The sequence below is a fragment of the Streptomyces sp. NPDC031554 genome (assembly GCF_055580685.1).
The window spans coordinates 408,729-464,696 of record NZ_JBVIKX010000003.1; the positions used below are offsets into that span (position 1 = coordinate 408,729).

Annotated in this window: 50 protein-coding genes and 1 pseudogene (2 of these 51 running past the window's edge); 22 read left to right on the forward strand and 29 right to left on the reverse strand. The window is 72.3% G+C overall.

Annotation, left to right across the window (positions count from 1 at the left end; translation table 11 throughout):
- The 3 genes from ACZ5FU_RS10480 to aspS form a co-directional block, all read right to left on the reverse strand.
- A protein-coding gene (locus ACZ5FU_RS10480) for a hypothetical protein (RefSeq protein WP_451530429.1) crosses the window boundary here: on the reverse strand, positions 1–315 show its 5' portion. 120 nt of this gene lie to the left of the window's left edge; only the first 315 of its 435 coding nucleotides appear in the window; it begins with the start codon at positions 313–315; its stop codon lies beyond the left edge, outside the window.
- 166 nt (positions 316–481) lie between these two features.
- A complete protein-coding gene (locus tag ACZ5FU_RS10485) occupies positions 482–1,387 on the reverse strand; it encodes an intradiol ring-cleavage dioxygenase (RefSeq protein WP_451530430.1) in 906 nt (301 codons plus the stop codon).
- A gap of 154 nt (positions 1,388–1,541) precedes the next feature.
- Entirely contained in the window at positions 1,542–3,305 is a 1,764-nt protein-coding gene (gene aspS / locus ACZ5FU_RS10490; protein WP_451530431.1) for an aspartate--tRNA ligase, read from the reverse strand.
- 144 nt (positions 3,306–3,449) lie between these two features.
- On the opposite strand from aspS, the gene ACZ5FU_RS10495 reads away from it, so the two are divergent.
- Positions 3,450–5,672 carry an ATP-binding SpoIIE family protein phosphatase gene (locus ACZ5FU_RS10495; RefSeq protein ID WP_451530432.1) on the forward strand — a complete coding sequence of 741 codons (2,223 nt, stop codon included), beginning with the start codon at positions 3,450–3,452 and terminating at the stop codon, positions 5,670–5,672.
- On the opposite strand, the gene ACZ5FU_RS10500 is transcribed toward ACZ5FU_RS10495, so the two are convergent.
- Entirely contained in the window at positions 5,567–6,688 is a 1,122-nt protein-coding gene (locus ACZ5FU_RS10500) for an AI-2E family transporter (protein WP_451530438.1), read from the reverse strand. The two genes, ACZ5FU_RS10495 and ACZ5FU_RS10500, sit on opposite strands and share 106 nt — an antisense overlap.
- A gap of 190 nt (positions 6,689–6,878) precedes the next feature.
- On the opposite strand from ACZ5FU_RS10500, the gene ACZ5FU_RS10505 reads away from it, so the two are divergent.
- Positions 6,879–7,850: a BRO-N domain-containing protein gene (locus ACZ5FU_RS10505; RefSeq protein ID WP_469045213.1), complete on the forward strand. Its 972-nt coding sequence runs from the start codon at positions 6,879–6,881 to the stop codon at positions 7,848–7,850.
- A gap of 78 nt (positions 7,851–7,928) precedes the next feature.
- Here the strand turns inward: ACZ5FU_RS10505 and ACZ5FU_RS10510 are convergent, their stop codons facing one another.
- Together ACZ5FU_RS10510 and ACZ5FU_RS10515 are read right to left on the reverse strand one after the other, a co-directional pair.
- Entirely contained in the window at positions 7,929–8,906 is a 978-nt protein-coding gene (locus tag ACZ5FU_RS10510; protein WP_451530434.1) for a pirin family protein, read from the reverse strand.
- A gap of 225 nt (positions 8,907–9,131) precedes the next feature.
- Positions 9,132–9,608 (reverse strand): SseB family protein, encoded by a 477-nt coding sequence (locus ACZ5FU_RS10515; RefSeq protein ID WP_451530435.1) that lies wholly within the window; start codon positions 9,606–9,608, stop codon positions 9,132–9,134.
- Between the two features lie 177 nt (positions 9,609–9,785).
- Between ACZ5FU_RS10515 and ACZ5FU_RS10520 the strand changes: the two genes are divergently transcribed.
- The 4 genes from ACZ5FU_RS10520 to ACZ5FU_RS10535 all read left to right on the forward strand — a co-directional run bounded on the left by ACZ5FU_RS10520 (position 9,786) and on the right by ACZ5FU_RS10535 (position 14,068).
- Complete coding sequence (locus ACZ5FU_RS10520; RefSeq protein WP_451530436.1) at positions 9,786–11,612, forward strand: acyl-CoA dehydrogenase; 1,827 nt, start codon at positions 9,786–9,788, stop codon at positions 11,610–11,612.
- A 176-nt stretch (positions 11,613–11,788) separates the two neighbouring features.
- Positions 11,789–13,087 (forward strand): M18 family aminopeptidase, encoded by a 1,299-nt coding sequence (locus ACZ5FU_RS10525; protein WP_451530437.1) that lies wholly within the window; start codon positions 11,789–11,791, stop codon positions 13,085–13,087.
- A gap of 101 nt (positions 13,088–13,188) precedes the next feature.
- Positions 13,189–13,428 carry a DUF6458 family protein gene (locus tag ACZ5FU_RS10530; protein WP_468644875.1) on the forward strand — a complete coding sequence of 80 codons (240 nt, stop codon included), beginning with the start codon at positions 13,189–13,191 and terminating at the stop codon, positions 13,426–13,428.
- Between the two features lie 145 nt (positions 13,429–13,573).
- Positions 13,574–14,068: an LURP-one-related/scramblase family protein gene (locus tag ACZ5FU_RS10535; RefSeq protein ID WP_451529606.1), complete on the forward strand. Its 495-nt coding sequence runs from the start codon at positions 13,574–13,576 to the stop codon at positions 14,066–14,068.
- Between the two features lie 99 nt (positions 14,069–14,167).
- Here ACZ5FU_RS10535 and ACZ5FU_RS10540 read toward each other — a convergent pair whose 3' ends face one another.
- Positions 14,168–14,989 (reverse strand): carbon-nitrogen family hydrolase, encoded by an 822-nt coding sequence (locus tag ACZ5FU_RS10540; RefSeq protein WP_468644872.1) that lies wholly within the window; start codon positions 14,987–14,989, stop codon positions 14,168–14,170.
- Between the two features lie 178 nt (positions 14,990–15,167).
- On the opposite strand from ACZ5FU_RS10540, the gene ACZ5FU_RS10545 reads away from it, so the two are divergent.
- On the forward strand, positions 15,168–15,992 hold the full coding sequence (locus ACZ5FU_RS10545) for a maleylpyruvate isomerase family mycothiol-dependent enzyme (protein WP_451529604.1): 825 nt from the start codon (positions 15,168–15,170) through the stop codon (positions 15,990–15,992).
- Between the two features lie 74 nt (positions 15,993–16,066).
- Here the strand turns inward: ACZ5FU_RS10545 and ACZ5FU_RS10550 are convergent, their stop codons facing one another.
- On the reverse strand, positions 16,067–16,969 hold the full coding sequence (locus ACZ5FU_RS10550; protein ID WP_451529603.1) for a D-alanyl-D-alanine carboxypeptidase family protein: 903 nt from the start codon (positions 16,967–16,969) through the stop codon (positions 16,067–16,069).
- Positions 16,970–17,326: 357 nt separating this feature from the next.
- Here ACZ5FU_RS10550 and ACZ5FU_RS10555 point away from each other — a divergent pair, with 357 nt between their 5' ends.
- The gene (locus ACZ5FU_RS10555) at positions 17,327–17,989 is read left to right on the forward strand and encodes a GntR family transcriptional regulator (RefSeq protein WP_451529602.1); all 663 of its coding nucleotides are present in this window, start codon (positions 17,327–17,329) and stop codon (positions 17,987–17,989) included.
- Positions 17,986–19,281, forward strand: a complete 1,296-nt coding sequence (locus ACZ5FU_RS10560; protein ID WP_451529601.1) for an MFS transporter — start codon at positions 17,986–17,988, stop codon at positions 19,279–19,281. The genes ACZ5FU_RS10555 and ACZ5FU_RS10560 overlap by 4 nt, the downstream gene beginning before the upstream one ends.
- Before the next feature lie 150 nt (positions 19,282–19,431).
- On the opposite strand, the gene ACZ5FU_RS10565 is transcribed toward ACZ5FU_RS10560, so the two are convergent.
- Genes ACZ5FU_RS10565 through pdhA (ACZ5FU_RS10575) form a run of 3 tightly spaced genes read right to left on the reverse strand, consistent with a single transcriptional unit; the run spans position 19,432 to position 23,147 of the window.
- Positions 19,432–20,904 carry a dihydrolipoamide acetyltransferase family protein gene (locus tag ACZ5FU_RS10565; protein ID WP_451778426.1) on the reverse strand — a complete coding sequence of 491 codons (1,473 nt, stop codon included), beginning with the start codon at positions 20,902–20,904 and terminating at the stop codon, positions 19,432–19,434.
- A 10-nt stretch (positions 20,905–20,914) separates the two neighbouring features.
- Positions 20,915–21,892, reverse strand: a complete 978-nt coding sequence (locus ACZ5FU_RS10570; RefSeq protein ID WP_451529599.1) for an alpha-ketoacid dehydrogenase subunit beta — start codon at positions 21,890–21,892, stop codon at positions 20,915–20,917.
- Between the two features lies 1 nt (position 21,893).
- On the reverse strand, positions 21,894–23,147 hold the full coding sequence (pdhA, locus tag ACZ5FU_RS10575; RefSeq protein ID WP_469045214.1) for a pyruvate dehydrogenase (acetyl-transferring) E1 component subunit alpha: 1,254 nt from the start codon (positions 23,145–23,147) through the stop codon (positions 21,894–21,896).
- A gap of 619 nt (positions 23,148–23,766) precedes the next feature.
- Between pdhA (ACZ5FU_RS10575) and ACZ5FU_RS10580 the strand changes: the two genes are divergently transcribed.
- The gene (locus ACZ5FU_RS10580) at positions 23,767–24,771 is read left to right on the forward strand and encodes a phosphotransferase (RefSeq protein ID WP_451529597.1); all 1,005 of its coding nucleotides are present in this window, start codon (positions 23,767–23,769) and stop codon (positions 24,769–24,771) included.
- A 92-nt stretch (positions 24,772–24,863) separates the two neighbouring features.
- Here ACZ5FU_RS10580 and ACZ5FU_RS10585 read toward each other — a convergent pair whose 3' ends face one another.
- Positions 24,864–26,474, reverse strand: coding sequence for a protein kinase domain-containing protein (locus ACZ5FU_RS10585; RefSeq protein WP_468834085.1), 1,611 nt, complete (start codon positions 26,472–26,474; stop codon positions 24,864–24,866).
- 345 nt (positions 26,475–26,819) lie between these two features.
- On the opposite strand from ACZ5FU_RS10585, the gene ACZ5FU_RS10590 reads away from it, so the two are divergent.
- Positions 26,820–28,445 carry a protein kinase domain-containing protein gene (locus tag ACZ5FU_RS10590; RefSeq protein ID WP_469045215.1) on the forward strand — a complete coding sequence of 542 codons (1,626 nt, stop codon included), beginning with the start codon at positions 26,820–26,822 and terminating at the stop codon, positions 28,443–28,445.
- 126 nt (positions 28,446–28,571) lie between these two features.
- Here the strand turns inward: ACZ5FU_RS10590 and ACZ5FU_RS10595 are convergent, their stop codons facing one another.
- Complete coding sequence (locus tag ACZ5FU_RS10595) at positions 28,572–29,120, reverse strand: bacterial proteasome activator family protein (RefSeq protein ID WP_451529594.1); 549 nt, start codon at positions 29,118–29,120, stop codon at positions 28,572–28,574.
- A gap of 663 nt (positions 29,121–29,783) precedes the next feature.
- Between ACZ5FU_RS10595 and ACZ5FU_RS10600 the strand changes: the two genes are divergently transcribed.
- Positions 29,784–30,182, forward strand: a complete 399-nt coding sequence (locus ACZ5FU_RS10600) for a hypothetical protein (protein WP_451529593.1) — start codon at positions 29,784–29,786, stop codon at positions 30,180–30,182.
- 100 nt (positions 30,183–30,282) lie between these two features.
- On the opposite strand, the gene ACZ5FU_RS10605 is transcribed toward ACZ5FU_RS10600, so the two are convergent.
- Entirely contained in the window at positions 30,283–31,263 is a 981-nt protein-coding gene (locus tag ACZ5FU_RS10605) for an NAD(P)H-quinone oxidoreductase (protein ID WP_451778432.1), read from the reverse strand.
- Positions 31,264–31,411: 148 nt separating this feature from the next.
- Here ACZ5FU_RS10605 and ACZ5FU_RS10610 point away from each other — a divergent pair, with 148 nt between their 5' ends.
- On the forward strand, positions 31,412–32,416 hold the full coding sequence (locus ACZ5FU_RS10610; protein ID WP_451529591.1) for an ATP-binding cassette domain-containing protein: 1,005 nt from the start codon (positions 31,412–31,414) through the stop codon (positions 32,414–32,416).
- On the forward strand, positions 32,413–33,261 hold the full coding sequence (locus tag ACZ5FU_RS10615) for an ABC transporter permease (protein ID WP_451529590.1): 849 nt from the start codon (positions 32,413–32,415) through the stop codon (positions 33,259–33,261). The genes ACZ5FU_RS10610 and ACZ5FU_RS10615 overlap by 4 nt, the downstream gene beginning before the upstream one ends.
- A gap of 153 nt (positions 33,262–33,414) precedes the next feature.
- On the opposite strand, the pseudogene ACZ5FU_RS10620 reads toward ACZ5FU_RS10615, so the two are convergent.
- A pseudogene (locus ACZ5FU_RS10620) lies at positions 33,415–34,077 on the reverse strand (potassium channel family protein); the annotation flags it as partial.
- Between the two features lie 119 nt (positions 34,078–34,196).
- On the opposite strand from ACZ5FU_RS10620, the gene ACZ5FU_RS10625 reads away from it, so the two are divergent.
- A complete protein-coding gene (locus ACZ5FU_RS10625) occupies positions 34,197–35,312 on the forward strand; it encodes a potassium channel family protein (RefSeq protein WP_451529589.1) in 1,116 nt (371 codons plus the stop codon).
- 82 nt (positions 35,313–35,394) lie between these two features.
- Here the strand turns inward: ACZ5FU_RS10625 and ACZ5FU_RS10630 are convergent, their stop codons facing one another.
- The 5 genes from ACZ5FU_RS10630 to pdhA (ACZ5FU_RS10650) form a co-directional block, all read right to left on the reverse strand.
- Positions 35,395–36,810, reverse strand: coding sequence for a molybdopterin molybdotransferase MoeA (locus ACZ5FU_RS10630; protein WP_451778439.1), 1,416 nt, complete (start codon positions 36,808–36,810; stop codon positions 35,395–35,397).
- Positions 36,807–37,727 (reverse strand): DUF6457 domain-containing protein, encoded by a 921-nt coding sequence (locus ACZ5FU_RS10635; protein WP_451778512.1) that lies wholly within the window; start codon positions 37,725–37,727, stop codon positions 36,807–36,809. The genes ACZ5FU_RS10630 and ACZ5FU_RS10635 overlap by 4 nt, the downstream gene beginning before the upstream one ends.
- Positions 37,728–37,920: 193 nt before the next feature.
- Positions 37,921–39,321: a dihydrolipoamide acetyltransferase family protein gene (locus ACZ5FU_RS10640; protein ID WP_469045216.1), complete on the reverse strand. Its 1,401-nt coding sequence runs from the start codon at positions 39,319–39,321 to the stop codon at positions 37,921–37,923.
- Positions 39,321–40,325, reverse strand: a complete 1,005-nt coding sequence (locus ACZ5FU_RS10645) for an alpha-ketoacid dehydrogenase subunit beta (protein WP_451529586.1) — start codon at positions 40,323–40,325, stop codon at positions 39,321–39,323. The genes ACZ5FU_RS10640 and ACZ5FU_RS10645 overlap by 1 nt, the downstream gene beginning before the upstream one ends.
- Positions 40,325–41,458 (reverse strand): pyruvate dehydrogenase (acetyl-transferring) E1 component subunit alpha, encoded by a 1,134-nt coding sequence (gene pdhA / locus ACZ5FU_RS10650; protein ID WP_451778443.1) that lies wholly within the window; start codon positions 41,456–41,458, stop codon positions 40,325–40,327. Before pdhA (ACZ5FU_RS10650) ends, ACZ5FU_RS10645 begins: the two co-directional genes overlap by 1 nt.
- A 190-nt stretch (positions 41,459–41,648) precedes the next feature.
- Between pdhA (ACZ5FU_RS10650) and ACZ5FU_RS10655 the strand changes: the two genes are divergently transcribed.
- Positions 41,649–42,197, forward strand: a complete 549-nt coding sequence (locus ACZ5FU_RS10655; protein ID WP_468834273.1) for an Lrp/AsnC family transcriptional regulator — start codon at positions 41,649–41,651, stop codon at positions 42,195–42,197.
- Between the two features lie 2 nt (positions 42,198–42,199).
- On the opposite strand, the gene ACZ5FU_RS10660 is transcribed toward ACZ5FU_RS10655, so the two are convergent.
- Positions 42,200–42,787 (reverse strand): TetR/AcrR family transcriptional regulator, encoded by a 588-nt coding sequence (locus ACZ5FU_RS10660; protein ID WP_451529584.1) that lies wholly within the window; start codon positions 42,785–42,787, stop codon positions 42,200–42,202.
- Positions 42,784–44,298 (reverse strand): 3-hydroxyacyl-CoA dehydrogenase, encoded by a 1,515-nt coding sequence (locus ACZ5FU_RS10665; RefSeq protein WP_451529583.1) that lies wholly within the window; start codon positions 44,296–44,298, stop codon positions 42,784–42,786. Before ACZ5FU_RS10665 ends, ACZ5FU_RS10660 begins: the two co-directional genes overlap by 4 nt.
- A 160-nt stretch (positions 44,299–44,458) precedes the next feature.
- Between ACZ5FU_RS10665 and paaN the strand changes: the two genes are divergently transcribed.
- Positions 44,459–46,150, forward strand: a complete 1,692-nt coding sequence (paaN, locus tag ACZ5FU_RS10670) for a phenylacetic acid degradation protein PaaN (protein ID WP_469045217.1) — start codon at positions 44,459–44,461, stop codon at positions 46,148–46,150.
- 37 nt (positions 46,151–46,187) lie between these two features.
- On the opposite strand, the gene ACZ5FU_RS10675 is transcribed toward paaN, so the two are convergent.
- The 3 genes from ACZ5FU_RS10675 to ACZ5FU_RS10685 are packed head-to-tail and all read right to left on the reverse strand — an operon-like array spanning position 46,188 to position 48,999.
- A complete protein-coding gene (locus ACZ5FU_RS10675; protein ID WP_451529581.1) occupies positions 46,188–46,949 on the reverse strand; it encodes a TrmH family RNA methyltransferase in 762 nt (253 codons plus the stop codon).
- A complete protein-coding gene (locus ACZ5FU_RS10680; RefSeq protein WP_451529580.1) occupies positions 46,946–48,163 on the reverse strand; it encodes an HTTM domain-containing protein in 1,218 nt (405 codons plus the stop codon). The genes ACZ5FU_RS10675 and ACZ5FU_RS10680 overlap by 4 nt, the downstream gene beginning before the upstream one ends.
- Complete coding sequence (locus ACZ5FU_RS10685; protein WP_469045218.1) at positions 48,160–48,999, reverse strand: DUF5819 family protein; 840 nt, start codon at positions 48,997–48,999, stop codon at positions 48,160–48,162. Before ACZ5FU_RS10685 ends, ACZ5FU_RS10680 begins: the two co-directional genes overlap by 4 nt.
- A gap of 390 nt (positions 49,000–49,389) precedes the next feature.
- On the opposite strand from ACZ5FU_RS10685, the gene paaA reads away from it, so the two are divergent.
- Genes paaA through ACZ5FU_RS10710 form a run of 5 tightly spaced genes read left to right on the forward strand, consistent with a single transcriptional unit; the run spans position 49,390 to position 53,030 of the window.
- Entirely contained in the window at positions 49,390–50,451 is a 1,062-nt protein-coding gene (paaA, locus tag ACZ5FU_RS10690) for a 1,2-phenylacetyl-CoA epoxidase subunit PaaA (protein WP_451529578.1), read from the forward strand.
- Positions 50,448–50,735, forward strand: a complete 288-nt coding sequence (gene paaB, locus ACZ5FU_RS10695; protein WP_363087670.1) for a 1,2-phenylacetyl-CoA epoxidase subunit PaaB — start codon at positions 50,448–50,450, stop codon at positions 50,733–50,735. The genes paaA and paaB overlap by 4 nt, the downstream gene beginning before the upstream one ends.
- Positions 50,732–51,454, forward strand: coding sequence for a 1,2-phenylacetyl-CoA epoxidase subunit PaaC (gene paaC, locus ACZ5FU_RS10700; RefSeq protein ID WP_468644857.1), 723 nt, complete (start codon positions 50,732–50,734; stop codon positions 51,452–51,454). The genes paaB and paaC overlap by 4 nt, the downstream gene beginning before the upstream one ends.
- Entirely contained in the window at positions 51,448–51,969 is a 522-nt protein-coding gene (gene paaD, locus ACZ5FU_RS10705; RefSeq protein WP_468834062.1) for a 1,2-phenylacetyl-CoA epoxidase subunit PaaD, read from the forward strand. Before paaC ends, paaD begins: the two co-directional genes overlap by 7 nt.
- Positions 51,969–53,030 carry a 2Fe-2S iron-sulfur cluster-binding protein gene (locus ACZ5FU_RS10710; RefSeq protein WP_451529575.1) on the forward strand — a complete coding sequence of 354 codons (1,062 nt, stop codon included), beginning with the start codon at positions 51,969–51,971 and terminating at the stop codon, positions 53,028–53,030. The genes paaD and ACZ5FU_RS10710 overlap by 1 nt, the downstream gene beginning before the upstream one ends.
- Before the next feature lie 181 nt (positions 53,031–53,211).
- Here the strand turns inward: ACZ5FU_RS10710 and ACZ5FU_RS10715 are convergent, their stop codons facing one another.
- The 4 genes from ACZ5FU_RS10715 to ACZ5FU_RS10730 form a co-directional block, all read right to left on the reverse strand.
- Positions 53,212–53,541 (reverse strand): rhodanese-like domain-containing protein, encoded by a 330-nt coding sequence (locus ACZ5FU_RS10715; protein WP_451529609.1) that lies wholly within the window; start codon positions 53,539–53,541, stop codon positions 53,212–53,214.
- Between the two features lie 272 nt (positions 53,542–53,813).
- Positions 53,814–54,611 carry a J domain-containing protein gene (locus ACZ5FU_RS10720; protein ID WP_451529574.1) on the reverse strand — a complete coding sequence of 266 codons (798 nt, stop codon included), beginning with the start codon at positions 54,609–54,611 and terminating at the stop codon, positions 53,814–53,816.
- A complete protein-coding gene (locus ACZ5FU_RS10725; protein ID WP_451529573.1) occupies positions 54,608–55,141 on the reverse strand; it encodes a hypothetical protein in 534 nt (177 codons plus the stop codon). Before ACZ5FU_RS10725 ends, ACZ5FU_RS10720 begins: the two co-directional genes overlap by 4 nt.
- A gap of 22 nt (positions 55,142–55,163) precedes the next feature.
- Positions 55,164–55,968, reverse strand: partial view of a DUF2252 domain-containing protein gene (locus tag ACZ5FU_RS10730; protein WP_451778516.1) — the 3' portion only. It continues 659 nt past the right edge of the window; only the last 805 of its 1,464 coding nucleotides appear in the window; its start codon lies beyond the right edge, outside the window; it ends in the stop codon at positions 55,164–55,166.

Consider the following 55,968-nt stretch of genomic DNA (forward strand, 5'->3'; position numbering starts at 1 on the left):
CGTCCGCGTCACCTCCGTGTACTCCGCCGCCGTACGGGCCCGCGCCAGCAGCGTCCGGGCCACGCGGTGGCACTCCGCCGCGCCGGTCAGCGCCCGGGCCGTGTCCTCACCGGCTCCCGCCCAGGCCCGCGCGTCCGGCGGACCCAGGCCCGCGCCGAGGCGGACGAGCCACTGGTTGGCCTCCGCCTCCGCGTCCAGACCGGACGGGGGGCGGGGCCGCCGCGAACGGCGCCGGGCGGCCGTCCCGGAGACCACGCCGACCGCGGCGACCGCGCCGACGAGCAGCGCCACCGACCACACGACCATGAACCCCATGCCTGCGTTCCTCCCTCACCACCGCACCCGTCTGCGCCTCCCCATGAGACGCCGCCCCGCTGTGGACGGGCCCCGGGGTTCCTGTGGGGCGCCGGTGAGGTCCCCCCCGGAGGGGACCCGGCCCCGCCGCCGCCCGGGCACGGCGGCGGGCCGGGACAGGGGTTCGTCAGGTCGCCGACGGCGACGCCGGGGCGCTCGGCGGGGGTCCGCCCTGGCCGTCCTCCGTCGCCTCCGGGTCCACGCCCACCGTCAGGGACGCGTGGACGCCCTCGGCGATGTTCCTCTTGGCGTAGCGCAGCTTCAGCAGGCCTCCCTGGGCACCGCTCTGGTCGTAGATCGTGTCCTCGGTGAGGGTCGTGCGCTCGGTGGTGTTGCTCGCGTACGGCTCCTCGGCCGCCGCGGCCAGGACGGACTCCTCGTCGAAGAAGAACTGGCCGGTGTGGCAGGTGTGGCCGCCCTCGTAACCGGCGTCGGTCCACTCGCCGTCCACATGGACCTTGGTGTGGATGTGGACGCAACGGCCCCGGTACCAGCCGGGGAAGACGGTCCGGAACGTCACCCGGCCCTGCCGGTCGGTCCGCCAGGTGCCGCGCAGGTACCGCGTGTCGTCGGTGGGCTCCTGGTGGCCGCCGCCGGGAGGCGCACCGGTGGGGGCGCCGGTCGGGGCGCCGGTGGGCGGCTCGCCGGTGGGGGCGGGGCCGCCACCGCCGCTGCCCTGGTCCTCGTAGCCCGAGTAGACGCCCACCGCGTCGCAGTGCCAGATGTCGACGGCGGCGTCGCGGACCGGCGCGCAGGTCTCGGAGTCGATGACCTTGAGGCTGAGCAGGAGGGGGATGCCCTCGCGGTCCTCGGTGACGTCCCGGCGGATCTTGTCGGCGTCGATGTAGTAGGGGCCCTCGACGGTCTCCGAGGTGAGCCGGTAGCAGTCCTGCGCATCGGTCCCGGTCTGCGCGTCGGACCCGGCGGCCGGGCTCGTGGACCCTGTCATGCCGCCCACGGCGAAGGCGCTGCCGCCCAGGCCCGCCGCCGCGAGGGCGCCGGCCCCGACCGCCACGGCCGTGCGGCGGGTCATGTCCCGTTCACTGAGTGGTTTCTGATGTCCCGTCATGGGCCCGGGAACCTAGGACGGAAACCTGTCAGGAGCATGGGTGGGGGCTGTCAGCCACCGGAGAAGACGGAAGTGGCCCGGAACCGACGTCGGTTCCGGGCCACTTGCGTCACACCGTCTACTTGGGCTGCGGCTTGCGCACCGTCAGGTGCAGCTCACGCAGCCGGGTCTCCTCCAGCTCCGTCGGCGCGCCCATCATCAGGTCCTGGGCGTTGCCGTTGAGCGGGAAGGCGATCGTCTCGCGGATGTTCGGCTCGTCCGCGAGCAGCATGACGATGCGGTCGACACCGGGGGCGATGCCGCCGTGCGGCGGGGCGCCGAAGCGGAAGGCGCGCAGCATGCCGGCGAACTTCTCCTCGACGGTCTCGCGGTCGTAGCCGGCGATCTCGAAGGCCTTGAGCATGATCTCGGGCTCGTGGTTGCGGATCGCGCCGGAGGACAGCTCGACGCCGTTGCAGACGATGTCGTACTGCCAGCCCAGGATGTCCAGCGGGTCCTGGCTCTCCAGGGCCTCCAGACCACCCTGCGGCATCGAGAAGGGGTTGTGCGAGAAGTCGATCGCGCCGGTGTCCTCGTCCTTCTCGTACATCGGGAAGTCGACGATCCAGCAGAAGCGGAAGACGTTCTCCTCGAAGTGTCCGGCGCGCTTGGCGGCCTCGACCCGCACGGCGCCCATGATCTTCGAGACCTCGTCGAACTCGCCCGCTCCGAAGAACACGGCGTGCCCGGCGGCCAGGGAGAGCCGCTTGGTCAGCTCGGCCACGTCGTCCTCGGTGAGGAACTTCGCGATCGGGCCGGTCAGCGAGCCGTCCTCCGCCACGCGCACCCAGGCCAGGCCCTTGGCGCCCAGCGTGACGGCGTAGTCGCCGAGCTGGTCGAAGAACTTGCGGGGCTGCGCCGCCACGTCCGGCACCGGCAGGGCACGCACGTGCTTGCCGGCGAAGGCCTTGAACTCGGAGCCCTCGAAGATGTCGGTGATGTCCACCAGCTCCAGCTGGGCCCGCAGGTCCGGCTTGTCCGAGCCGTACTTCAGCATCGCCTCCCGGAACGGGATGCGCGGGAAGGGGGACGTCACGTGCCGGCCGTTGCCGAACTCCTCGAACAGCTCCGTCATGAGCTTCTCGATCGGCTGGAAGACGTCCTCCTGCTCGACGAAGGACATCTCCACGTCGAGCTGGTAGAACTCGCCCGGCGAACGGTCCGCGCGGGCGTCCTCGTCCCGGAAGCAGGGCGCGATCTGGAAGTACCGGTCGAATCCGGAGATCATCAGCAGCTGCTTGAACTGCTGCGGGGCCTGCGGCAGGGCGTAGAACTTGCCCGGGTTCAGGCGGGAGGGGACGACGAAGTCACGGGCGCCCTCGGGGGAGGTCGCGGACAGGATCGGCGTCGCCATCTCGTTGAAGCCCAGCGCCGTCATCTTGTGGCGGATCGCCGAGATGACGGCCGTGCGCAGCATGATGTTGCGGTGCATGCGCTCGCGGCGCAGGTCGAGGAAGCGGTACTCCAGGCGCCGCTCCTCGTTGACCCCGTCCTCGGCGTTGATCGTGAAGGGCAGCGGCTGGGCCGCGCCGAGCAGCTCGACCTCACCGACCTCGACCTCGACCTCGCCGGTGGGCAGGTCCGCGTTGACGTTCTCGGCGCCGCGGGAGACGACCTTGCCGTCGATGCGGACCGTCGACTCCTTGGTCAGCTTGTCGAGGGCCTCGTACGCGGGCGTGCCCGGGCGGGCGACGAGCTGCGTGATGCCGTAGTGATCGCGCAGATCGATGAAGAGGATGCCGCCCAGGTCGCGCCGATTGTGCAGCCAGCCGCTCAGCCGGACGTCGGTGCCGACGTCAGAGGCGCGGAGCTCGCCGCAGGTGTGGGACCTGTACCGATGCATCGTCGTTCATCCAGTCTTCGCGGATCGGGGGCGTGTTTCACGTGAAACAACCCCCAGGGTACCGGGCGCCCCATGATCGGCTCCCACCATTACGGGCCCGGCGATCAGTGGCATTCCCCGATCGCATGTTCTTAAAGTGGGGCAATGCGCACTGGTGAGCCCCTGCCCGCCGTGGGGGAGGTCCTGGCTTCCCTCGCGACCGGCGTGTGGCACTGGGACACCGCCACCGGGCTGGTCACGGTCGATGCCGAGGCGGCCCGGCTGCTCGGGCTGCCCGCCGAGGGAACCGTCCTCACGGAGGCCCAGACCCGGGCCCGCCTGCACCCGGTCGACTGGAACGAGATCACCGGCGTGGTCCAGCTGGCCGTCGCCGAGGGCACCCTCGCCGAAGTCCGCATCCGGATCATGGACGAACGCGGGCGGATCGTCCGGGTCGTCCGCAGCCGCTCCAAGCCGTCCTTCGACCGGGTCAAGAAGGCGTACGAGCTGATCGGCACCCTCCAGGAGGTCACCGAGCCCTCGCCGGGCACCCCGGCGGGCCGCAGCGCGGTCACCGGCGACTGGCGGCGCTCCCGCGAGGCGTTCCTGCTGGACGCGGGCCGGGCGCTGGCGGAGGCCCGGTCCACGCAAGAGGTGCTGCGGGTCGCGGCCGGTCTGTCGATGCCGGGCTTCTCACCGGACGGGCTCGCCGTGTTCGGCGTGGAAGGCGACCGCCTGACGATCATCGGGCACCGCGGGCAACGGAACGACGACGAACTCCCCTTCACCCAGATGTCGCTCCAGACGGAATACCCGGCGGCGGAGGTCGTCCGCACCGGCAAGGCCGTCTACCTCTCCTCGCCCGAGCAGTACAAGTCCCGCTACCCCCTCACCTGGCCCCTCATCGAGCAGTTCGGCCGCCACTCCTGGGCCTATCTGCCGCTGACGGTGGCCGGACGCACCATGGGCGCCTGGATGGCCGCCTTCGCCTACCCCGTCGCGTTCACCCCCGACGAGCGGTCCGTGCTCACCACCGTGGCCCGCATGCTCGCCCAGGCCCTCACCCGGGCCGGGGCCGCCGAGACCCAGCGGGAGCTGACGGACGGGCTGCAGCGCTCCATGCTGCCCAGCCTCGGTACCGAGATCCCCGGCATGACCCTCGCCGCCCGCTACATACCGACCGGCGGCGGCCTCCAGGTCGGCGGTGACTGGTACGACCTGATCCCGCTGCCCCACAAACGGTTCGCGCTGGTCATCGGGGACGTGCAGGGCCACGACGTGCGGGCGGCGAGCCTCATGGGCCAGCTCCGCATCGCCCTGCGGGCGTACGCGTCCGAGGGCCACGGCCCCGACGCCGTCCTCTCCCGCGCCTCCCGCTTCCTCTACGGCCTCACCCACACCGACGACGCCGACTCCGACGCCCACTCCGACCTGCGCTTCGCGACCTGCCTCTACATCGAGGTCGACCCCGTCAGCGGCGTCCTGACCACCGCCCGCGCCGGGCACCTGGACCCGGCGATCCGGATGGCCGACGGCACCGTCCTGATCCGCGCCACGGCCGGCGGGCTGCCCCTCGGCATCGACCCGGACGCCGACTACCCCACCAGCCGTCTCGGCCTGGAGCCCGGCGAGGCGCTCATGCTGTGCACCGACGGCCTGCTGGAGACCGGCGGGCACGACCTCGACACCGGCTGGCGGCGCGTCCGCAAGACCCTGGAGACGCACCAGGGCGGCCTGGAGGAGCTGGCGGACGCGCTGGTCCAGGCGGTGCACGGGCCGTCGTCGCACCACACCACCGGTCCGCTGGCCGACCGCCGCGAGGACGACATCGCCCTTCTGCTCGCCTGCCGCGGGGGCGGGGGGGTGGGCTGCGGCGGACCGAGCACCGCCGCACCGGCCCGGCCCGCCCTGCGGCGTTCCATGCTGACGATCGCCCAGGCCGAGCCCGAGCGGATCGCCGAGGCCCGCGGGCAACTGCGCGACCTGCTGCACGACTGGCCCAGCGAAGACCAGGTCGACTCGTCCGTCCTCCTCGTCTCCGAGATGCTCACGAACGTCCTCGTGCACACCGACGCCGACGCGCTGCTGGTGGCGGAGGTGGCCGGCGACCCCGGCGAACGCCGGATACGGATCGAGGTCACCGACACCAGCGACTCCCTGCCCCACAAGCGCCGGCCCGGCGAGCTGGCCTCGTCCGGCCGCGGCCTGGTCCTGACCGAGCTGCTCGCCGACGCGTGGGGGGTGACCCCGCGGGGCGAGGGCAAGACCATCTGGTTCGAGTTCTACGAGCCGGCGACGGGCGGTGCGGAGGGGGCGGACGGGGGCTCCGGCGGCGACGGCGCCGCGGGACCGCCCGGCGGGTCCCCCGGCGAGCCGGGACCGGCGTAACGCTGCCGCAGCTCGTACAGCACCCCGAAGGCCGCCGCCGTCAGCGGCACGGCGAGCAGCATGCCGAGGACCCCGGCGACCGACGCCCCCGCGGTGATCGTGAGCATCACCACCGCCGGATGCATCTGCACGGTCCGGCTCTGGATCATCGGCTGCAGCACGTGCCCCTCCAGCACCTGCACGGCGAGCACCACCCCGAGCGCCCACAGGGCGATGACGAACCCCCGGTCGGCGAGCGCGACCAGCACGGCGACGGCACCCGAGAGGAACGCGCCGAGATAGGGGACGTACGCGCCGACGAAGACGAGCGCCCCCAGCCCGACCGCGCCGGGCACGTCGAGGACGAGCAGCCCGACGGTGATGCACAGGGCGTCGATGAGCGCGATGAGCGAAGTCCCCCGCATGAATCCCTCGACGGCCTGGAAGGCCCGCCGCGCCATCGCCTCCAGGCCGTCCGCGGTGCCCTCCGGGGCGGCGGCCCGCAACGTCGCCACGGCCCGCCCGGAGTCCCGCAGGAAGAAGAAGACGAGCAGCAGCGCCAGTACGGCCATGGCGATGGTCTCGCCCACCACGCTCACCCCGCTGATCACTCCGGAGGCCGCCGTCCCGCCGAACTTCGTCGCCAGTTGCCGGGCGTTGGAGGCGAGGTCGTCGAGCGAGGTCCCGGCCGCCCCGAAGTGCTCGGCGACCGCGCGCGCCGCCTCCTTCAGCGAGGCGACGATCTCGTCCCCGCTGTCCACGAGCGCGGCGACGACGATGTACACGGCCCCTCCCACCACCGCCAGAACCGCCAGGCACGTGAGCCCCGCGGACACCGACCGGTTCACCCCCGCCTTGACGAGCCGCCGGTGGAACGGCCCCAGCAACGCCGTCCCCAGCAGCGCGAGCAGCACCGGCACGACGGCCGTGCGGAACTCCGCGCACAGCAGGATCCCGACGTACGCGACCCCCGAGACCAGCAGGATCACCACGCACCAGGCGGCGAGACGGCGAACGGGAGCGGGAAGCGACGACAGCACGCCCCCAGCCGACCACGCGCCCGGCGGGCTGTCCTGCGCGAACGGGCCGGACGGGTGAGCGGCCCCTCTCACCCGGTCGCGTCTCTCGACAGAGTCGATGGACCAGCGCACAAAAGAGTGAACATACCCATTTGGCACATCAATTGAACCACCGTCCTCCTACCTTCCGAGGCGGAGGTGATGCTCGATGCACGAGCAGAACGACATGCCGTCCGACGGGACGACGGCACGGAAGGAAGCGATCGACGTCGACGACTTCGTGTTCGCGGCCACGGGGGCGCGGGTACGGAGGCTGACGACACCGGACGGGGAGCACTGGTTCGTGGCGGCGGACCTGGCCACGGAACTGGGGTACGCAAATACGCGGCAGGCGCTCGACTGGCATGTCGCGCAAGATCGGCAAACCACCTTGAACGATCTTGCCCGAAGCGTCTATGGAGTAGACACCTCGAGCAAGATTGCAGGTCACGGGCTCAAAAAGTCCATGAAGATGGTGAACCTCAACGGCCTCATCGCCCTCGTCAACGGCTGCACCAAACCCGAGTGCGAGCCCTTCAAGACCTGGGTCTGCGACGTCATCACGACCATCCAGCGCGACGGCTCCTACTCCCTGGAGCCGGCCGTCGTGCAGCCCGCCCCCACCGGTGGCACGGCGTACGTCATGCCCCAGCAGGTCGCCGACGCGATCGTGCGGCTGGAGACGCGCAACATCCAGGCCGACGAGATGCTGGCGGCGACCCAGGAGCGGCACACCGAACTCCTGCGGGACATCAGCCGCAGCCGGCAGGCGATCGCCCGCAGCCAGACCGCGCTCGTGCGCAGTCAGGACCGGATCGCCGAGGCGCTCCAGGAGATCTTGCACGTCCTCGGGGGAAGCCGCCCCGACACCGCCCCGGCACCGAAGCTGACGCCTCAGCAGCTCCTCGCCTCCTGGAAGGCCGGGAACCTGGTCTTCACCGAGGACATCCACGCGGTGGCGGCCTGCCTGGCGCCCGCGCTCGTCCGGGGCGAGGCCGGCTACCGCATGGAGGAGATCGCCGCTCGCACGGGGCTGTCCACCGCTCGCGTCCACGACTGCCTGCGCACACTGCTCAAGCGCGGCTGCATGCGGCAGACGGGCTGCACCGCGGACGGGGCGCCCGTCTACGTGCTGCCGTAGGGGCGCCACCACGAAGACGGGCCCGAAGTCGCAAAGCGGTGTTGCGGCTTCGGGCCCTCTCGTACGTTAGCGGCTCCTTCAGGCCTGCGGACCGCTCTCGGACATTCCGTGCACCGCCGGGACGGTACCCAAGCGTCCCTTCTGGAAGTCCTCGAACGCCTGCTGGAGTTCCTCACGGGTGTTCATGACGAACGGGCCGTAGTGGGCCATCGGCTCGCGGATCGGCCGGCCGCCGAGGAGCACGACCTCCAGGTCCGGCGTGTGGGAGTCCTGCTTCTCGTCCGCGCGCACGGTCAGGGAGGAGCCGGCTCCGAAGACGGCCGTCTGCCCCAGGTGGACCGGGCGGCGCTCCGCGCCGACCGTGCCCCTGCCCGCCATGACGTAGGCGAGGCCGTTGAAGTCCTCGCGCCAGGGCAGGGTGATCTCCGCGCCCGGCGCCAGCGTCGCGTGGACCATGGTGATCGGGGTGTGGGTGATACCGGGCCCGGCGTGGCCGTCCAGCTCACCGGCGATGACGCGCAGCAGGGCGCCGCCGTCGGGGGAGGTGAGCAGCTGGACGCTGCCGCCGCGGATGTCCTGGTAGCGCGGGGCCATCATCTTGTCCTTGGCCGGCAGGTTCACCCACAGCTGGAGGCCGTGGAAGAGACCGCCGGACATCACCAGCGACTCCGGCGGCGCCTCGATGTGCAGGAGACCGGAACCGGCCGTCATCCACTGGGTGTCGCCGTTGGTGATGGTGCCGCCGCCGCCCTGGCTGTCCTGGTGGTCGAAGATGCCGTCGATGATGTAGGTGACGGTCTCGAAGCCGCGGTGCGGGTGCCACGGGGTGCCCTTCGGCTCGCCCGGCGCGTACTCCACCTCACCCATCTGGTCCATCATGATGAACGGGTCGAGGTGACGGTAGTTGATCCCCGCGAAGGCCCGGCGCACCGGGAAGCCCTCGCCCTCGAACCCGCCGGGCGCGGTGGTGACGGTGAGCACGGGACGCGCCACGGCGTCGGCCTGCGCGGTCACACGGGGCAGGGTCAGCGGGTTCTCGACGGTCACTGCAGGCATGTCCGTACCTCCTTGGGCGGCGTACGTCCGAGTTTAGTTGAGCGTTGAACTTTCTGCCACCCAGAACGACGAGAGCCCGGAGGACATTCCCTCCGGGCCCGGGTCGTCTGGGCGGTCGCCGTCCGCCGCCGGTCGCGGGCACCTCCGCGCCCGGCGACCGGACGGGAGGCGTCAGCCGCGCATCCGGAGCATCGCGGGTCAGCCGCGCATCCGGCGCATCGTGGCTCAGCCGTACATCCGGCGCATCGCGAAGTCGACCATCTGCTCGACGGCCTTCGCGTCGAAGACCATCCGGTGCTCGCCCTCCATGTCGAGGACGAAGCCGTAGCCGGTGGGCAGCAGGTCGAGCACCTCGGCGCCGGTGATGACGAAGTACTTCGACTCCTTGCCCGCGTACCGGCGCAGCTCCTTGAGCGTGGTGAACATCGGGATCACCGGCTGCTGGGTGTTGTGCAGGGCGAGGAAGCCGGGGTTGTCGCCGCGCGGGCAGTAGACCTTCGAGGTGGCGAAGACCTGCTGGAAGTCCTCGGCGGCCAGCTGCCCGGTGGTGAAGGCCCGCACCGCGTCCGCGAGCGAGGGCGCGGACGGCTCGGGGTACAGGGGCGGCTGCTGGCCGTACCCCCCGAGACCGCCCGGCTGTTGCTGCTGGGCGTACTGCTGCTGCGCGGCGCCACCGTCCATGGGCTGGCCGTATCCATACATGGGCGCAAGCGTACCGAGGGGGGATCCCGGCGTCCGGGGGTAGACCCTTCTCACACTTGACCGGGCGGGGTTGCGCCTTATTACCGGTGGGTAGCATCATCGGAGCTACTTGTCGGTACGTGAACTAGCGCGAGGATCAAGTGCCTCGCCGATCTCTCTCTACGGAGCGCAGTCGCCATGGGGCACTACAAGTCGAATCTCCGCGACATCGAGTTCAACCTCTTCGAAGTACTCGGGCGCGACAAGCTGTACGGCACCGGCCCCTTCGAGGAGATGGACACCGAGACCGCGAAAAGCATCCTCGAGGAGCTGACCCGCCTCTCGGAGAACGAGCTGGCCGAGTCCTTCACGGACGCCGACCGCAACCCGCCGGTCTTCGACCCCGAGACCAACACCGCGCCGGTCCCCGCGTCCTTCAAGAAGAGCTACCAGGCCTTCATGGACTCCGAGTACTGGCGCCTCGGCCTGCCCGAGGAGATCGGCGGCACCACCGCGCCGCCGTCGCTGATCTGGGCGTACGCGGAACTGATCCTCGGCGCCAACCCGGCCGTGTGGATGTACTCCTCCGGCCCGGCCTTCGCGGGCATCCTCTTCGACGAGGGCAACGAGACGCAGAAGCACATCGCGAAGTTCGCCGCCGAGAAGCAGTGGGGCTCCACGATGGTCCTCACCGAGCCGGACGCCGGCTCGGACGTGGGCGCCGGCCGCACCAAGGCCGTGCAGCAGGAGGACGGCTCCTGGCACATCGAGGGCGTGAAGCGCTTCATCACCTCCGGCGAGCACGACATGTCGGAGAACATCCTCCACTACGTGCTGGCCCGTCCCGAGGGCGCCGGCCCCGGCACCAAGGGCCTGTCCCTCTTCCTCGTCCCGAAGTACCTCTTCGACTTCGAGACCGGCGAGCTGGGCGAGCGCAACGGCGTCTACGCCACCAACGTCGAGCACAAGATGGGCCTGAAGGCCTCCAACACCTGCGAGATGACCTTCGGCGACCGGCACCCCGCCAAGGGCTGGCTGATCGGCGACAAGCACGACGGCATCCGCCAGATGTTCCGCATCATCGAGTTCGCCCGCATGATGGTCGGCACGAAGGCGATCTCCACCCTCTCCACCGGCTACCTCAACGCGCTGGAGTACGCCAAGGAGCGCGTCCAGGGTCCCGACCTGGCGAACTTCATGGACAAGGCCGCGCCCAAGGTCACCATCACCCACCACCCCGACGTGCGCCGCTCGCTGATCACGCAGAAGGCGTACGCGGAGGGCATGCGCGCCCTCGTCCTCCACACGGCCTCCGTCCAGGACGCGATCGCCGTGAAGGAGGCGAACGGCGAGGACGCGAAGGCCGAGCACGCGCTCAACGACCTGCTCCTGCCGATCGTCAAGGGCTACGGCTCCGAGAAGGGCTACGAGCAGCTCGCCCAGTCGCTCCAGACCTTCGGCGGCTCCGGGTTCCTCCAGGAGTACCCGATCGAGCAGTACATCCGCGACGCCAAGATCGACACCCTCTACGAGGGCACCACCGCGATCCAGGGCCAGGACTTCTTCTTCCGGAAGATCGTCCGCAACCAGGGCGCCGCGCTGAACTCCCTCGCCGAGGACATCAAGAAGTTCCTGGAGCTCGGCACGGGCGGCGAGGAGCTGGCGGGCGCCCGCGAGCACCTCGCCAAGGCCGCCGTCGAGCTGGAGGCCATCGTCGGCCTGATGCTGACCGACCTCGCGGCCACCGAGCAGGACGTCAAGAACATCTACAAGGTGGGCCTGAACACCACCCGCCTGCTGATGGCCTCCGGCGACGTCGTCGTCGGCTACCTGCTGCTCAGGGGCGCCGCGATCGCCGTCGAGAAGCTGGAGACGGCCTCCGCCAAGGACGTGGCCTTCTACACCGGCAAGATCGCCGCGGCGAAGTTCTTCGCGGCCAACGTCCTGCCGGGCGTCACGCTCGCCCGCAAGGTCGCGACCGGCGTCGAGCTGGACCTGATGGAGCTGGACGAGGCCGCCTTCTAGAGCCCCGGACGGAGCCCCCGCGGGCGTGCCGGCGCCCGCCGGCACGCCGTCGGCGCGCGCCGCCCGGACCGGCACCCGTCCACTTCGGCACGGTTGCCCGAACTCCACACCCTTCACACGAAGGCCCGCTCCCCATCACCGGGAGCGGGCTTTCGTACGTCGTTAAGGTGAACCCCATGAGCGAACCCTCCCGCTTCGACCGCGGCCACACCGACGACCTCATGTCCTTCCTGGCGGCGAGCCCCTCGCCGTACCACGCCGTGGCGACCGCCGCCGAACGGCTGGAGAAGGCAGGGTTCCGCCAGGTCGCCGAGACGGACGCCTGGGAAGGGACGAGCGGCGGCAAGTACGTGCTCCGCGGGGGCGCGATCGTGGCCTGGTACGTCCCCGAGGGCGCCGCGCCGCACACCCCCTTCCGGATCATCGGCGCGCACACCGACTCGCCCAACCTCCGCGTCAAGCCGCTGCCCGACACCGGCGCGCACGGCTGGCGCCAGGTCGCCGTGGAGATCTACGGCGGGCCGCTGCTCAACTCCTGGCTCGACCGCGACCTGGGCCTGGCCGGCCGCCTCACCCTGCGCGACGGCTCCACCCGCCTGGTCGACGTCGGCCGGCCGCTGCTGCGGGTGCCGCAGCTCGCCGTCCACCTCGACCGGGCGGTCAACACCGACGGCCTCAAGCTGGACAAGCAGCGCCACCTCCAGCCCGTCTGGGGCCTCGGCGGCGACGTGCGCGACGGCGATCTGATCGCCTTCCTGGCGGAGGAGTCCGGGCTGGCCGCGGGCGAGGTCACCGGCTGGGACCTGATGGTGCACCCCGTCGAGCCGTCCGCCTACCTGGGCCGCGACGAGGAACTGCTGGCCGGCCCCCGCATGGACAACCTGCTGTCCGTGCACGCCGCCACCGCGGCCCTGGCGGCCGTCGCGACGAGCGGCGCGGACCTGCCGTACATCCCGGTGCTCGCCGCCTTCGACCACGAGGAGAACGGCTCCCAGTCGGACACCGGCGCGGACGGGCCGCTGCTGGGCACGGTGCTGGAGCGTTCGGTGTTCGCGCGCGGAGGATCGTACGAGGACCGGGCGCGGGCCCTCGCGGCCACCGTCTGCCTGTCCTCGGACACCGGGCACGCGGTCCACCCCAACTACGCGGAGCGGCACGACCCCACGCACCACCCGCGCGTCAACGGCGGCCCGATCCTCAAGGTCAACGTCAACAACCGCTACGCCACGGACGGTTCGGGGCGGGCCGTCTTCGCCGCCGCCTGCGAGAAGGCGGGCGTGCCGTTCCAGTCGTTCGTCTCCAACAACTCCATGCCGTGCGGCACCACCATCGGCCCGATCACCGCGGCCCGGCACGGCATCCGCACGGTCGACATCGGCGTGGCCATCCTGTCCATGCACAGCGCACGGGAGTTGTGCGGAGCTGACGACCCGTACCTGCTGGCCAACGCGCTGACGGCGTTCCTGGAGGGCTAGCCGCCGGCCGTCAAGGAAGTGATCCCGCATGGGAGTTGCCCGCCGGGGTACCCGGTTGCCGTGACCGGAACGGCCGGTACACCGAGCAGGGAGGCGACATCATGGGCCTCGGCGGGTGCATCATCCTCATCGCCGTGGGAGCCATTCTCACGTTCGCGACCGACTGGGACATGCAGGGCGTCAACATCGACCTGGTCGGCGTCATTCTGATGATCGTCGGCCTGATCGGCGTGACGACCTTCAGCAGCATCGCCCGGCGTCGCCGCGTGATGGTCCCCCCGGCCTCGACGACCGTGGTCGAGACGGAACGCCACCACCACCGCGACGGATACGGCGTGTGACCGCTGCGCGGGGTCACCTCCGGCGTCCCGGCCGGGGCGGTGAAGGGGGCCGCGGCGCGGTCCCGTCGGCGCGGGACGCGGCGGGGTCGGCCCGTACGGCCTACGGGCGGCGTTCCGCGCGGCCCCGCGGGGAAGCCGTAGTGCCATGAGATTCCTCGTGCGCGACCGTGTCCTCGGCTTCGGCGACGACTACTGGATCGAGGACGACCACGGCAACAAGGTCTTCCTCGTCGACGGCAAGGCGATCCGGCTGCGGGACACCTTCGAACTGAAGGACACCCAGGGACGGGTCCTGATCGACATCCGCCAGAAGATGTTCGCGCTGCGCGACACGATGGTGATCGAGCGGGACGGCGAGGACCTGGCCACCATCCGCCGCAAACGACTGTCCCTGCTGCGCAACCACTACCGCGTCTCCCTCGCCGACGGCCGCACCGTGCTGGACGTCAGCGGCCGGATCCTCGACCGCGAGTTCGCCGTCGAGTACGACGGCGAACTGCTCGCCGTCATCTCCCGGCGCCGGCTGCACGTGCGCGACACGTACGGCGTCGACGTCGTCCGCGACGACGCCGATCCGGCGCTGCTGATCGCGATCGCGGTGTGCGTGATCCACCTGGCGGGGAAGGAACGCGAGGACTGAGGGCGGCCCGGAGGCTCCGGGAGCCGGGACGGGCCTGAGGCTCCGGGAGCCGGGACGGGCCTGAGGACCCGGGGCCCAGGGCTCCGGGACCCCGGTCCGTCAGCCGCGCGGCGGCTCGAGTCCCAGGACCCGGTCCTTCAGGGCCGGGAACTGCTCCCGGGTCACCGCGACCTTCGCGGGGTCGAACTCCACCGTGAGGACCTCCTCGCCGGGGCCGGCCTCGGCCAGCACCTCGCCCCACGGATCGACCACGATCGAGTGACCGGCCTGCGGAACCCCGGCGTGCGTCCCGGCCGTTCCGCACGCGAGCACGAACGCCTGGTTCTCCACCGCCCGCGCCCGGGCCAGCAGCGTCCAGTGCGCCCTGCGGCGCTCCGGCCAGCCCGCGGCGACGACCAGGGTCTCGGCGCCGGCGTCGACGAGACCGCGGAAGAGTTCGGGGAACCTCAGGTCGTAGCAGGTCGCCACGCCCAGCGTCGTCCCCGGCAGGCGCACCGTCACCAGGTCCCGGCCCGCGCCCATCAGCACGGCCTCGCCCTTGTCGAAGCCGAAGCGGTGGATCTTGCGGTAGGAGGCGGCCAGCTCACCGGAGGGGGAGAAGACCAGCGAGGTGTTGTAGAGGGCGCCACGTCCCTCGTCGGCGCCGCTGCCGGAGGGGGCGCGCTCGGGGATCGAGCCCGCGTGCAGCCACACCCCCGCGTCGCTCGCCGCCCGGGCCATCGCCTCGTGCGTCGGTCCGTCCAGCGGCTCGGCGCGGGCGGCGAACTCCTCGTAGGCGAAGGCACCGGTCGTCCACAGCTCGGGCAGGACCACCAGGTCGGCGACACCGGCCTGATCCCGCACCAGGGCCGCGACTCTGCCCCGCCGCGATTCGGCCGATTCACCCTCATCCACGGCGATTTGGATCAGAGAGGCGCGCACACTACCACCGTCCTGGCATTCGAGCCGTCCACACGGGCCTACGATCGTCACACGAAAGCACTGCCGGGGTGCCTCACAGCAGCGTAACTTAGCGTTTCGAGACACCGCCGAGAGCCGCCTCCCGCTGGCAACGCCGCCATCGCCCGCCCGTGTACCGACCGCCGAGGGGTCCCGTTCCGTGAGTCTGCATCCCACCCTCCAGCCCTACGCCGACGCCTGGACCCACTCCATCGAAGCGATATCCGAGCTGGTGCAGCCGCTTGTCGAGGGTGAGTGGAACAGGCGGACGCCGTGCCCCGGCTGGTCGGTCCGCGACCTCGTCTCGCACGTCATCGGCCTGGACAGCGAGATGTACGGCGATCCGCGCCCCATCCACACGCTCCCGCGCGACCTGTTCCACGTCACGAACGACTTCCAGCGCTACATGGAGATGCAGGTCGACGTCCGCCGCCACCACACGGCGCCGGAGATGACCTCCGAGCTGGAACTCATGATCATCCGTCGCAACCGCCAGCTGCGGAACGAGACGCGTCAGCCGGGCACCATGGTCCGAGGCCCCCTCGGCACCGAGCTGACCCTCGAGGAGTCGATGCGCAACCACGCGTTCGCCGTGTGGGCGCACGAGCAGGACCTGCGGGCCGCCCTCGGCCACCCCGGCAACCTCGACTCCCCCGGCGCGCACGTCGCCCGCGACGTGCTGCTCGACGCGCTGCCGGCCGTCGTCGCCGAGAAGGCCGACGCGCCGCGCAGCTCCGCGATCGTCTTCGACGTCCACGGGCCGGTCGAGTTCCTGCGCACGATCCGCGTCGACATCCAGGGCCGCGGCACGCTGGAGACGGCCCCCGCGCTCGGTCCGGCCGCCTCCTTCTCCCTCGACTGGGAGACATACGTCCGTCTGGCCTGCGGCCGGGTCACCCCGGAGGCGGTGGCGGACCGGGTGAAGGCCGAGGGCGAGCCGGAGCTGACGGCGGCGATCCTGCGGAACTTCGCGGTGACGCGGTAGCCGGCCGGTGCGACCGCAACGGGACGGGCCCGCCGTGATCACCACGGCGGGCCCGTCCCGTTGCAGTCGCGGCGTCAGCTGATCTTCGCGTAGCCGTAGTTGATGAGCTTCTTCACGTCGGCCGTGCGGTTCGCCGCGTCGGGAGCCGTCAGGACGGTGCCCACGACCGACTCGCCGTTGAGCGTGGCGGCGAAGATGAGGCAGTACTTGGCCTGGGTGCCGGAGCCGGTCTTCACACCGAGCGTGCCGTTCCAGCCGAGCAGCGTGTTGGTGTTGACCCAGGTGCTCATGGTGCGGGTGGCACCGGTCTTGGTGATCGTCTTGGCCGTGTAGGACTTGGCCTTCACGACGGCCTTGAACGTGGAGTTCTTCATCACGCTGCGGCCGAGCTTCGTCAGGTCGCGCGGCGTCGAGTAGTTGGAACCGTTGGTGAGGCCGTCGAACGAGTCGAAGTGCGTGTTCGTCATGCCCAGGTTCTTGGCCGTGGTGTTCATCTTGGCGATGAAGTTCTTGGTGCGGGCCGCGACCGTCGTGCCGGTGCCGAACTTGTCGGCGAGGACCATCGCCGCGTCGCAGCCGGACGGCAGCATCATCCCGTACAGCAGCTGACGGACCGTGACCTTGTCGCCGACGATCAGCCTGGCCGACGAGGGGTACCCCTCGCGAACCATGTAGTCGCTGACCTCTTTCCTGACCGTGACCCTGGTGTCGAGGTTCAGGTTCGACTGCGAGAGCACGACCTTCGCGGTCATGACCTTCGTGGTGGAGGCGGTGAGCCTCTTGTAGTCGGCGGACTTGCTGTAGAGCGTCGTGCCGGTCGCGCTGTTCATCAGGTACGCGCCCTTGGCCGTGATGGTGGGCGTCGTGACAGCCTGCGCGGGCGCCGCGGTGAGGGCGCCGGTCGCGAGCACTGCGCCGGCCGTGACGGCGACGGCTGCGGCCCTGCGGACACGGAAGCCCTTGATGGCGGTTATCAACTGAAATACCCCGATTACGTCGAATGCCCCTGCGGTGCGGCCGAGTTGAAGGGGAAAGCAGAAGGGGCCGCATCTGTGTGACACGTAAGTAGCACAGATGGTTGTGCATCCGCTGAGAGCAATTCCGGACTCGCGCCCCCGCTCCGCACCGCGCCCGGCACCTCGGCCTGTACCGCGCACCGCACGGGCGCGGGCGGGCCCGCGCGGGCAGGTGCGGGCGGACGCGGGCGCAGGCGGGGGTGGACGCGGGCAGGCGCGAGCGGACGCGGGGCGGTGCGGGCCGGTGCGGGGCGGACGCCCGTTCCGCATGCTGGACCGGCTCCCCTCTTGCACACCTGTTGTATCTATGCTGTCCACATGCCTTCCGCCGCACCCGCGCCCGTCAAGCAGCCCCCCGCAGCCGAACGCGTCTACGCGCACGTCAAACAGGGTGTCCTGGACCGCCGTTACGAGGGCGGCGCCCTCCTCACCGAGGGCGAGCTGGCCGAGGCCACGGGGGTCTCGCGGACGCCGGTGCGCGAAGCGCTGCTGCGCCTGGAGGCCGAAGGGCTGATCAAGCTCTACCCGAAGAAGGGCGCGCTGGTCCTGCCGGTCTCCGCACAGGAGATCAAGGACGTCGTGGAGACCCGGCTGCTGGTCGAGGAACACGCGGCGCGCAAGGCCGTCCCCGCCCCCGCCGGACTCATCCGGCGGCTGGAGGAACTCCTGGCACAGCAGAAGGCGCAGGCAGCCGCCGGCGATCTCGCCGGGGCCGCCGTCACCGACCGCTGCTTCCACGCCGAGATCGTCCGCAGCGGCGGCAACGAGATCCTGTCCCGGCTCTACGACCAGCTGCGCGACCGCCAGCTGCGGATGGGCGTCGCCGTGATGCACTCCCACCCCGACCGGATCGCCAAGACCCTCGCCGAGCACGAGGAGATCCTCGGGGCCCTGCGCTCCGGCGACGCGGAGGCGGCCGTGGGGATCGTCCACCGGCACGTCGGCTGGTTCTCGCACCTGGCGCGGGGGGAGGTCCGATGAGCGGCATCACCCTGCCGGACGACCCGCCCGGCGGCCGGCGCGCGGCAGCCGTCTGGGGGATCGGCGTCTCCGTCTACTTCGTCGCCGTCATCTTCCGCACCTCCCTCGGGGTGGCCGGCCTCGACGCCGCCGACCGCTTCGACGTGAACGCCTCGGCCCTGTCGACCTTCTCGATCCTCCAGCTGCTGGTCTACGCCGGCATGCAGATACCCGTCGGGCTGCTGGTCGACCGGCTCGGCACCAAGAAGGTGCTGGCCATCGGCGTGGTCCTGTTCACCGCCGGACAGCTCGGCTTCGCCTTCTCCCCCACCTACGGCACCGCCCTCGCCTCGCGCGCGCTGCTCGGCTGCGGCGACGCGATGACGTTCATCAGCGTGCTGCGGCTCGGCACCCGCTGGTTCCCGGCCCGGCGCGGCCCCCTCGTCGCGCAGCTCGCGGGCCTGGCCGGCATGGCGGGCAACCTGGTCTCCACCCTGCTCCTGGCCCGGCTGCTGCACGGCATCGGATGGACGGCCGCGTTCGCGGGCAGCGCGCTCGCCGGGGTCGTCGTCCTCGTCCTGCTGCTGCTGTTCCTGAAGGACCACCCCGAGGGCCACGAACCCGAACCGTTCCCGCACCGGGGCGCCGCCTACGTACGGCGGCAGATCGCCCGGTCCTGGCAGGAGCCGGGGACGCGGCTGGGCCTGTGGGTCCACTTCACCACCCAGTTCCCGGCGATGGTGTTCCTGCTGCTGTGGGGGATGCCGTTCCTCGTCGAGGCGCAGGGCCTCAGCCGCGCCACGGCCGGCGAACTGCTGACCCTGGTCGTCCTGTCCAACATGGCCGTCGGACTCGTCTACGGCCAGGTCGTCGCCCGGCACCACGGGGCACGGCTCCCCCTGGCGCTCGGCACGGTCGGGGCGACCTCGCTGCTGTGGGCGGCCACACTGGCCTACCCCGGCGACCATGCGCCGATGTGGCTGCTCGTCGTGCTGTGCGTCGTGCTGGGCGCCTGCGGACCGGCGTCGATGCTCGGCTTCGACTTCGCGCGGCCCGCGAATCCTCCGGAGCGGCAGGGCACCGCGTCCGGCATCACCAACATGGGCGGGTTCGTCGCCTCCATGTCGACCCTGCTCGCGATCGGCGTCCTGCTGGACGCGACCGGCGACGACTACCGGATCGCCTTCTCCTCGGTGTTCGTGCTCCAGGCGCTCGGGGTCAGCCAGATCCTGCGGTTGCGCTCCCGCGCGGCCCGCCGGGAACGGGAACGCCTGGTCGCCAGCCGCGTGTCCTCCGTCCACGTGCCCGCGTGACCCGGGGCACGGGTCCCGTACGCCGACCCGGCCCGTCCCTCTCCGACTTCCCGACCCCGACCCGGACCCCGTCCCCGGCCCCCGGAGACGGAGGGAGCCGCGCACCCGGCGTTCGGGTGCGCGGCTCCCTCCGTGCGGGACGGGAGCGGGTCAGCCCCAGGTGATCAGTCTCTTCGGCTGCTCCAGGACGGCCGCCACGTCGGCGAGCACCTTGGAGCCCAGCTCGCCGTCGACCAGGCGGTGGTCGAAGCTCAGCGCCAGCGTGGTGACCTGACGAGGCTTCACCTTGCCCTTGTGGACCCACGGCTGGAGCTTGATCGCACCGACCGCGAGGATCGCGGACTCGCCGGGGTTGAGGATCGGCGTACCGGTGTCGATGCCGAAGACGCCGACGTTGGTGATGGTCACCGTGCCGCCCTGCATGGCCGCCGGGGACGTCCTGCCCTCGCGCGCCGTCGCCACCAGCTCGCCGAGCGCCTCGGCCAGCTGCGGCAGCGTCTTGTCGTGGGCGTCCTTGATGTTCGGCACGATCAGCCCGCGCGGGGTCGCGGCCGCGATGCCCAGGTTGACGTAGTGCTTGCGCACGATCTCCTGGCCGGCCTCGTCCCAGGACGCGTTGACGTCCGGGTTGCGCCTGATGGCGACCAGCAGGGCCTTGGCGATCAGCAGGAGCGGGTTGACCCGCAGGCCCTGCATCCCGTACTTGTCGGGGTCCCGCTTGAGCTCCTCGACGAGCTTCATCGTGCGCGTGACGTCGACCGTCACGAACTCGGTGACGTGCGGCGCCGTGAACGCCGAGCTCACCATCGCCGCCGCCGTCGCCTTGCGGACGCCCTTGACCGGGACACGGGTCTCGCGCGCCATGTCGTACGAGGCAGCCGGAGCCTGGGCGGGTGCGGTGGCCGGCGCCGGAGCGGCGGCCGGCGTGGGCTGCGGTGCCGTCGGCAGGTCCGGGGCCTGTGCGGGAGCCGCCGCGGCGTGGACGTCCTCGCGGGTGATGATGCCGTCCGGACCGGACGGCACCACCGAGGCGAGGTCCACGCCCAGGTCCTTGGCCAGCTTGCGCACCGGCGGCTTGGCCAGCGGGCGGGAGCGGTCGGCGGCCGGGACGGCGGGAGCGGCCGGGGCGGGGGCGGCCGCGGGGGCCGCGCCGTGTCCGTTCAGTTCCGCCTGCACGGCCGTGGCGGCCGCCGTCTCCCGGGCCGGGACCTCGGCGCCCTTGCGCGGACGGCGCTTGGTGGAGGAGGCGGCCACACCGTAACCGACGAGGACCGGCTGGCGGCCGGACCCCTCGGCCTTCGGCTCCTCGGGCTCCCGCTCCGCGGCGGGAGCGGGAACGGGCGCTTCGGCCGGGGACGGGCCGCCCGACACGTCCACCGCGATGATCGACACACCCACGTCGACCGTGGTGCCCTCGGGGAACCGCAGCTCCCGCACCACGCCGTCGTAGGGGATGGGCAGCTCGACGGCCGCCTTGGCCGTCTCGACCTCGCACACCACCTGGCCGTCGGTCACCGTGTCGCCGGGCTGGACGTACCACTTGAGGATCTCGGCCTCGGTGAGTCCCTCGCCCACGTCGGGCATCTTGAACTCGCGCACGGACGCTTCCGTCATCGTCGTCACGACCCTCTCCTCAGTACGCCAGGGCGCGGTCGACGGTGTCGAGTACCCGGTCCAGACCCGGCAGGTACTCCTCTTCCAGACGCGCCGGCGGGTACGGGGCGTGGTAGCCGCCGACCCGGAGCACCGGGGCCTCCAGGTGGTAGAAGCAGCGCTCCGTGATCCGGGCCGCGATCTCCGCGCCCGAGCCGAAGAACACCGGCGCCTCGTGGACGACGACCAGGCGGCGTGTCTTCTCCACGGAGGCCTGGACGGAGTCGAAGTCGAGCGGGGAGACCGAACGCAGGTCCAGCACCTCCAGGCTCTTGCCCTCCTCGGCGGCCGCGGCGGCGGCCTCCTGGCAGAGCTTGACCATCGGGCCGTAGGCGACGAGGGTCAGGTCGGTGCCCTCGCGGACGACCCGCGCCTTGTGCAGGGGTCCGGGGATCGCCTCGGGGTCGACCTCGCCCTTGTCCCAGTAGCGCCGCTTGGGCTCGAAGAAGATCACCGGGTCGTCGCTCTGGATGGCCTGCTGCATCATCCAGTAGGCGTCGCCGGCGTTCGACGGGGAGACCACCTTCAGGCCCGCCACGTGCGCGAAGAGCGACTCGGGGGACTCCGAGTGGTGCTCGACGGCGCCGATGCCGCCGCCGTAGGGGATGCGGATGACGACCGGCATCTTGACCTTGCCGAGCGCACGCGCGTGCATCTTCGCGAGCTGGGTGACGATCTGGTCGTAGGCCGGGAAGACGAAGCCGTCGAACTGGATCTCCACCACCGGGCGGTAGCCGCGCAGGGCCAGGCCGATCGCCGTGCCCACGATGCCCGACTCGGCCAGCGGGGTGTCGATGACGCGGGACTCGCCGAAGTCCTTCTGGAGGCCGTCCGTCACCCGGAACACTCCGCCGAGCTTGCCGACGTCCTCACCCATGACGAGGACCTTGGGGTCCGACTCCAGGGCCTTGCGCAGCGACTCGTTGATCGCCTTGGCCAGGGCCATCTTCTCCGCCATGTCAGTTGCCCCCCTCGGGAGAGTCCGCGAACGACGCCTGGTAGGCGGCGAACTGGGCCCGCTCCTCGTCGACGAGCGCATGCCCGTCCGCGTACACGTTCTCGAAGATGGCGAAGTGGTCCGGGTCCGGCATGGAACGGACCGCTTCGCGCACTCGCCTGCCCAACGCCTCGCTCTCGGACTCGAGTTCCGCGAAGAATCCGTCGTCCGTGTGGTTTGAGGCCTCCAGGTACCGGCGCAGGCGCAGGATCGGGTCCTTCGCCTCCCAGGCCACCCGCTCGTCGTCGTGGCGGTAACGCGTCGGGTCGTCGGAGGTGGTGTGGGCACCCATGCGGTACGTGTACGCCTCGACGAGGGTCGGCCCCTCGCCCCTGCGGGCCCGCTCCAGCGCCCACTTGGTGACGGCGAGGCAGCCGAGGACGTCGTTGCCGTCGACGCGCACGCCCGGGAAGCCGTAGCCCTGGGCGCGCTGGTAGAGCGGCACGCGGGTCTGCTTCTCGGTCGGCTCGGAGATCGCCCACTGGTTGTTCTGGCAGAAGAACACCACCGGCGCGTTGTAGACCGCGGAGAAGGTGAACGACTCGGCCACGTCGCCCTGGCTGGAGGCGCCGTCGCCGAAGTAGGCGATGACCGCGGAGTCCGCGCCGTCCTTGGCCACGCCCATGGCGTAGCCCGTGGCGTGCAGCGTCTGGGAGCCGATGACGATCGTGTACAGGTGGAAGTTGTTGCCGTTGGGGTCCCAGCCGCCGTTGTTGACGCCGCGGAACATGCCGAGCAGGTTCGCCGGGTCGACACCGCGGCACCAGGCGACGCCGTGCTCGCGGTAGGTCGGGAAGACGTAGTCGTCGTCGCGCAGGGCCCGGCCGGAGCCGATCTGGGCGGCCTCCTGGCCGAGCAGCGAGGCCCACAGGCCCAGCTCGCCCTGGCGCTGGAGGGAGGTCGCCTCGGCGTCGAAGCGGCGGGTGAGCACCATGTCGCGGTAGAGACCGCGCAGCTCCTCGGGCGTGACGTCGGCGACGTAGGGGTCGTACTCGGCGTTCTTCACGCGCTCGCCCTCGGGCGTCAGCAGCTGCACGAGCTGGGGCTCGGCGGTGCCCTTCCCGGCGGCGGCGCGGGTGGTGCGGGTGGTGCGCTTGGCACCGGTGGCCTTGGCCGCCGCGCCGGTGGCCTCGGCCGCCGTCCCGGTGCCGGTGGCGCCGGCCTTGCCTCCGGCGCTGCGTCGCGGCTTGCGCGCGGCAGTGCTCTCCACGGTCACGTGTGCTCCTCCGTCGGTCCGGCCCCCGGGGTTGCCGGGTGACCAGTGCGGCTCACCTGTTCCGAAACCCGTGCACGGGGTGGGTGCCCTCGGCCGGAACAGGCGTGACAGGTGCCCCGGCGAGCGCCCTGCAGACCTCACGTTACCCAGTGCGCCACATTTCTGTGAAACCCCACCTGACCTGCGTTTTTGCTTGGATTTCCAAGTAAATCGGCAAAGTCGGGAAGGAGCCTGGTCACAGCCTTGCAGGAGGCCGGAGCAACGGCACGTTATCCCGCGCACCCAGGCCACGGGAAGAGTTTCCGCGCGGGAGTGCCGTCGCGCTCACATGCGGACAAATATCCACATTTCTTCACGGTTCCCCTCCGAGGGCATCTTCCGGGGGCACCTTCCGGAGGCACGTTCCAGGGGCACCTCCAAGGCGCCCGGCACCGGAAGCCGGACGACCGTCCGCGCGGCGGGCTCCCCCCTCGGGACCACTTCACGGCCGAGGCGCACCCCAGGCCGACCACCCGAGATCACTTGTGACAGTCGGTGACTTTCCGTGACAACGCGCAGCTCACAGCCTCGCCGTGTGCCCTACCATCGGCGCGTGCCGCGCTCCTGTGTACCACCCCTGATGAACCACGCGCCCCCTGTGGGCGCCCTGCTCCGGCGCTACGCCGCCGGCTCCGTGCTCGCCTGCGAACCCGTCGACCAGGGGTTGCTGAACCGCGGCTACCGGCTGCGCACCACCCGGGGCCGCTACTTCCTCAAGCACCACTTCGATCCCGACACCGCCGACCCGGTCTCGATCGCCCGTCAGCACCGGGCCACCCAGCGCCTGGCCGACCTGGGCGTGCCCGTCGCGCCCCCGCTGCCCGGCCGCGACGGACGCACGGTCGTCGTCGTCGGCGGCCACGCCTACGCCCTGCACCCGTGGATCGACGGCCGGCACCGCCACGGTGCCCAGCTGACCCCCGGCGCGTGCGGACGTCTGGGGGCACTGCTGGGGGTGGTCCACGCGAGCCTGGAACGCGTGATGCCGGCCCACGCGCGGGTCCGCGCCGCTCCCGCCGAGAGCCCCGCGCCCACCGCCACCTTCGCCCTGATCGACGACCTCCTCGCACGCGTGCGCCGGCACCGCCCGGCCGGCTCCTTCGACGAACTGGCCCGCCACCGGCTCCTGGAGCGCCGTGCCCTGCTGGAACGGCACGCGGACCGGCGCCCGCCGCACGCCGGCCCGGCCGGCTGGGTGCACGGCGACTTCCACCCGTTCAACCTGCTCTACCGCGGGGAGGCACCCGCCGCCATCGTCGACTGGGACCGGCTCGGCGTGCAGCCCCGTGCCGAGGAGGCCGTACGTGCCGCCGCGATCTTCTTCGTCCGGCCCGACGGCACCCTCGACCTGCCGAGGGCGCGGGCGTACGCGCGCGCCTACCGGCCCGCCGCCGGGGCCACGCCCCGCGAGCTGGCGGCGGCCGTGCACCGGGTGTGGTGGGAGCGCCTGAACGACTTCTGGATGCTGCGCTGGCACTACGAGCGCGGCGACACCCGCGCCGACCCGCAGTTCCCGGCCGCCTCCGCCCTCGCGGTGTGGTGGACACGGGAGTACGACGCGGTGTGCGACGCGTTCACGGGCTGAGGGGGCGCGGTCGGGAGCACCCGGAAACGGGCACGCGCGCGTGAGGCCCCGTGAAAAGGGACTCACGCGCGCGTGCCCGGCGCTGCGGTGGGTCAGCCGGTGGTGCCTGTGCTGCCGGCGCCGGTGACGCCGGCGACGGTGCCGCCGCCTTGAGACGTACCGCCGTCGGACGTGCCGCCGTCCGTGGTGCCGGGGTCGCTCGACACCGGCGGGTCGCTCGACTCCTCCGGCGCCGGGTCGCTCGACGCCGGGGCGCTCGGCTCCTCCGACGGCTCGTTGCTGTAACTCGGGGACGGCTCGTACGACGGCGTGTACGACGGCGTCCAGTTGGACCCGGAGTTCGACCCGGTGCTGCCGTCGGAGGTGTCCTCCGACGAGTCGTCGGACGGCTCCTCGCTCGGCGACGCGCTCGTCTGGTCGTCCGAGGCGGACGGGGTGGCGCTCGGCGACGTCGAGGTCCCGGTGTCGCCGCCGCCGTCCGTGCCCTGGTTGTTCAGCGCGAGCGCGACACCCGCGGCGATGGCGATCACCGCGAGGACGGCGAGGATCCACAGCCTGCCGCGGCCGCTGCCCTGGTTGCCGTGCCCCTCGAACCCGCCGTCGTCGCCGCTGCCGTAGCCCGCGGGCAGGATCGGCTGCGGGATCTGCGAGGTGTGGGAGCCGTCGGTGCCCTGCGGCAGCACGCTGGTGCTCGCGAAGCCCGCCGCGGCGGCACCCGCACCGGTGCCCGCCCCGACCGGGCCGGTGTTCCAGGTGCCGGTGTGGGCGCCCTGGTCGTACAGCATCTGGAGGCCGTACTGGACGAGGCCCCGCATCTCCTCCGCGGTCTGGAACCGGTCGTCGGGGTCCTTGGCGAGAGAACGCATGACGAGGCCGTCGAGTTCGGGCGGGCACACGCTGTCCGAGGTCCGCGACGGCGGAACCGGGATGTCCTGCACGTGCTGGTAGACCACCGACAGCGGGGTCTCGCCGGTGAAGGGCGGCCGCAGCGCCAGCAGTTCGTACAGCAGGCAGCCGGTGGCGTACAGGTCGGAGCGGTGGTCGACGGCCTTGCCGAGCGCCTGCTCGGGGGAGAGGTACTGCGGGGTGCCCATCACCATGCCGGTCTGCGTCATCGTCGTCGACGCCCCGTGCAGGGCGCGCGCGATGCCGAAGTCCATCACCTTCACCGCGCCGTTGTCGGTGATGATCACGTTGGCCGGCTTGATGTCGCGGTGCACGATGCCGTGCTGGTGCGAGTAGGCGAGCGCCTCCAGCACCCCGGAGACGATGATCAGCGCCTGCTCGGGGCCCGGCGCCTCGGCGTTGAGGAGCAGGTCGCGGATCGTCCGCCCCTCGACCAGCTCCATCACGATGTACGGCACGCTCTGGCCGCCGACGACGTCCTCGCCGGAGTCGTACACGGCGACGATCGCGTGGTGGTTGAGGCCGGCCACCGACTGGGCCTCGCGCGTGAAGCGGGCCTTGGACACCGGGTCCTCGGCGAGGTCGGCGCGCAGCAGCTTGACGGCGACGGTACGGCCGAGACGTACGTCCTCGGCGGCGAACACCTCCGCCATTCCGCCCCGCCCGAGTCTGCCGGTCAGCCGGTAACGGCCGTCTCCGACAAGTCCGCCGTTGCCCCACATCTCCGGCGCATCTGACATACCGCCGCCAGTCGCCTCGGGGTCGGACGGGCCCTGGGCGCGCTGCTGCTGTGCCATCAGTCCTCGCCGTCGTTTCTGCCCGCGGTGCGCGCGGTGTTGTCACGGTCTCCGTCGGCCACGCTACAGCCTCCGCGCACGCCGTCGATCCGGGATCGGCCCGGCCGCCGGCCGGAGACGGATCGGCCATCAAACCCGCACTCCGCTCCGGCGTGCAAATTCCGCGCACCGGCGGTACGGCACCTGTAACGCTTCCGCGACTCTTCTTGCGCGTACGGTCACGGAACGGGCACCGAGCTTGACGTGTCGGTGCCCTGGGGCAGACTTGGCCGGGAATAGCACTTTCGATCAATGGGCGGGCCGCGGCGAGCGGCAGTGTCGAGGGCCCGACGGGGGACGCAGAGAATGAGCCAGGACGGCGCACAGGGCCGGTACGCGGGGCGGGCGCTCGCCGGCGGCCGCTATCAGCTGCGCGACTTGCTCGGCGAGGGCGGCATGGCCTCGGTCCACCTCGCCTACGACTCGGTGCTCGACCGGCAGGTCGCGGTCAAGACCCTCCACACCGAACTCGGCCGGGAACAGGCCTTCCGCGAGCGGTTCCGCCGCGAGGCCCAGGCCGTGGCCAAGCTCACCCACACCAACATCGTCTCGGTCTTCGACACCGGCGAGGACGACGTCGACGGCCTGACCACTCCGTACATCGTCATGGAGTACATCGAGGGCCGCCCGCTCGGCTCGGTGCTCGACGAGGACGTGCGGCGGCAGGGCGCGATGCCCGCCGACAAGGCGCTGAAGATCACCGCGGACGTGCTGGCCGCGCTGGAGATCAGCCACGAGATGGGCCTGGTCCACCGCGACATCAAGCCCGGCAACGTGATGATGACCAAGCGCGGCGTCGTCAAGGTGATGGACTTCGGCATCGCGCGCGCGATGCAGTCCGGGGTCACCTCGATGACGCAGACCGGCATGGTCGTCGGCACCCCGCAGTACCTCTCCCCCGAGCAGGCCCTCGGCCGCGGCGTGGACGCCCGCTCCGACCTGTACTCGGTCGGCATCATGCTCTTCCAGCTGGTCACCGGACGGCTGCCGTTCGACGCCGACTCGCCGCTGGCGATCGCGTACGCGCACGTGCAGGAGGAGCCGGTGGCCCCCTCCTCGATCAACCGCGCGCTGCCGCCGGCCGTCGACGCGCTGGTCGCCCGCGCACTGAAGAAGAACCCGAACGAACGCTTCCCCACCGCCGTCGCCATGCGCGACGAGTGCCTGCGCGTCGCGGCCTCCTTCCAGCCCGCGCCGCCGAGCATCGTGCCCGGCGCCCCCTCGCAGAGCGGCTCGGGGGTCGGCTCCGCGGTGTTCCCGCCGGTCGGCCAGAGCCCCCAGACCCCGGCGGGCAACGTCCAGACGCCGTACCAGCCGAACCCGACGCCCAACCCGTACGGCACTCCCCCGACGCCCGCCCCGTCGTACGGCTATCCGCAGCAGGGCTACCAGACGCCCGCTCCGGCCTACGGCCACCAGCAGGGGCCGCCCGCGTACCACCTGAACCAGCAGACCTCGGTCTCGGGAGCGCCGGGCGGCGGCCGCCGGAGCAACGCGGGAGCGCTCGTCGGGGCGGCGATCGTGGCCGTCGCGACCGTCGGCGCCCTGATCGGCACCCTCGCCTCCGACGGCGGCGGTGACGACAAGGGCGGCGAGCCCGTCACCATCGCCTCCAGCTCGTCGACGAAGGACGCCGGCTACCGGGGCCCGGACACGTCCAAGACGATCGAGACGACCGAGTGCACGGAGCCCCAGGAGTCGTACAACGACCCCGACAAGATCCGGGTCCCCAGCTTCAAGTTCAAGAACATCGACTCGGTCAAGGCCTGCTTCCAGGCCGCCGGCTGGTCGATCAAGACCAAGGACCAGGACGAGAACACCTACGGCGACGGCACGGTCATGGACCAGTTCCCCTCCGCCGGGGCGGACGTCGACCCGGAGGACATGCCGGAGATCGAGCTGAGCGTCTCCACGGGCAACCCGCCGTCCTGACCCCGGACGACCGAGAAGGGCCCGGCGCCGGTCGCCGGGCCCTTCTCGTCGTCGGTACGGATGTGGTCGGTACGGATGTAATCGGTAAGGGTGCGGTCGGTACGGATCGGTTCCCCGGGCCGGGCCCTACAGGTAGGGGCCGCCCGAACGGCCGCCCGCGCGCGGGTCGTCGGGGCCCTCCGGACCGCCCACCCCCGGCGGCAGGGCACGGCGCATCTGCTCCAGCTGAGCCCGCGCGGCCATCTGCTGGGCGAACAGCGTGGTCTGGATGCCGTGGAACAGGCCCTCCAGCCAGCCCACCAACTGGGCCTGCGCGATCCGCAGTTCCGCGTCGCTCGGAATCGACTCCTCGGTGAACGGCAGGGAGAGCCGCTCCAGCTCCTCGACCAGCTCCGGCGCCAGGCCGTCCTCCAGCTCCTTCACCGAGCTCGAGTGGATCTCCTTGAGACGGACACGGCTGGCCTCGTCGAGGGGGGCCGCACGCACCTCCTCCAGCAGCTGCTTGATCATGCTGCCGATCCGCATGACCTTCGCCGGCTGCTCGACCTGCTCGGTCACGGGGATCTCACGGGAGTCGTCGTCCGCGTCGATGCCGCCGAGAGCCATGCCGTCCTGGCCTACGACCAGGATCTTCTGGGCGTTCTCCGGCGACTGTTCGTTCCTCGGCATCTCCATGCCGTCATTCTCTCGCACCCCTTCACCTCCCCACCGGGGCGCCCCTGGGAAGGGCGATCTCCCCGTTCTCCCGTTCGGCGCAGTCCGGAATGCGGTGCCCGATCCGTCATGTGAGGCTTGTGGCCTCATTTCGTGACGACCGAGCACCGGGAGGGGGTCACGGACGTGACTCCATGGCGGCGGGGGCTGTACGGGGTGGGAGTGGGGGCCGGCCTGCTGGTGGCCGTGCTGCCGTACGGAGGTGTGCGGGCGGACGCGGCGGTACCGGCTTACGGTCCCGGGAGGCCGTACGCGAGCAGGGCGGCGTCCGGGGACGCTTCGGTGGACGGGAGCCGGTCGGTGGGGAGCCGCTCGGTGGACGGGAGCCGGTCCGCCTCCGGGCGTGGCCCGACGCACGGTCCCGGAGGGACGCACGGTCCTGGCCCGCGGCACGGGGAGGGCCCCGGCCCGAAACACGGGGAGGGCCCCGGTCCGCGGCACGAGGACGGTCCCGGTTCGCGGCACGAGGACGGCGCCGGCCCGGAAGACGGGGGCGATCCCCGTCCGGAACACGGGAACGGTCCGGCGTACGAGCGTCCCGTCCCGACGCCCCGGCAGGATGCCGGGCACGACCGCGTCCCGCCGTCCGGTGCCCCGCCGTCGGGTGTGCCGTCGCCCGTCTCCGTGGGGGTGCCCCCCAGCGGGTCGCCGTCCACCCCGCCCGCGGCGTCACCCGACGGCCCCGAGCGGGCCGGAAGCCGGGCCGGGGAGGGGCGGGCACGACCCGGCCGCACCGAGGAGGCGGCCGAGACGGACTCCGAGGCCGTCGACGAGGACACGGACGCCGGTGACGAAGAGGGCTTCGACGAGGAGTCGGCCGAGACGGCGGACGAAGGGGCGACCGCCCCGGACGAGGCCCGGCTCGTGCCCTCCGCGTCTCCGGGGACCGTGCGGCAGGCGGAAGCCGCCGAGCAGCGGCCCGTCGGACGGATGCTGCGGCTCCTGCCCCTCGGCAGCGGTCTGGTCCTCATCGGCATGGGCCTCGGCCTCACCTTCCTCGGCCTGCGGCTGCGCCGCGGCTAGGGTCCGTCCGGCGGACGGACCCGAGGTCTTCCGTCCGGCCGGGGCCGGGCCGGAGCACGGCCCCGGCCGGACCGGAGGCGCGGGGGCCGATGGCGCCGGTTCAGCCGGTGACCAGCAGGACCTTGCCGATGTGCCCGCTGTCCTCGACGACCCGGTGCGCCGCGGCCGCGTCGCTCATCGGGAGTTCACGGTCCACGACGGGACGGACCCGGCCGGCGGCGAGCAGCGGCCAGACGTGCTCGCGCACGGCGGCGACGATCGACGCCTTCTCACCGAGGGGACGGGCCCGCAGCGAGGTCGCGCTGATCGCGGCGCGCTTGCCGAGGAGCGCGCCGATGTTCAGCTCGCCCTTGGCACCGCCCTGCATGCCGATGATCGCCAGCCGGCCGTTGACGGCGAGGCTCTGGACGTTGCGGTCCAGGTACTTGGCGCCCATGTTGTCGAGGATGACGTCGGCGCCGGCACCGTCGGTGGCCTTCGCGATCTCGGCGACGAAGTCCTGCTCGCGGTAGTTGATCAGAATGTCCGCGCCCAGCTCGGCGCACCGCTCCAGCTTCTCCGCGCTGCCCGCGGTGACGGCGACCCGGGCGCCGACGGCCTTGGCCAGCTGGATCGCCATCGTGCCGATGCCACTGGAGCCGCCGTGCACCAACAGCGTCTCGCCGGGACGGAGGTGGGAGATCATGAAGACGTTCGACCAGACCGTGCAGGCCACCTCGGGCAGCGCCGCGGCCCGCACCAGGTCGGCTCCTTCCGGCACCGGCAGCAGTTGTCCGGCCGGTACGGCGACCTTCTCGGCGTATCCGCCGCCCGCGAGCAGAGCGCACACCTCGTCGCCGACGGCCCAGCCGGAGACGCCGGGGCCGAGTGCGGCGATCCGGCCGGAGCACTCCAGACCGGGGTAGGGCGAGGACCCCGGCGGCGGGTTGTAGAAGCCCTGCCGCTGCAGGACGTCGGCACGGTTGACGGCACTGGCCACCACCTCGACCAGGACCTCGCCCTCACCTGGTACGGGATCGGGGACCTCCGCCCACACCAGCGCCTCGGGACCACCGGGTTCGGGAATCGTGATCGCATGCATGAGGGCGACGCTACCCCCCGGTGACCGGTCGCGGCCGCCCCGCCCGCCGGATGGGTCCGCGGCGGGAGAACCAGGCGTGCGACCGATGAGTTCGCGCACCGGTGGAGGTCTCCTCTGCATCACCCCCTGCGCGGAAGGGACACCCACCATGAGCCAGCACACCGCCGGCCCGGCGATCGAGACCGCGGGCCTGGTGAAGACGTTCGGCGGGACCAGGGCCGTGGACGGCGTGGACCTCGTCGTCCCCGCCGGCACCGTCTACGGCGTCCTCGGCCCCAACGGCGCGGGCAAGACCACCACCGTGAGGATGCTCGCCACCCTGCTGCGGCCCGACGGCGGCCAGGCCCACGTCTTCGGCCACGACGTCGTCCGCGAGGCCGACGTGGTGCGCGGGCTGGTCAGCCTCACCGGGCAGTACGCGTCCGTGGACGAGGACCTCACCGGCGCCGAGAACCTGGTGCTGCTGGCGCGGCTCCTCGGGCACGCCAAGAGGGCCGCGCGCGAGCGGTCCGCACAGCTGCTGGAGGCCTTCGGGCTCACCGAGGCGGCCTCGAAGCAGGTCAAGCACTACTCGGGCGGCATGCGCCGCCGTATCGACATCGCCGCGTCCATCCTCAGCACGCCCGACCTGCTCTTCCTCGACGAGCCGACGACCGGTCTCGACCCACGCAGCCGCAACCAGGTGTGGGACATCGTGCGAGCGGTGGTCGCGCAGGGCACCACCGTGCTGCTGACCACGCAGTACCTGGACGAGGCCGACCGGCTGGCGTCCCGCATCGCCGTCATCGACCGCGGCAGGGTGATCGCCGAGGGGACGAAGGGCGAGCTGAAGGCGTCCGTGGGCGCCGGGTCCGTCCACCTGAGGCTGCGGAACGCCGAGCAGCGTCAGCGGGCCGCCGAGGTGCTGGGCAGGGTGCTGGACGCGCGGGTGCAGCACGACCCCGACCCGGTGGCCCTGACGGCCCGGCTGGCCGCCACGGCCGGCGACACGGCCGCGGAGCAGGCCGCACGGGCCCTGGGCGAGCTGGCCGGGGCCGGTGTCACGGTCGACGACTTCTCGCTGGGGCAGCCCAGCCTGGACGAGGTCTTCCTCGCCCTCACCGGACACGACACCCAGGCGGACGACGCCGTGAGCGACGAGGTGGCCGCATGAGTACCGCGACGACGAACGAGACCCAGGACCTCGCACCGGTCCGCGCCGACTCCCTCGCGGCGCTGCTGGTCGCCGGGGAACGCCCACGGCGGCCCAGCGCCTGGTCGGCCTCCCTCACCTTCGGATGGCGGGCTGTCCTCAAGATCAAACACGTGCCGGAGCAGCTGTTCGACGTCACGGCGTTCCCGATCATGATGGTGCTGATGTACACGTACCTCTTCGGGGGCGCCCTGGCCGGGTCGCCCGAGGAGTACATCCAGTTCCTGCTGCCCGGCATCCTCGTGATGTCGGTCGTGATGATCACCATGTACACGGGCGTGTCGGTGAACACGGACATCGAGAAGGGCGTCTTCGACCGGTTCCGCTCGCTGCCGATCTGGCGGCCGTCGACGATGGTCGGCTACCTCCTCGGCGACGCCCTGCGCTACACCATTGCGTCCGTGGTGATGCTCACCGTCGGCATGGCCCTCGGCTACCGGGCGGACGGCGGGGTTCTCGGGGTCGTCGCCGGCATCGCCCTGCTGATCGTGTTCTCCTTCGCGTTCTCGTGGATCTGGACCATGTTCGGGCTGCTGCTGCGTACCGAGAAGTCGGTGATGGGCGTCAGCATGATGGTGATCTTCCCGCTGACCTTCCTGTCCAATGTGTTCGTCGACCCGAGGACCATGCCGGGCTGGCTCCAGGCGTTCGTGAACAACAGCCCGGTCACCCACCTCGCGTCCGCGGTGCGCGGACTGATGGCCGGCGACCGGCCGGCCGCCGAGGTCGCCTGGACCCTGGGCTGGGCGGGACTGTTCGTGCTGGTCTTCGGGCCGGTGACGATGCGCCTCTACAACCGCAGGTAGCGGGCCTCCACCGCTACAACCGCAGGTAGCGGATCTCCACCGCTACAACCGCAGGTGGCGGGCCTCCACCGCTACGACCGCAGGTGGCGGATCTCCACACGGCCGCGACCCGCGGTCGCGCCCGTCGGCCGCACGCGGGAACGTGCGGTCGGGTCAGAAGCGCAGGGCCTTCGGCGGCTCCGGCGGCACGCGCACGATGGTGACGAGACGGTCCGTCAGCTCCAGCACCCCGAGGGCCGGATCGTCGTAGGCCAGCACCCGGTGCCCTCGCACCACGCTCACCACCAGGTCGTCCGTCTCGCGCGGGGTGCGGCCCGCCTCGGCCTTGGTGACCGGCCGCTCGACGAGGTCGAGGCCACTGCCCTGGTGGATGAGGTCCTCCATCACCCGGCCCGCCGCGGGGCTCAGCACGGACAGACCGAGAAGCCGGCCGGCCGCTCCCGCGCTGGTGATGACCTCGTCGGCGCCGGACTGCTTCAGCAGCGGCGCGTTCTCCTCCTCGCGCACCGCGGCCACGATCTTCGCCCGCGGATTGAGCTGGCGGGCCGTCAGGGCCACCAGCACGGCCGTGTCGTCGCGTTCCGTCGCGATGATGATTCGCCCCGCCCGCTGCACCTCCGCCCGCCGCAGGACGTCGCTGCGGGTACCGTCACCGACCACACCCTCATAACCCTCGGCCGTCGCCACGTCGATCATCCTGGCACCGGGATCGATCACGACGACCTGCTCCTTCCGCAGCCCGGCCGCGCAGGCGGTCCGGATCGCGGACCGGCCTTTCGTGCCGAAGCCGACGACGACAGTGTGGTCGCGCAAGGGGACCTCCGGGTTGCTGGGTGAAAGCTCGGTACGCAAACGGGTGTCGCGTCCTGACGGGTGCGACTCCGCCGTGAACCATGGTGCCCACCGATCGGATCACCAGCACAGGGGGCCACGCGATGCGAGACCATGAACGACAGCCGACCGGGCCGGGACGGCTCTCTCTCTTCCGGTCCCTGTGGTACCGCTCGCGCGCCGAGGCCCGGGACGACGCCGAGGCGGGACGCTCCATCACGATGCCGCTGCAGAGCGCCCTCCCCCCGCTCCAGCAGGTGCTGCGACGCCTCGCCCTCGGCCTGCTGGTGTTGATGGTCACCACACTGATCGTCTACATCGACCGCGGCGGCTACAACGACAACTCCGACGGCTCCGTCGACTTCCTCGACGCCGCCTACTACGCCACCGTCACCCTCTCCACCACCGGCTACGGCGACATCACCCCCGTCAGCGACTCGGCCCGGCTCGTCAACATCCTCGTCATCACGCCGCTGCGCGTGCTGTTCCTGATCATCCTGGTCGGCACGACCCTCGAAGTCCTCACCGAGCGCACCCGTCAGCAGGTCCGTATCCACCGCTGGCGCAGCCGCACCCACCGGCATGTCGTGGTCGTCGGCTACGGCACCAAGGGGCGGCACGCGGTGCAGACACTCATCGGACAGGGCGTACCCAAGGAGCGGATCGTCGTGGTGGACGCCCAGAGCAAGGCCGCGCACGCGGCCGGGGACGACGGGCTGGTGTCGGTGATCGGGGACGCCACCCGTTCGGAGACGCTGCTCAAGGCCGAGGTCCCCCACGCCTCCCGGGTGATCGTCGCTCCGCAGCGCGACGACACCGCCACCCTGGTCACGCTCACCGCCCGCCAGCTGAACAGGCGCGCCACGATCGCCGTCGCCGCGAGGGAGGACGAGAACGTGCCGCTGCTCAAACAGAGCGGCGCGGACACCGTGGTCACCAGCTCCAGCTCCGCCGGACGGCTGTTGGGCGTCTCCATGGTCAGCCCGACCGTGGCCAGAACCCTGGAGGACCTCATGACTCTCGGCAGCGGCCTGGATCTCATCGAGCGTCCCGTCACCCAGCAGGAGACCGGCACATCACCCCGCGCCTCCACGGACCTGGTGGTGGCGGTCGTCCGCGGCAAGGACCTCCTGGACTTCGCCGACCCCCGTTTCACTCAACTCCAGGCGGGGGATCGGGTGATCGCGGTGAGCCGGGCGAAGACGGTCGAACAAACGTGAGCCGACTGCCGGGCTTCCGGCAGCGCGCCTTTTCGTGCGGATGTTTCACGTGAAACAGGACGGCACGGCCCATCAGGGTGTTTCACGTGAAACAGGCATCGACTCCGGCCGCCGCCCACGGAAGGTCGAGCAGCTCCGTCTCCTGACCGGCCCGCGCACCACCGGGCGGCACGACGGCGAGCGCGTCGGCCGCCGCGACGCCCCGCAGCATCGCCGGTCCGTTGTAGCGCAGTGGCACAACGTGATCGCCTCGCAGGACGACCGGGACGAGACGGGTGTCCCGCGGGTGACCGTGCACCGCCTCCCGCAGGGGCAGCGTGCACGGCTCCGGAGCGGAGCGGCCGGCGAGGGTGCGCAGCAGGGGCTCTGCGAGCGTGAGGAGGCCGGAGACGGCCGCGAGGGGGTTGCCCGGCAGGCCGACGAGGTGCCGGTTCTCCGCGATCCGGGCCAGCAGCATCGGATGCCCGGGCCGCACATCTACCCCGTCGACCAGCAGTTCGGCCCCGATGCGGCGCAGGGTGGGGTGAACATGGTCCACGGGTCCCGCGGCCGTTCCCCCGGTGGTCACGATCAGATCGGCCGCGGATGTGGTGAGGGCCTGGTACAGGGCTTCCGCGTCGTCGCCGAGCCTGCGCAGCGACGTCACCTCCGCTCCCATCGCCCGCAGCCACGGGGGGAGCATCGGCCCGAGTGCGTCCCGGATGAGTCCGTCGTGCGGGCGGCCCTCGGTGAGCAGTTCGTCGCCGAGGACGAGTACCTCGACCCGGGGTCGGGGGACGGCGGTGAGCGTGTCGTATCCGGCGGCCGCGGCGAGCCCGAGCACGGCCGGGGTCACCACCGTTCCCGCGGGGAGCAGCTGGTCACCGCTGCGGCACTCCTGGCCGCGTGGACGGATGTCCTGCCCGTGCTGGAGGTCCCGGCCGGGATACAGCCGGCCCTTCTCGTCGGTGCGGCCGTGTTCGCTGCGCAGCACCGCGGTCGTGTCCGAGGGGATCCGGGCGCCGGTGGCGATCCGGACGGCCTCGCCGTCGACGAGGCGGGCGGGTCCGGCCTCTCCGGCCAGAACGCCCTGGTCGCGTACGGCCCAGGGGCCGGGCCCGGAGACCGCCCAGCCGTCCATCGCGGAGGTGTCGAAGGAGGGCAGGTCGGTGAGGGCCGCGAGGGGCGCGGCCAGAACGAGACCGAGGGCGTCTTCCAGCGTCACGGAGACGGATGGACGACGGGCGGTGAGGGAACGGGCGGCACGACCGGCGCGGATGCGGGCGTCGGCCCAGGCGGTGGCGGCCTCCTCCCGGCGTGCCGCACGGCCGGGGGCGGTGTCGGCGGGTGCGGTACCGGTGCGCGGGCCCTGCTCCTCGCCGTGCGCGACCGCCGGACCGGGTGTGACACCGGCGGCCGGACGGGGGGGCCGGTTGCCGTCGTTCACGAGGGCGAGCACCTCCTCGACGTCGAGATCCTCTTCGGCCTCCTCGCCGTCCCGGATGCCGGGGGCCGTCATCCGGCGTCCGGGCGGGTGTCGGGCGTGGCGTCGGGAGCCACGTCGGGCCGGCCCGGGGCGGGCCCGACACCGGGAGAGGAACCGTCCGTCCCCTCGGTCCCGCCGGCCTCGTCCGCCCAGCGGATCGCCAGGGCGGCGGCCTTGCGGGTCGCCTCGGCGACGGCTTCCGGGCCGCCACCGGCCCGACCGGCGACGTAGCCCACCAGGAAGGTGGTCAAAGGGGCCGCCGGCCGGGCCACTCCGTGGGCGGCGTCGCGGGCGAGATCGAGGAGGGCGCCGGTGTCGACCTCGAGGTCGATGCCCAGTTCGTCCTTGACTGCGGAAATCCATTCATCCAACACGTGACCATGCTCCCTGATGCGTGCTCTGGCGGCGGCGATGTCGTCCCAGGTGTCGCAGTCGAAGGACGCGACGGGGTCGGAGACACGGGTGAGGTCGAGACCGGCGATCAGCCGGCGCAGGGGCAGCCCCGTGAGGCCGCCGTGCTCCTCGCCGAGCACCGCGAGTTCGCGGCGCAGGGCAAAAGTGCGGTAAGCCGCGACGAGCGGCTGGTCGCGGCCGTCGGCGTCGGTGAGCAGCGCGCCCTCGGTGCCCTCTGCTCCCTCGGCGTCCAGGGCGGCCAGCAGCCGCCGGACGGTGTCCGCCCCGAGGAACGGCAGGTCGGCGGAGAGGACGACGGCGAAGTCCGCGGTGACGTGGCGCAGCCCGGCGCCGAGTGCCGCCACCGGTCCCGCGCCGGGCGGATCCTCGCGTGCCCAGCGCACCGGCCGCGCGGTCGGCCGCCGGTCCGCGACGACGACCGTGGTCCTTGCGTCGGCGCAGGCGCCGAGCACCCGGTCCAGCAGGGCGCGCCCGCCCACCCGCACACCGGGCTTGTCGGCGCCGCCGAGCCGGCGGGCGCCGCCGCCGGCGAGCACGACGGCATCGTGGACCACGAGATCGTCGACCACGGCCTCGTGGCCGAGGAGGACGCCGACGCCCGGCTCGAGAGGCGCGGCGGCGTCCTGGGCGGGGCGATCGCCGGAGGTGACCGCCCACTGCTCGTTCGGAGTCACCCCCCGAGTATGCGCGGCACTCCGATCACACGGGACGTCGGAGTGCCCACACCGGTCACAGACCGCGCAGCAGCACCGCCGGCTGTTCCACACAGTCCGCCACATGACGGAGGAAGCCGCCCGCCGTGCCGCCGTCGCACACCCGGTGGTCGAAGGTGAGCGAGAGCTGGACGACCTGACGCACGGCCAGTTCGCCCTCGTGCACCCACGGCTTGGGGACGATGCGGCCGACGCCGAGCATGGCGGCCTCGGGATGGTTGATGATCGGCGTGGAGCCGTCGACGCCGAAGACGCCGTAGTTGTTCAGCGTGAACGTGCCGCCGGTCAGATCGGCCGGGGTGAGGGTGCCGGTACGGGCCACCTCGGTGAGCCGGGCGAACTCCGCGCCGAGGCCCTCGGTGTCCCGGGCGTGCGCGTCGCGGACGACGGGCACCACGAGACCCCGCTCGGTCTGGGCGGCGAAACCGAGGTGGACGTGGTCCAGGCGGACGACCTCCCTGGCTTCCTGGTCGACGGTGGAGTTGAGCTCCGGGAACCGGGCCAGGGCCGCGGTGCAGATCCGGGCCAGGAGCGCCAGGAGGGAGATCTTCGGCCCCCCGGCCGCGTTCATCGCCGTACGGGCCCGCAGCAGCTCGGTCGCGTCCGCGTCGACCCAGCAGGTCGCGTCGGGAATCTCGCGCCGGCTGCGGGAGAGCTTGTCGGCGACGGCCCCGCGGACGCCCTTGAGCGGGACACGGATGCCGGCCGCGGCGGGAACGGGGGCGGCCGCCACCGTCTGCGGGGCCACGCGCGGGTGCGGCTCGGGAGCCGTCGTCGTCCGGCCCTGCGCGGCGGCGGCCCGCAGCGCGTACTCCACGTCGGCGCGCAGGATCAGGCCGTCGGGACCGGAGCCGGTCAGCTCCCTCAGGTCGATGCCGTTCTCCCGGGCCAGCCTGCGCACGAGGGGGGAGATCACCGCCACGGGTCCTTCCACCGCTTCGGCGGTCCGTGCTCCCCCGTTCACCGGGGCCACCGACGGTGCCACGGGCAGGGGGGCGGGAGCGGGCACCGGCCGGTCCGGACGCACCCTGCGGCGGCGCGCCGGCGCCTCGGAGGTGCCGTACCCCACGAGGACGTTGCCCGAGCCCCGGCCGTCCGCGGCGGCCGGCGTGGACCGGGTGTCCTCGGTCGCCGGGGCGACCGGGCCGTCCGCCGGGCCGGCGGAGGCCGGTGCGCCCACGGCGACCGTGATCAGCGGGGCGCCGACGGGCAGTTCCGTACCCTCCTCGCCGAAGCGGGCGGTGACCACGCCGCCGTAGGGGCAGGGCACCTCGACCATGGCCTTGGCCGTCTCGACCTCGACGACCGGCTGGTCGACGGCGACGACGTCACCGACCTCGACCAGCCAGCGGACGATCTCCGCCTCGGTGAGTCCCTCCCCGAGGTCGGGGAGCTTGAACTCCAGCACCTGTGCCATCAGCTCTCGGCCTCCCACTGCAGACGCGCCACGGCGTCCAGGATGCGGTCGACGCCGGGCAGGTGGTGGCGCTCCAGCATCGGCGGCGGGTAGGGGATGTCGAACCCGGCGACGCGCAGCACCGGTGCCTCCAGGTGGTGGAAGCAGCGCTCCGTGACGCGGGCCGCGATCTCCCCGCCCGGGCCTCCGAAGGAGCCCGATTCATGGACGACGACCGCCCGTCCGGTCCGCCGCACCGAGGCGGTGACCGTCTCGTCGTCGAACGGCACCAGGGAGCGCAGGTCGACGACTTCGAGGTCCCAGCCCTCGGCCCGGGCCGCCTCGGCGGCTTCGAGGCACACGGGCACCGACGGCCCGTACGTGATGAGCGTGGCGCTCCGGCCCGAGCGCCGCACCACCGCGCGGCCGATGGGTTCAACGGTTGCCGGCTCCTCCGGGTTCCAGGAGTCCTTCGACCAGTACAGGCGCTTGGGTTCGAGGACGACGACCGGATCGTCGGAGGCGATGGCGGCGCGCAGCAGACCGTAGGCGTCGGCGACCGTGGCGGGCGTGACGACGTGCAGCCCGGGGGTGGCCATGTAGTAGGCCTCGGAGGAGTCGCTGTGGTGCTCGACGCCGCCGATGCCGCCGCCGTAGGGGACGCGGATCGTGAGGGGCAGCGGCATGCGGCCGCGGGTGCGGTTGCGCATGCGGGCGACATGGCTGACGAGCTGCTCGAACGCCGGGTAGGCGAAGGCGTCGAACTGCATCTCCACGACCGGGCGCAGGCCGTACATGGCCATGCCGACCGCGGTGCCGAGGATGCCCGCCTCGGCCAGCGGGGTGTCCGTGCAACGGTCCTCGCCGAACTCCGCGGCGAGTCCGTCGGTGACCCGGAAGACGCCGCCGAGGGTTCCCACGTCCTCACCGAGGACGTGCACGGACGGGTCGGCGGCCATCGCGTCGCGCATGGCGCGCGTGAGGGCCTGCGCCATGGTGGCGGGCTTGACGGCGACGGTGGTCATCAGCGCGTTCCTCCCTGCTCCGCCTCGATCTCGGCCTGCAGCAGGGCGCGCTGTTCACGAAGTTGCGTGGTGGGCTCGGCGTACACGTGGGCGAAGAGGTCCATGGGGTCGAGCGGGGCGTCCTGGTTCATACGGGCGCGCAGGTCGGCGGCCATGGTCTCGGCGGCGTCCCGGGCCGCCTGCCGCGTCTCCTCGGCGAGCAGTCCGCGCGCGGTCAGCTCGTGCTCCAGCAGGTCGATCGGGTCGTGCCCGCGCCAGGTCTCGACCTCGGCGTCGCCGCGGTAGCGGGTCGCGTCGTCGGCGTTGGTGTGGGCCTCCACGCGGTAGGTGATCGCCTCGACCAGCGTGGGACCGCCGCCCGCGCGCGCGTGCCGGACGGCGTCGGCGAGGACCTCGTGCACGGCGGCCGCGTCGTTGCCGTCGACCAGCCGGCCGGGCATGCCGTATCCGACGGCCTTGTGGGCCAGCGAGGGCGCGGCGGTCTGCTTGGCGAGCGGGACGGAGATCGCGAACCCGTTGTTCTGGACGAGGAAGACGACCGGGGCCCGCCAGACGGCCGCGAAGTTCAGCGCCTCGTGGAAGTCGCCCTCGCTGGTGCCGCCGTCGCCGACCATGGCGAGCGCCACCACGTCGTCGCCCTTGAGACGGGCGGCGTGGGCGAGGCCCACGGCGTGCGGAAGCTGGGTGGCGAGCGGGGTGCTCAAGGGGGCCACGCGGTGCTCGTACGGGTCGTAGCCGGTGTGCCAGTCGCCGCGCAGCAGGGTGAGGGCCTCCACCGGGTCCACGCCGCGGGCGACGACCGCGAGGGTGTCGCGGTAGCTGGGGAAGAGCCAGTCCTGCTCCTGCAGGGCGAGGGCGGCGGCGACCTCACAGGCCTCCTGGCCGGTGCTGGAGGGGTAGACGGCGAGGCGGCCCTGCTTGGTCAGGGCGGTGGCCTGCGCGTTGTACCGACGGCCGCGCACCAGCTGGGCGTAGAGCCGGAGCAGCAGCTCCGGGTCGGCCTGCGCGGCCGCCTCGGTGCCGAGGACGCGGTACGGCTCCGCGTCGGGCAGCAGCGGCGCGGGGTCGGTGCGGGGCTGCCAGGCGGGCGGCGGGGTCGGCCGGTATCCGCCCCGCTGCTCCATGACCGTCATGACGGCACCTCCTCGTGGGAGTGGCTACGGGGGACGGGTCGGCTGTGACCCGCCTCACCTACCGATTGTTCGGTCGTCGGCACATTTTGGCTACAGGGCCCCTCAGGCTGTGGACAAACGGTTCTCCACAACCTGTGATGGGTGCAGGACGTCCACGGCGAAGAGGCGGGGGGACATGACACCTGAACAAATGGCCGAGAGCCCGGACGGCAGCCCACTGCCGCGCGCGGAGACCACGGCCCCGCCGCACGCGGAGGCCACGACCGCGCCGCGCGCGGAGGGCAAGGCCCCGCCCCGACCGCTCGACGCCATCGATCAGGACATCCTCCAGATGCTCCAGGCGGACGGCCGCGCCTCGATACGGTCGGTCGCCGAGCGGGTCCACGTCTCGCGCGCCAACGCCTACGCACGCATCAACCGGCTCATCGAGGACGGCGTGATCCGCGGCTTCGGCGCGCGCGTGGACCATGAGCGCGCGGGCCACGGAACGTCCGCCTACGTCACGCTGAAGATCGTCCAGAACTCCTGGCGCACGGTCCGCGAGCAGCTCAGGCAGCTGCCTGGCGCCTCCCACATCGCCCTGGTGGGCGGCGACTTCGACGTCCTGCTGCTGGTGCACACGCCCGACAACAGGTCACTGCGCGAACTGGTGCTCACCCGTCTCCAGGCGATCCCGGAGGTGCTCAGCACGCGCACGCTGCTGGTGTTCGAGGAGGAGGACCTGGAGCCGCAGGGGTGACCTCAGGCCCGCCGCAGCCCTGAGAACACCAGCCGGGCGACCGCGTCGCCCACCTCGCGCTCGCCCATGCCCCGCCCGTCCGGGCGGTACCACTCGACGATCGAGTTGATCATGCCGAAGACGAGCCTGGTCGCGAGCCGCACCTCCACGTCAGCGCGTACGTCCCCGTCGGCGGCGGCCGCCTTCAGCAGCGCGGCCACCCGGTGGTCGAAGTCGCGCCGTCGCTCCAGCGCCCACCGCTCGGTGGCGGTGTTGCCGCGCACCCGCAGCAGCAGCGTCACGTACGGCAGTTCGGAGATGAGCACCTCGACCATGCGCCGCACGACGTACTCCAGGCGCTCCACGGCACGCCCCACGCGCGCGTGCTCCTCGTCGAGGATCGCGAACAGGCCGTCCAGCGCCCGGCTCACCGCCCGCCGCAGCAGTTCCTCCTTGCCGCTGACGTGGTGGTATATCGACGACTTGGAGATGCCGGCCGCCTTGGAGAGGTGCTCCATGGAGGTGCCGTCGTAGCCGCGCTCGATGAAGACCTGCACGGCGACCGAGAGCAGGGTCTCCGGGGTGTACGTGTCGCGCTTGGCCGTGGTCATGAGGTGCCCTCCCGCTTGTCGGCGGAGTGTCCGTGGCGGTAGAGCGCCAGAGAGGGCGCGTAGCGGCCGGAGGGCTCGCGCAGGTGCAGCTCCTCCAGGAGGTCGTGGGCCCACACCCGGCCGAGCCTGCGGCTCCACTCGAAGGGGCCGAGCGGATAGTTGACGCCCAGGCGCATCGCGGTGTCGACGTCCTCCTCGGTGGCGACGCCCTTGGCGACGGCGTCGTGCGCGAGGTCGACGATCCGCGCGACCGTACGGGCGACGATCATGCCGGGGACGTCGCCGATGACGCTGACGTCCTTGCCGAGCGCCTGGAAGAGGCCGATGGCCTCGGAGAGCGTCTGCTGGGGGGTGTCCTGGGAGGCGGACACGGCGACGCGGGTGGCCTTGCGGTAGTCCAGGGCGAGGTCGAAGTAGACGACGTCCCGGAACTCCACCGAGGTCTGGCCGTCGGCGAGGGCGAGCTGGCCGCCGCTCGGCAGCACCAGGCGCGTGCCGCCGTCCTCGTCCTCCTCACGGACCTGGATGCCCGCCTCGCGGATCATCGCGAGCAGCTCAGAAGCGGGCCCCAGGTCGCCCTCGGCGATCACGTGGGCGGGCGGACGGCGCTTCTCGGCGGTGTGCGGCTCGGCCCGCTCCGCGCCGTCGCGGTGGTCGAACCAGCCCTGCCCGGTCTTGCGGCCCAGACGACCGGACTCGACCAGGCGGCGCTGGGAGAGGGAGGGGGCGAAGCGCACGTCCTGGAAGAACGAGTGCCACACGGAGTGCGTGACGGACTCGTTGACGTCCTGCCCGATCAGATCGGTGAGCTCGAACGCCCCCATGCGGAAACCGCCGGACTCGCGCAGGACCGCGTCGATGGTGGCCGGGTCGGCGCCCTGCGACTCGTGGACCGCGAAGGCCTCGGCGTAGAAGGGCCGGGCGATGCGGTTGACGATGAAACCCGGGGTGTCGGCGCAGGCGACGGGCGTCTTGCCCCAGGCACGGGCGGTCTCGTACGCGCGCGTGGCCGACGAGACGTCGGTGGCGAACCCCGAGACGACCTCGACCAGCGGCAGCAGCGGCGCCGGGTTGAAGAAGTGCAGACCGACGAGGCGGCCCGGGTTGCGCAGGGCGCCCCCGATGGCCGTCACCGACAGGGAGGAGGTGTTCGTGGCGAGCAGGCAGTCCTCGCCGACCACGTCCTCCAGGGCGCGCATCAGCTCCTGCTTGACGTCCAGCCGCTCCAGGACCGCCTCCACGACCAGCGCGCAGTCCGCCAGTCCGGTGAGGCTGTCCGCCGCGGTGAGGCGGGCGCGGGCGGCGTCCCGCTCGGCGGCGGTGAGACGGTCCTTCTCGACGAGCCGGTCGAGACGGGCACCGATCGCGGCGGCCGCTTCTCCCGCGCGCCCGGCGACGGCGTCGTACAGCCGCACCGGGTGGCCCGCGGTCAGCGCGACCTGGGCGATGCCCTGGCCCATGGTGCCGGTACCGACGACGGCCACGGGGCTGCTGAGGTCCAGTGCTGTCATGTGCGCGATCCTCCCGCACGGGGTTTTCCACAGATGCGGCGGACCCCCTTGTCCCGACCGATCGTTCGGTTACTCTAACCCTGACCGCCCGTTCCTGTCCCTGTTTCCGTCCAGGTCCAGAGCTCGACGAAGAGTTCTCCAGACGAGGAGTTGGTCCCGCATGGCCGCCGAACTCACCGCTCACGCCCTGATCGCCAAGCACCGGCCCACCCTCGACCAGGCCCTGGAAGCGATCCGCACCCGCGCGTACTGGTCCCCGCACCCCGAGCACCCCAAGGCCTACGGCGCCGACGGCAGCCTGGACGCGGCGGCGGGCAAGGCGGCCTTCGACGGTGTCCTGGGCACCCGCCTCGACCTCGGCCAGCCCGGCACCGACGGCTGGGTGGGCGGCGAGGTCTCGCCGTACGGCATCGAGCTGGGCGTCGAGTACCCGCACGCGGACGTCGACGTGCTGCTGCCGGCCATGAAGGCCGGTCAGCGCGCCTGGCGGGACGCGGGCGCGGAGATGCGCGCGGTGGTCTGCCTGGAGATCCTCAAGCGCGTCAGCGACCGGACCCACGAGTTCGCGCACGCGGTCATGCACACCTCCGGCCAGGCCTTCCTGATGGCGTTCCAGGCGGGCGGCCCGCACGCCCAGGACCGCGGCCTGGAGGCGGTGGCGTACGCGTACGTGGAACAGGTCCGCACCCCCGACACGGCGGAGTGGACCAAGCCGCAGGGCAAGCGCGACCCGCTGGCGCTGACCAAGCAGTTCACGCCGGTGCCGCGCGGGATCGCCCTGATGATCGGCTGCAACACCTTCCCGACGTGGAACGGCTATCCGGGCCTGTTCGCCTCCCTCGCCACCGGCAACGCGGTCCTGGTGAAGCCCCACCCGCGCGCGGTGCTGCCGCTCGCGCTGACCGTGGCCGTCGCGCGCGAGGTGCTCGCGGAGGCGGGCTTCGACCCGAACCTGGTGGCGCTCGCCGCCGAGCGGCCCGGCGAGGGCGTCGCCAAGACCCTGGCCACCCGCCCCGAGATCAGGATCGTCGACTACACCGGCTCGACCGCCTTCGGCGACTGGCTGGAGGCCAACGCCCGCCAGGCGCAGGTCTACACCGAGAAGGCCGGCGTCAACACGGTGCTCGTCGAGTCGGTCGCCGACTACAAGGGGATGCTGTCCAACCTGGCGTTCTCGCTGTCCCTGTACAGCGGCCAGATGTGCACCACCCCGCAGAACCTGCTGATCCCCCGCGACGGCATCCGCACCGACGAGGGGCCCAAGACCTACGACGAGGTCGTCGCCGACCTGGCCCGCGCGGTCGACGGCCTCCTCGGCGACGACGCGCGCGCGAACGCCCTGCTGGGCGCGATCGTCAACCCGGACGTGAAGGCCCGCCTGGAGGCCGCGGCCGGTCTCGGCGAGGTCGCCCTGGCCTCCCGCGAGGTGAGCAACCCCGAGTTCCCGGACGCCGTCGTGCGCACGCCCCTGATCGTCAAGCTCGACGCGACCAAGCCCGACGACGAGACGGCCTGCATGAGCGAGTGCTTCGGGCCGGTCTCCTTCGCCGTCGCGGTCGACTCGGCGACGGACGCCGTGGAGCTGCTGCGGCGCACGGTCCGCGAGAAGGGCGCGATGACGGTCGGCGCGTACACGACCGACGACGAGGTGGAGCGGGCCGTCCAGGAGGTCTGCCTCGAGGAGGCGGCGCAGCTCTCGCTCAACCTCACCGGCGGGGTGTACGTCAACCAGACGGCCGCCTTCTCCGACTTCCACGGCTCGGGCGGCAACCCGGCGGCCAACGCCGCGCTCACCGACGGCGCGTTCGTCGCGAACCGCTTCCGCGTGATCGAGGTCCGCCGACAGGCCTGAAGGATCCGTCGGCAGGCCTGAAGGATCCGTGCGAGGGCTACGCGCGCGGGGCGCCCCCGGTCGCGCTCCAGTGGTACAGCGTCATGGCCACACTGGTCGCGAGGTTGTAGCTGGAGACCTGGGGACGCATCGGCAGGGCCAGCAGGTGGTCGGCCCGTGCGCGCAGCGCCCCGGACAGCCCGCTGCGCTCCGACCCGAAGGCGAGGACGGCGTCGTCCGGGAGCCTCACGCCCCGGATGTCCTCCCCTTCCGGGTCGAGCGCGAACACCGGCCCGGCCGGCAGCTCGTCGGCGGACAGCCGCTCCACGGCGGTCGCGAAGTGCAGCCCCGCGCCACCGCGCACCACGGTCGGGTGCCAGGGGTCGAGCGTGCCGGTGGTGACCACGCCGCTCGCCCCGAATCCGGCGGCCAGCCGGATCACGGCACCCGCGTTGCCCAGGTTGCGCGGATCGTCGAGGACCACGACGGGCGCCGGACGGGGCGTGCGGGACAGCACCCGCAGATTGGCCTCCCGGGAGGGCCGTACCGCCAGGGCGGCCACGGCGGTGGGGTGCGGCCGCGGCACCAGCGAGGCGTAGACCGCCTCCGGCACCTCCGTCAGGAGCGCCTCCAGCGCCGCCCGTACGTCGGGGGCGAGGTCGTCGGCGAGGGCGAGTGCCGCCCGCCGGTCCACGGCGACCGCCACCGGCACGCTGGCCCCGAAGCGCACGGCGTGCTTCACGGCGTGGAAGCCGTCGAGCAGCACACAGCCGTCGGCGAGGTGACGGCGCCACCGGCCGGACGGATCGGGATCGGTCATGCCGGGAAGCCTACGCGGCCGGCCTCGGCGTCCTCGGACTCGTGCGCCTTCCGCTGTCCGGGCACCGCGGCACCGCGCCGCGGCAGCAGCGCCTCCCACACGCGCGCGGCCCAGCCGCCCAGCCTCCGCAGGAACGACGTCGGCAGGAAGACCGCGTCCGCCGCGATCATCGCCAGGGAGAAGAACGGCAGCCCGAGGAGCACTGCGATCGCGGTGTGCTCGGCGATCATGGCGACCAGCAGGACGTTCTTCACCCGCCGGTTGAACAGGGTGAACGGGAAGGCGACCTGCACGACGACCGTCCCGTAGGTCACGAGCATCACCATGGTGCCGCTGGACGACAACAGATCGCCGAGCGCCGGCCAGGGGGAGAAGTAGTCCAGGTGCAGCGGGTAGTAGGCGGCGGTGCCGTCCTGCCAGCGCGAGCCCTGGATCTTGTACCAACCGGCCGTCGCGTAGATCAGACAGGCCTCCGCCATGATCACCAGCAGGGCGCCGTTGTGCAGGACGTCGGTGATCACGTCGAGCAGGACCCGGGGTTCCGCGGACGTCGCCAGGCGCCCGACGGCCCACCGCACACCCAGCGCGGCCCACACCGCCCACAGGATCAGCGGCACGGTCCAGTCGCCGTCGAGCCGGCCGCCCGCGGTCGCCGCGACCAGCACCGTGCCGGACACGCCCCACAGGACGGGCCCGACCCGGTCGGTCACCCGTTCCCCCCGCGCGCGCGCCTCGGCCGCGCGCCGTTCCCGCCGCGCGTCCAGCGACCAGACCCGGCCGCACCGCAGGAAGACCAGGTAGATCGACATCAGGTGCAGGACGTTGTCGCCGCCGTCCCCGACGAAGACACTGCGGTTCTGCAGCGAGAGCACGCCCACCATGAACAGCACCGACATGGTGCGGGTGCGCCAGCCCAGCAGCAACAGCAGGCTCGACAGGACCGACAGCGCGTACACCGTCTCGAACCAGCCCCGGCCGTCCGACCACATCAGGGCCGTGAAGGCGCCGTTGTCGTCGATCAGCCGCCGGGCCAGCTCCCAGCTCCACGGGCCGTCGGGACCGTACAGCTCCGCACGGTGGGGAAGCTCGCGCAGCAGGAACAACAGCCAGGTCAGGCTGAACCCGATGCGGACCACGGCGCTCTGGTACGGCCCGAGCGCCGACCCGGTGACGCGCGCGATCACGGCGGACAGCGACAGGGAGAACCGGTTCACCGCGTCCCTCCCCCGGTGTCGCCGGAGGCCAGGGGCCACCAGGGCAGCACCCGGTGGACCGGCTTCGACGAGACCTCGTCGGTGCTCCAGGACGGCGCCGGCACGTTGGTGGTGCGGGAGCGGACCTGGACGCGTTCTATGGTGCCGCCCCGGCCGGCCGCCTCGCCGCGTTCCAGCCGCAGCACGACGATGTTGCGCAGGTAGGTCTCGGCGAGCGTGCTGCGCGGGCCCGCCGAGCGGTCGTCGGAGTCGTGCGAGCCGACGTAGAAGTCCCAGGCGCGGCGCAGTTCGTTCTGCTGGGTGTGGCTCGGCACCAGGTTGCCGTCGATGCTCCGGCCGTCCTGGGCGGACAGGTCGAACCAGCCGGTGGTGCGCGCCGTGCCGTCGGCGGTGCGGACGTCGGCGCGGACCTGGACGGCGATGTTCTGCTGGAGCGGGTTGGGCGCGAAGAGCTTCCAGTTCTGCTCGAACTCCGGATAGACGTATGCGTCGATCGCCTCGCCGTGCGCCTTGGTGACCGTGTTGGACGGCGCGACGTGGAGGAACACCATGCCGATGTGGACGCATACGGCGACCGCGACCACGGCGAGCGCCAGAGCGGCGGCGACCTGGTAGCGCGGGGAGAGCGCGGCGACACCACTCCGCGGTTCGGACCCGGCCGTGCCGTCCTCCCCGGCCGCCTCGGCCCGGACATCGGACAGGCCGTCGCTCGGGGCGGCCTCGGTCCGGACACCGGACAGGTCGTCCCGCCCCCGCCGCTCCTCCGCCGGCTCCCGCGGCCCCCGTGGCGCCCCGGCCTCCCGCGGGGGGCCGGCGCCTCCGTCGTACGCGTCCATTCCGCCCCGTTCCCCGATTCCGGTCCGTCTTCCGCCTGCTCGCCGGGCCACGGCGACCCGTTCGTACCCGCCGGCGCGTCCCCGTCGACCCGCTCCCGCGCACCGCGTGCGCGCACGGATCGGGACGGCCTTCGCACGGCCGTCGCACAGTCGTCGCACGGAACGGTACTCAGCCCGGCCCGGCCCGCGCAGCCCTCCCCCCGAGCGGGACCGGTCCGGTACGCCGCGAGGCCCCGCCGCCGGCGGACCGTCCGGGTTCTCCCGCGGAGGGACCCGCGGGTCGTCCACAACGGTTGACACCTTACGACGGCCGTCTCACCATGGAACCGCACGGACCGAACGATCGGTCGGGAGACGGCTCGGAGAGAGCCCGAGGTCGAGGGGGACCGCATGGCGACAGCAGCCGCGCACCAGACGGCCCGCACACAGCGGTACGGCGGCCGGGAGACCGCCGACGGCGAGCAGGACGGCTTCGCGCGCGCCTTCGACGCCGCGGTGGCCGCCGACGAACGCATCGAGCCACGCGACTGGATGCCCGAGGCCTACCGCGCGACGCTGGTCCGCCAGATCGCCCAGCACGCCCACTCCGAGATCATCGGCATGCAGCCGGAGGCCAACTGGATCACGCGTGCGCCCTCCCTGCGCCGCAAGGCCATCCTCATGGCGAAGGTCCAGGACGAGGCGGGCCACGGCCTGTACCTCTACAGCGCGGCCGAAACGCTCGGCACGAGCCGCGAGGAGCTGCTGGACAAGCTGCACGCCGGCCGTCAGAAGTACTCCTCGATCTTCAACTACCCGACGCTGACCTGGGCCGACGTCGGCGCGATCGGCTGGCTGGTGGACGGCGCCGCGATCACCAACCAGGTCCCCCTGTGCCGCTGCTCCTACGGCCCGTACGCACGCGCGATGGTCCGCGTCTGCAAGGAGGAGTCCTTCCACCAGCGCCAGGGATACGAACTGCTGCTGGCCCTCAGCCGCGGCACCCCCGAACAGCACGCGATGGCCCAGGACGCGGTGGACCGCTGGTGGTGGCCCTCGCTGATGATGTTCGGCCCGCCCGACGACGAGTCCGCGCACTCCGCGCAGTCGATGGCCTGGAAGATCAAGCGGCACTCCAACGACGAACTGCGCCAGCGCTTCGTCGACATCTGCGTCCCGCAGGCGGAGTCCCTGGGCCTCACGCTCCCCGACCCGGACCTGAAGTGGAACGAGGAGCGGGGCCACCACGACTTCGGCCCGATCGACTGGGCGGAGTTCAAGGAGGTCCTCAAGGGCAACGGCCCGTGCAACGAGCAGCGGCTCACCCAGCGCACCCGGGCGCACGAGGAGGGCGCCTGGGTCCGGGAGGCCGCCGCGGCCCACGCGGCCAGGCACAGCCGGGAAGCGACCGGGCACAGCCGGGAGGACGACGAGAACCGCGAGAGCCGTGGGACGGGAGCGAAGCAGGCATGACGAACACCGACTGGCCCCTGTGGGAGGTCTTCGTGCGCTCCCGCCGCGGTCTCTCCCACACCCACGCGGGCAGCCTGCACGCGCCGGACGCGGAGTTCGCCCTGCGCAACGCCCGTGACCTGTACACCCGGCGCGGCGAGGGCGTCTCGCTCTGGGTCGTGCCGTCCGCCGCCATCACCGCCTCCTCACCGGACGAGAAGGACCCGTTCTTCGACCCGGCCGCCGACAAGGCCTACCGGCACCCGACGTTCTACGAGATCCCGGAGGGGGTGAAGCACCTGTGACCACGACCGCGCACCCGGGCACCGCCGCTCTCGCCCTCGGTGACGACGCCCTGGTGCTCTCCCACCGTCTGGGGGAGTGGATGGGGCACGCGCCCGTGCTGGAGGAGGAGGTCGCCCTCGCCAACATCGCCCTCGACCTGCTGGGCCAGGCCCGCATCCTGCTGTCGATGGCCGGCGACGAGGACGAACTGGCCTACCTCCGCGAGGAACGCGCCTTCCGCAACCTCCAGTTGGTGGAGCAGCCCAACGGCGACTTCGCCCACACCATCGCCCGCCAGCTGTACTTCTCCACCTACCAGCACCTGCTCTACGACCGGCTGGCCGCGGGCGACGGGCCGTTCGCGGGGCTCGCGGCCAAGGCCGTCAAGGAGGTCGCCTACCACCGCGACCACGCCGAGCAGTGGACCCTGCGTTTGGGCGACGGCACCGAGGTCAGCCACGAGCGGATGCGGCGGGCCTGCGACGCCCTGTGGCGGTTCACCGGCGAGATGTTCCAGCCGGTGGACGGTGTCGGCACCGATCCGGCCGGCCTGGAGTCCGGCTGGCTGGAGTCGGTCGGAGCCGTACTGCGCCGTGCCGGACTGGAGGTTCCCCAGGGACCGCGAACCGGAGCGTGGCGCGCGGGCGCGGGCCGTCAGGGCCTGCACACGGAGTCCTTCGGACGGATGCTCGCCGAGATGCAGCACCTGCACCGCAGCCACCCGGGGGCGTCATGGTGACCCCGACCGCCCTGGAGGCGGAACTCCTCGCGGTCGCCGGTTCGGTGCCCGACCCCGAACTGCCCGTGCTCACCCTCCGGGAACTGGGCGTCCTGCGCGCGGTCCACGTGCGCGACGCGGACGCCGTCGAGGTCGAACTGACCCCGACCTACACCGGCTGCCCGGCCGTGGAGGCGATGTCGACGGACATCGAGCGGGCGCTGCGCGACCACGGCGTCCGCGAGGTCACCGTGCGCACGGTGCTCACCCCCGCCTGGTCGACGGACGACATCTCCGCCGAAGGCCGCCGCAAACTGCGGGAGTTCGGCATCGCGCCGCCGCGCGCCCAGCGCCCGGCCGGACCGGTCGGCGTCACCCTGGGACCGACCCGCACCGCCGGGCGGGACCCGGTCCACTGCCCCCACTGCGGCTCCGCCGACACCGAACTGCTAAGCCGTTTCTCCTCCACCGCCTGCAAGGCACTGCGGCGCTGCCTGGCCTGCCGTGAACCCTTCGACCACTTCAAGGAGTTGTGATGGCCCGCTTCCACCCGCTCCCCGTGGCCGCGGTGGACCGGCTCACCGACGACTCCGTGGCGCTGACCTTCGCCGTCCCCGCCGCACTGCGCGAGGAGTACCGGCACGCGCCGGGCCAGCACCTCGCCCTGCGGCGCAGGGCCGACGGAAGCGAGATCCGGCGGACGTACTCGATCTGCTCGCCCGCGCCGGAGCCCGGCGGGGAGGGTCCGCGCACCCTGCGGGTGGGCGTGCGGCTGGTCGAGGGCGGCGCCTTCTCGACCTACGCGCTCAAGGAGATCAACGTCGGGGACGAGCTGGAGGTGATGACGCCGGCGGGCCGGTTCACCCTCGACCCCGCACCCGGTCTGTACGCGGCGATCGTGGGCGGCAGCGGCATCACCCCGGTGCTGTCGATCGCCTCCACCCTGCTGGCCCGCGAACCCGGGGCCCGGTTCTGCCTGATACGCAGCGACCGTACGGCGGCGTCCACGATGTTCCTGGAGGAGGTCGCCGACCTCAAGGACCGCTATCCGCAGCGGCTGCACCTGGTCACCGTGCTCTCCCGGGAGGAGCAGCAGGCCGGGCTGCCGTCCGGGCGGCTGGACCGGGAGCGGCTGACCGGGCTGCTGCCGGCGCTGCTGCCGGTGGCGGACGTGGCGGGATGGTTCCTGTGCGGGCCGTTCGGCCTGGTGCAGGGTGCGGAGCAGGCGCTGCGAGAGCTCGGTGTCGCCCGCGCCCGCGTCCACGAGGAGATCTTCCACGTGGACGTCGCCGCCCCCGTGTCCACCGCCCCCGCACCGGCGCACAGCACGGTCACCGCCCGGCTCGACGGTCGCGGCGGCAGCTGGGCCGTGGCGGCCGGCGAATCGGTCCTGGAGACGGTGCTGCGCAACCGGCCCGACGCGCCCTACGCCTGCAAGGGCGGGGTGTGCGGCACCTGCCGGGCCTTCCTCGTCGCGGGCGAGGTGCGCATGGACCGCAACTTCGCGCTGGAACCGGAGGAGACCGAGGCCGGCTATGTGCTGGCGTGCCAGTCGCACCCCCTGACCGAGGCGGTGGAGGTGGACTTCGACCGGTGAGCCGGGAAGGAAGGACACGGCGGCCGGCCGACGCACGACGACCGGCCGTTCCCGCCCCTTCTCCCGGAACCCGCCCTGCCTCGTGTCCTGTCCCGGCGGTCCGCCGGATCAACCGCCCGCCGGATCAACCGTCCCGTCGGATCAGCCACACCGTCGGGGGGCGGCCCGTGCGGACGCCGGACTACAGGACGAAGCCGGGCTGCCCGTCGTCGGTGACGACCGGACGGCCCACGGCCGACCAGTACTGCATGCCGCCGTCCACGTTCACCGCGTCGACGCCCTGCTGCGCGAGGTACATGGTGACCTGGGCGGAACGGCCGCCGGAGCGGCAGATCACATGGACCCGCCCGTCCTGCGGAGCCGCCTCGGTCAGCTCGCCGTAACGCGCGACGAACTCGCTGATGGGAATGTGCAGTGCCCCTTCGGCATGACCCGCCTTCCACTCGTCGTCCTCCCGGACGTCCAGCAGGAAGTCGCCGTCCTTGAGGTCCTCGACCCCGACCGTGGGCACACCAGCTCCGAAACTCATGGTTCCGACGCTACCGGACGCCCCACACCCACCGACGGCCCCGCCGAGAGTCCGGTGGATCCGGTGGATCCGGTAAATCCGCCGCAGGGCCGCGCCCGTGGAGCCGCGCCGTGCACCCGGCGGTCAGGTCCTGCCGTCGGCCGGTGAGGCCGCAAGGCCCCTCCGCCGCACGACGGGGATCACCGCGGGCCGCTAAGGCACCGGGCCCACACCACAAGCCCCTCAGCCCTTCAGCGCCTCAGCACCTCAGCACCTCAGTCCGCCAGCTCCGCCAGTTCGGCCTCCCGCTTCGCCACCTCGGCCAGGAGCTGCTCGGCGATCTCCTCCAGGAGCCGGTCGGGGTCGTCCGGTGCCATCCGGAGCATCGCGCCGATCGCGCCCTCCTCCAGCTCCCGGGCCACCAGCGCCAGCATCTCCTTGCGCTCGGCGAGCCACTCCAGCCGGGCGTACAGCTCCTCGCTGGGGCTCGGCCGCCGTTCCTCGGGGGCCGGGCCGGCCGCCCACTCCTCGGCCAGCTCCCGCAGTGCGGCCTCGTCGCCCCGGGCGTAGGCGGCGTTGACCCGCGTGATGAACTCCTCGCGCCGCGTCCGCTCCGCGTCCTCCTGCGCCAGGTCGGGGTGGGCCTTGCGGGCCAGCTCCCGGTAGAGCTTGCGGGCCTCGTCGCTGGGCCGCACCCGCTGCGGGGGCCGCACCGACTGGTCCGTGAGCATGGCCTCGGCCTCCGGGAACAACCCGTCGCCGTCCATCCAGCCGTGGAAGAGCTCCTCGACCCCGGGCATCGGCATGACCCGGGCCCGCGCCTCGTCCGCCTTGCGCCGGTCCTCCGGATCGCCGGTGCGGGCGGCCGTGGCCTCGGCGATCTCCGCCTCCAACTCATCGAGCCGGGTGTACATCGGACCGAGTTTCTGGTGGTGGAGCCGCGAGAAGTTCTCCACCTCGACGCGGAAGGTCTCCACCGCGATCTCGAACTCGATGAGCGCCTGCTCAGCGGCCCGCACGGCCTTCTCGAGCCGCTCCTCGGGCCGCGGCTGCTCAGCTTCGGGGGTCGTCACCCGACCAGCGTAGGCCACCCCCGAGGGAGACCCCGTCGGTCCCGGTGCTCCGGGCAGTCCGCAGCCACCCACTCCGCCTCCGGATCCGGGCGGACCACGAGGAGCGTGCCGGGACGGCGGGCCGGCTCGTGGGTGCGGCCGCCGGGGTGCGGGAGGATCTCGTCGAGCACCACCGCGCCGATGGCGTCGAAGGCGCGGACGCCGAGGACGCCGAGGGCGCGGACGCCGAGGACGTCGGTCCTGAAGCGGGAGACGCCCGAGTGACGGACGACGAGGTCCTCGTCGTGCTTCCAGCAGTTGTGCGCGAAGCGGATCTCCAGGTCCGCGTCCCCCGTCCGGCGGGCCCGAGCCGGCAGGAGATCCTTCACGCACCGTCTGCCCGAGAAGTCGCAGTGGTCCGGATCGGCGGCGAACGCGCTATCCCCGGAAGGCAGTTGGCCGCTCAGTACCGGCAACAGCTCCAGGTACGGTCCCGGGGCGAGGACCCCGGAGAGGTCACCGAGCCGACCGGCCGGCTCGACGTGCTCCACCGGGACACCCCTCGCGCCGCGCTCACACGCCCGTCTCCGCCGCGATCCTCCCCGCCCGCACCGCCGTCACCAGGTCCGCGTGATCCGCCTCCGTGCGGTCGGCGTAGGCCACGGCGAAGGCGGCCACCGCCTCGTCCAGCTCCTCGTTCTTTCCGCAGTAGCCGGCGACGAGCCGCGGGTCGGCGCTGTGCGAATGGGCACGGGCCAGCAGGGCGCCGGTCATGCGGCCGTAGTCGTCGACCTGGTCGGCGGCGAGAGCGGTGGCGTCCACGCTGCCCTTGCGGTTGCGGAACTGCCGGACCTGGAAGAACCGGCCCTCGATCGTGGTCCAGCCCAGCAGGGAGTCGCTGACCACCTGCATGCGCTTCTGCCCGAGGACCACCCGCCGCCCCTCGTGCTCGACGGCCGGGGTCTCGAAACCGGCGCTCGCCAGATGCGGCACCAGCGCCGAGCGCCGTGCCTCCTTCACCTGGAGCACGAGCGGCTCGCCCCGGTGGTCCAGCAGCAGGACGACGTAGGACCGGGTGCCCACGCTGCCCGTGCCGACGATGCGGAAGGCCACGTCGTGCACCGCGTGCCGGGCCAGCAGGGGCAGCCGGTCCTCCGGCAGCGTGGTCACGTACTGCTCGAGGGAGGCGGCCACCGCGGCGGCCTCAGCGTCGGGGACGCGGCGCAGCACGGGCGCCGCGTCGACGAAGCGGCGCCCGCCCTCCGGGGTCGGCTCGGTCGACTTCGCGGCGAACCGCCCGCTCGTGTTGGCCCGCGCCTTCTCCGAGACCTTCTCCAGCGTGCCCAGCAGGTCTCGGGCGTCGGCGTGCGAGACGAGT

Excerpts from the sequence above, each read along its gene's own strand:
- ACZ5FU_RS10615 (WP_451529590.1), top strand. The coding sequence starts at position 32,413 with ATGAGTACCGCGACGACGAACGAGACCCAGGACCTCGCACCGGTCCGC.
- ACZ5FU_RS10535 (WP_451529606.1), top strand. The coding sequence starts at position 13,574 with ATGAGATTCCTCGTGCGCGACCGTGTCCTCGGCTTCGGCGACGACTAC.
- ACZ5FU_RS10710 (WP_451529575.1), top strand. The coding sequence starts at position 51,969 with ATGGCCCGCTTCCACCCGCTCCCCGTGGCCGCGGTGGACCGGCTCACC.
- ACZ5FU_RS10605 (WP_451778432.1), bottom strand. The coding sequence starts at position 31,263 with ATGCATGCGATCACGATTCCCGAACCCGGTGGTCCCGAGGCGCTGGTG.
- ACZ5FU_RS10510 (WP_451530434.1), bottom strand. The coding sequence starts at position 8,906 with ATGCCTGCAGTGACCGTCGAGAACCCGCTGACCCTGCCCCGTGTGACC.
- paaN (WP_469045217.1), top strand. The coding sequence starts at position 44,459 with ATGGCCGCCGAACTCACCGCTCACGCCCTGATCGCCAAGCACCGGCCC.
- ACZ5FU_RS10640 (WP_469045216.1), bottom strand. The coding sequence starts at position 39,321 with ATGGCACAGGTGCTGGAGTTCAAGCTCCCCGACCTCGGGGAGGGACTC.
- ACZ5FU_RS10655 (WP_468834273.1), top strand. The coding sequence starts at position 41,649 with ATGGCCGAGAGCCCGGACGGCAGCCCACTGCCGCGCGCGGAGACCACG.
- paaD (WP_468834062.1), top strand. The coding sequence starts at position 51,448 with ATGGTGACCCCGACCGCCCTGGAGGCGGAACTCCTCGCGGTCGCCGGT.
- pdhA (WP_451778443.1), bottom strand. The coding sequence starts at position 41,458 with ATGACGGTCATGGAGCAGCGGGGCGGATACCGGCCGACCCCGCCGCCC.
- ACZ5FU_RS10560 (WP_451529601.1), top strand. The coding sequence starts at position 17,986 with ATGAGCGGCATCACCCTGCCGGACGACCCGCCCGGCGGCCGGCGCGCG.
- ACZ5FU_RS10595 (WP_451529594.1), bottom strand. The coding sequence starts at position 29,120 with ATGGAGATGCCGAGGAACGAACAGTCGCCGGAGAACGCCCAGAAGATC.
- ACZ5FU_RS10495 (WP_451530432.1), top strand. The coding sequence starts at position 3,450 with ATGCGCACTGGTGAGCCCCTGCCCGCCGTGGGGGAGGTCCTGGCTTCC.
- ACZ5FU_RS10625 (WP_451529589.1), top strand. The coding sequence starts at position 34,197 with ATGCGAGACCATGAACGACAGCCGACCGGGCCGGGACGGCTCTCTCTC.
- ACZ5FU_RS10675 (WP_451529581.1), bottom strand. The coding sequence starts at position 46,949 with ATGACCGATCCCGATCCGTCCGGCCGGTGGCGCCGTCACCTCGCCGAC.
- aspS (WP_451530431.1), bottom strand. The coding sequence starts at position 3,305 with ATGCATCGGTACAGGTCCCACACCTGCGGCGAGCTCCGCGCCTCTGAC.
- ACZ5FU_RS10485 (WP_451530430.1), bottom strand. The coding sequence starts at position 1,387 with ATGACCCGCCGCACGGCCGTGGCGGTCGGGGCCGGCGCCCTCGCGGCG.
- ACZ5FU_RS10555 (WP_451529602.1), top strand. The coding sequence starts at position 17,327 with ATGCCTTCCGCCGCACCCGCGCCCGTCAAGCAGCCCCCCGCAGCCGAA.
- paaA (WP_451529578.1), top strand. The coding sequence starts at position 49,390 with ATGGCGACAGCAGCCGCGCACCAGACGGCCCGCACACAGCGGTACGGC.
- ACZ5FU_RS10505 (WP_469045213.1), top strand. The coding sequence starts at position 6,879 with ATGCACGAGCAGAACGACATGCCGTCCGACGGGACGACGGCACGGAAG.
- ACZ5FU_RS10580 (WP_451529597.1), top strand. The coding sequence starts at position 23,767 with ATGAACCACGCGCCCCCTGTGGGCGCCCTGCTCCGGCGCTACGCCGCC.
- paaB (WP_363087670.1), top strand. The coding sequence starts at position 50,448 with ATGACGAACACCGACTGGCCCCTGTGGGAGGTCTTCGTGCGCTCCCGC.
- ACZ5FU_RS10645 (WP_451529586.1), bottom strand. The coding sequence starts at position 40,325 with ATGACCACCGTCGCCGTCAAGCCCGCCACCATGGCGCAGGCCCTCACG.
- ACZ5FU_RS10530 (WP_468644875.1), top strand. The coding sequence starts at position 13,189 with ATGGGCCTCGGCGGGTGCATCATCCTCATCGCCGTGGGAGCCATTCTC.
- ACZ5FU_RS10660 (WP_451529584.1), bottom strand. The coding sequence starts at position 42,787 with ATGACCACGGCCAAGCGCGACACGTACACCCCGGAGACCCTGCTCTCG.
- ACZ5FU_RS10570 (WP_451529599.1), bottom strand. The coding sequence starts at position 21,892 with ATGGCGGAGAAGATGGCCCTGGCCAAGGCGATCAACGAGTCGCTGCGC.
- ACZ5FU_RS10520 (WP_451530436.1), top strand. The coding sequence starts at position 9,786 with ATGGGGCACTACAAGTCGAATCTCCGCGACATCGAGTTCAACCTCTTC.
- ACZ5FU_RS10685 (WP_469045218.1), bottom strand. The coding sequence starts at position 48,999 with ATGGACGCGTACGACGGAGGCGCCGGCCCCCCGCGGGAGGCCGGGGCG.
- ACZ5FU_RS10665 (WP_451529583.1), bottom strand. The coding sequence starts at position 44,298 with ATGACAGCACTGGACCTCAGCAGCCCCGTGGCCGTCGTCGGTACCGGC.
- ACZ5FU_RS10515 (WP_451530435.1), bottom strand. The coding sequence starts at position 9,608 with ATGTATGGATACGGCCAGCCCATGGACGGTGGCGCCGCGCAGCAGCAG.
- ACZ5FU_RS10610 (WP_451529591.1), top strand. The coding sequence starts at position 31,412 with ATGAGCCAGCACACCGCCGGCCCGGCGATCGAGACCGCGGGCCTGGTG.
- ACZ5FU_RS10590 (WP_469045215.1), top strand. The coding sequence starts at position 26,820 with ATGAGCCAGGACGGCGCACAGGGCCGGTACGCGGGGCGGGCGCTCGCC.
- ACZ5FU_RS10630 (WP_451778439.1), bottom strand. The coding sequence starts at position 36,810 with ATGACGGCCCCCGGCATCCGGGACGGCGAGGAGGCCGAAGAGGATCTC.
- ACZ5FU_RS10525 (WP_451530437.1), top strand. The coding sequence starts at position 11,789 with ATGAGCGAACCCTCCCGCTTCGACCGCGGCCACACCGACGACCTCATG.
- ACZ5FU_RS10585 (WP_468834085.1), bottom strand. The coding sequence starts at position 26,474 with ATGGCACAGCAGCAGCGCGCCCAGGGCCCGTCCGACCCCGAGGCGACT.